The sequence below is a fragment of the Negativicutes bacterium genome (assembly GCA_021372785.1).
Lineage (GTDB): Bacteria > Bacillota > JAAYKD01 > JAAYKD01 > JAAYKD01 > JAJFTT01.
Window position 1 is genome coordinate 1 of sequence record JAJFTT010000045.1, and the last position, 44,756, is coordinate 44,756.

Here is a 44,756-nt window from a genome sequence, read left to right on the forward strand (position 1 = left end):
CAATGCAGAAATCCGGTGAAGGTTACCGAAGAGCGGCATAATTGCCTTTTGAGCCTTCGCCGACAACTTGTACACCTCAGCCGGCGCAGCGAACCCTTGACAAGCAGAAGCAGCCAAATGCTAGGCTGGAAAGCTCAAGGGTGGCTGGGTCTGGTAATTTATTGCCTCCGTCGCCCTCGCTGATCTTTCCGCAACATTTGGCTGCTGCTTGTCATAGGGCGGCGGCCTATCCACAGTTTTTTTCATTTTGGGGATTGACTTTTAATAGTTAGTCTTTTGGCTCCGGATAACAATCGCTTATTTGTTGACGGTGACTGTTTTCATATCGATAAAACCGATCGGATACGTTTCCAGACCGCTGAGGCGACGGTTGACGGCACGATAGAGGCAGGGATCCATGATGTAGAGCGCCGCGGCATCCTGCGTCAGCATCATCTGTGCTTCCGCATAAAGCTGTTTGCGCGTACTGACATCGGTGGTAGCGCGGGCTGCGGCAATTATAGCATCATAAGCCGGGTTGTTATAATGGTAAAAATTGCGCTGGAAATCCGAAGCGTAACGTCCTAAAATGGCATCCGGGTCCAATTTGCCGGTCAAACCGATGATGGTTGCTTCATAATTGGCTTGGCTGTAGACTTCATCCAGCCAGGTATTCCATTCAATCGGCACAATTTCCATCGTCACCCCCACGGCAGCCAGCTGCGCCTGGATTAAGAGAGCGGTATCCATATGGAATTTATATTCGGACGGCACTTTGACGGAAAAGTGTAAATTGCTTTCGCCTGCTTCCGCCAGCAGACTGATCGCTTTGGCCGGATCATAGCTGTAATAACCTTCGGTCTCCTTGTTATAATAGGAAGCCATCAGCGGACTGAAGTTGGTGTCCAGTTTCAGTGAACCGGGACCCAACATTTTGATGATCTCCGTCTTGTTGACGGCATAATTGAGTGCCTGCCGCACCTGCAATTTGGCAAAGGCAGGGACATCAAAATTCAAAGCCATCAGCTGCACCATATTCTGCGGTGTTTCCAGGATATTGATCTTAGCCGGATCAACGCTGGCGCACTGATCCAACGTGATGTTCAGAATGTCCACTTCGCCTGTTTGCAAAGCCAAGAAACCGGTTGTGGTGTCGGTGTAAATGCGGAAATCCACCAGATCAAGCGCCGGCAGTTTACCGTAGTAGCTCGTGTTTTTGGCTAAACTCAAACCAACTCCCGGTGTATAGGAAACAAATTTGAAAGGGCCGGCGCCGACGGGCTTCGTTGCCTGCTGCGCCCCGCTGTCTTTCGGAATCACGGCTACCATCAATTTGGACAGGAAACTGACATCGATGCTGCTTAAATGGAAAATGACTGTTTTCGCATCCGGGGTTTCGATGGAAGAAACCAGCTTAAAGGTGGAAGACAAAGCTTCTTTTTGATCCTCAGTTTTACCGGACAGCCGGTCAAAACTGTATTTCACATCGGCTGAGGTCATGGTCTGACCGTTATGAAAGACGACATCCGTGCGCAGGACTACGGTGTAAGTGAGTAAATCGTCGCTGGGCGTGATACTGACGGCTAAATCAGGAATGATTTCACCCTGGGTCGTGGTGGTAATCAAACCGGTAAAGACATTCAGCATGACTTCCTGTGTCCCGGTGGCGGCGGAGCGGTGCGGATCGAGCGAATCAAAATCCTGGGGAATACCGACGACCGCTTTTTCTAAAGACGGAGCAGTCGGTTTTGGGGCGCCGCCATTGCAGGCGGATAAAAGCAGGCTTAAGACGAGCAACAGAAGCAAGCCATATTTTCTTTTCATCAATTTTACCTCCTATTTATTCGAAATTGGCAGAAACATCGTGAGAAGCGGAGGAACTGCTGTGAAAACAAGAAGAAAAGTTCTCCTTACCAACAATTCTCTGTGAAGGTTAAAATATCCTGCTCTGCATCGCGCCTGCTATCTTGGGATATGGCACTGCTTTCTTTATATGGTACTCTCGGGGAGACAAGTTTCATGCGATGACACCGCTGGGAAAATTCTGTGTTTTTAGCGGCTCACCCGGACGGGACGGTGAAACTGTTATAAAAAACCAAGAAGGTGCCGGCTTGCAATTTCGCCGGACGGAGGGGTTGTAGCGTGAAAAGGAACTGTTTGCCTTCTTTTCATCTCTATTTGTGCCCTGAGCATTGCGAAAGGAATGGATGAGCGTGAAAAGGAACTGTTTGCACCCTTTTCATCTCTATTTGTGTCCTGAGCATTGCGAAAGGAATGGATTTTAAACTGGTCTGCTTTGGGTTTTTTTGGATTGGAACATGAAGAGATCTCAGCGGTCGGGTTTTCTCAGTAAATTTTCTTCGTACCGCCAGGCATCCCGGCACATACTGATCAGATCGCGCTTTGCCCGCCACTGCAGTTCCCGTTCCGCTTTGCTGACATCGGCATAAGAAACAGCCAGATCTCCCGGACGGCGTGCCTCTATTTGATAGGCTACTTTGTTCCCCGTTGCTTCTTCAAAGGCGTTCATCAACTGAAAAACCGAAGCGCCTTCTCCTCTGCCTAAATTGTAAATCTGTGTGCCTGCACGCAGATGATCAAGCGCTGCGAGATGCCCTTCCGCCAAGTCCATCACATGGATATAATCGCGGATGCAGGTTCCGTCCGGCGTCTCGTAGTCGCTGCCGAAAATGCGCAGGGCCGGCAGGCGTCCGGCTGCCGCACGGGTAATATTCGGCATCAGATTGTTGGGGAGTCCGTTCGGATTTTCTCCGAGCAGGCCGCTGCTGTGTGCTCCGACCGGATTAAAATAACGTAGCAAAGCGACGGCAAAACCGGGGTTGGCTGCCGCCGTGTCCGTCAGGATTCGCTCGCTGACCACTTTCGTTTCTCCGTAAGGATTGGTAGTTGGCAAAAGAGCCATGTCCTCCCGCAGCGGTGACGGATTCGCACCATAGACGGTTGCCGAGGAACTGAAGACAAATTGCCTGACATCCTGCGCAAGGCAAGCTTCCGCCAAGACAATCGTGCTCAGCAGATTATTGCGATAATAGGCGAGCGGTTGTGACATGGATTCCCCGACCGCTTTCAAACCGGCAAAGTGAATGACCCCGTCCGGTTTTGCTGTCTGAAAAAGTGTCTGCACCGCTTTGGAATCAGTGACATCAATTTGTGCAAAAATAAAATCTTTGCCGCTGATTTTACGGATGGCTTGCAGCACCTCAGGCTGACTGTTGCTGAAATTATCGGCGATGATCACCTGATGACCCGCCTGCAGCAAGGCGACGCAGGTGTGCGAGCCAATGTAACCGGCACCGCCGCTGACCATAACTTTCATCGAGACACCTCCTTTTGCATCTTCCGGGTAATAAAGTGCGGAACACTGCAGGCCAAAGCAGATCGCTCCGGCTGCGGCCGTTTTTCGGTGGCCGGTTTTCTTTCTCCCGTTGATCCGGGAGCAAATTCAGGAGCAATGCCGCAATTCTCATTCTTAACCCAAACGGCTGCCGTTGGGAACCGGTTTTTCGGGGCAGGCTAAGACCGGCGTGATGCCGTCGGCATAGCCGATATCGAACAGCATGCCTTCCGAGCGCTCGCCCGCCATTTTGCGCGGCGCCAAGTTTACCACGAACAAAGCCTGCCGGCCGACAATTTCCTGAGGATTGCTGCGCTCGCCTTTCATGCCGGAAAGAATCGTGCGTGTGAAATCCCCGAAATCAACGGTGAGTTTCAGCAGTTTAGCGGAGCGGGCGACATCTTCTACTTGCAGAATCGTGCCGACACGGATGTCCACCTGTTCCAGGATATCGATCGTAATCGTCGGTTTAATGGGTGCGCTCATCGTTAAAAACCTCCTTTGTTCTGACGGATCCCGGTGTTATTTTCTGATAGCAGAGTTGGGAATCTGCAAAAAATTCCGGTTAGAGACCGGCGAGCAGGCGGGGTGTGCGTCTCTCCACCTCATAGCTGATGCGTTCCGCATCGAGACTAGTGAATTGTCCTTGTTCCATGAGAATTGCGCCGTCGACCATGACCAGCGCAACATCGGCCGGCTGCGTCTGCTGGATTACGGCGGCAAGCGGGTCGTTGAGCGGGTGGAAATGCGGAGAATCGGTGCTGACCGCGATCAGATCGGCGGCAGCCCCGGCTTCTAATCTGCCGAGTACAGTCGTTTCATCGCCGAAGATTGCCTGTGCCGGCGTGGCGGTGACCAGCTGTAAAACAGCCAAATCGCTTAAAATACCCGGCTCTTTGTAGAGACTGCCGGAGAGTAAGGAAGCAAGGCGCATTTCTTTCCAGAGATTGAGGGCATTGCCGCTGCCGGACCCGTCGGTACCGAGGGCTACCTGCACGCCGGCTTGCAGCAGAGCGGGGATGTCCGGCATTCCGGCAGCCAAACGCAGGTTGCTGGTGGGGCAGGGTACGGCCAGAGTTTGGCTTTCACTGAGCAGCCGGCGGTCTTCCGGGTTAAGATGCAGGCAATGCGCGGCCAGATTGCCCGGCCCCAATAAACCCAGGGCGGCAAAGCGCTGCAGCGGCCGCTGACCATAGAGGCGGAGATCGTCCTCTACTTCTTTGGCGGTTTCATGCAGGTGCGTATGCACGCGGTAGCCGTTTTCTTTCAGCCAGGCAGCGCCTTCCGCCAATTGTTCCGGCGGATAGAGATAACCGCTGTGCACGGTGGCATAAACCTTCATGCGGCCGTCCGCCCGGTTGTGATAGTCTCGGTAGTTGGCTGCAAAACTGCGGAAGAGCGTTTTACAGGCGGGCGGGTTGAATTCGGTTTGGAAGATGGCATGTCCGGTCGCTGCCCGCATCCCGCTTTGCTCGATGACCTGCATGCCGGAAACCGGCATCAGCGGCATATCAGCGACCGCCGTGATGCCGCTGCGCAGCATTTCCAGCAATCCCTGCGCCGTTCCCCAGGCGCAGTCTGCTTCGGTCAGACGCGCTTCGGCCGGGAAGATTTTCGTAAAAAGCCAATCCTGCAGATTGAGACCGCTGCCGTAATTGCGAAAATAAACCATATAAGCATGACAGTGGCTGTTGACGAGACCGGGTAAGAGGACGAGGCGGCTGCCGTCGAGCGTACGTTCCGCCTGAAAAAAAGCGGCTTTGTTCTCGCCGTGCGGTCGAATGAAAGCAATGCGTTTGTCCTCGACCGCCAGATCCTGATGCGTCAGGACCGGAAAATCACTGCGGGCTGTGAGGATTGTCGTATCGCGGATGAGAAGTTTCACGTCAATTCCCCCTTAAAGCCGTTCCATCAGACGGCTGACAAAATTGCAGAAACGCTCTTCCGCCAGTTGCGCGGTCTGATTGACTTCATCGCCGCTCAACGGCTGATTGAGCATGCCGGCAGCCATGTTGGTAATGCAGGAAATCCCGAGAACTTTCAGGCCGGCGTGCCGTGCGGCGATCACTTCCGGTACGGTTGACATGCCGACGGCATCGGCTCCCATGCCGCGCAGGGCAAGAATTTCCGCCGGCGTTTCAAAATGAGGTCCCGGCGTAAAAACATAGACCCCTTCCTGCAGGGCAAAATCCTGTTCGCGGGCGACGGCATGCGCTAATTCCCGCCACTCCTTGTCAAAAGTGAAGCTCATGTCAAAGAAGCGGGAACCCAGTTCCGGCATGTTTCCCCCCCGCAAAGGAGAAGGACAGAAGAGCGTAATGATATCGCTCAGCAGCATCAAATCGCCCGGGTGGAAGCGTCGGTTGATCCCTCCGGCCGCATTGGAGACGAGCAGACGGGAAATGCCTAAGGCGGCAAAAACTTGCACGGGAAAAATGCAGGCCGAAATATCGTGTCCCTCATAATAATGAAAACGTCCCTGCATCACAAGGACGCGCTTGCCGCCCAGCCTGCCGTAAACCAGACGGCCGCGATGACCCGGCGCTGTGGCAGCGGCGAAACCGGGAATGGCCTGATAGTCCAGAGAAAGCGGATCTTCAATCCGATCGGCCAGCGGTCCCAGCCCGGAACCCAGAATCAGGGCGATTTCCGGCAGATCAGGTAACTTTTCTTGCAAAAAGCGAACGGTAGTTTGGATTTTTTCATAACGGCGAGACATGGCATACCTCCTGTTGAATGAATTCATCTTCGGCCAAAATAGCGGCGCCAATCAGACCGGCATCATTGCCGAGTGTCGCCGCCACGATTTTTGTTTGCTGAATCCAGCGGTAAGCATAGACTTCCCGCCGCAGCGCAGCCTGCAGATAAGGGATAAAGAGATCGCAGCGGGCGCTTAAGCCGCCGCCGATCGCCAGAACTTCCGGTTGGAAGAGATTGACGATATTGACAATCCCGACAGCCAGCATTTTCAGGTACTCCGCCAGGATGCTGTGCGCTGCCGCGTCGCCCCGGTCATAGGCACGAAAGACAGCACGGCAATCACCCAGACCGCCGGTGGCGTCGGCTGCCTGCCAAAGCAGGGAAGCGGGGTAGTCCGGCAGCATCGTCTTGGCCAGCCGCAGCAGACCGGTTGCGGAGGAATAAGCTTCCCAACAGCCCCTGCGGCCGCAGCTGCACTCTGCGCCGCCGGCGGCAATGACATGATGTCCCAATTCACCGCCCGCTCCGTTGAAACCGACCAGCAGCTTGCCGTCGGCGATTACGCCGCCGCCCACGCCGGTGCCTAAGGTAATTACGACCGAGTGACGGCAGCCGCGGGTGGAACCGACCGCTGCTTCGCCCAGGGCGGCCGCGTTGGCATCATTGGCCAAATAAACCGGCAACCCCAGCTGCTGTGCCAGCGCGTCCGTGATGGGAGCGTTCTGGAAATGCAGATTGCTGGTGTAAACAATGATGCCGTGTTGCACGTCAATCACGCCGGGCGAGCCGATACCGGCATAAGCAACCTGTTCGATGCCGATTTGCTGCCGCTGCAGCAGCTGCCGGCAGAGCTGCGCCATTTCCGCCGCCACGCCCGGATAACCTTGCTGCCAGGGGGTTGGCAGCAGGATCTTTTCGATGATGCCGCTGCGTCCGGCTTTGATTTGATCGATGTCCAGCAAAGCCGCAACCAGATTGGTACCTCCCAAATCAATACCCAAACGGTATTTCTTCATCTTGCCACTTCCTATTCCGCTTTGCTGAAGATGCGGTTACAGTTTAAAAAATAGGGAAAATATATACCGCAGAGAGAAGACAGCGGCAGTACTTCCGGTTTGATGCCAATACCCAGCCTGGTCCGCATAAAAGTGCGGCGCTCCTGGATGCGCTGCCAGGTCAGGGGATATTCTGCGGCGAGCGCGCGGCGCAGATCTGTTCCCGCCAAAACAAGTCCGTCTTCCATGATGGCGGAATAGACCGGTTTTGCGTGGGAGGCGATGACATCGCTTTGCAGATAGGCGCCCTCCGCTAAAGTAAGAGTCGAACCAGCCGCCGCCTCGGAATTGATCCATTCGTCGGCGCCGATATGATGGCCGGGATTTAGGCTGACGCCAAAGCGCCTGCTGCCGATGCGGCAGAAGATGCTCTCATACAGCTCTCCGCCGCTCACTCCGATCCCCACTGTCTCATACCAGGCTGCCATGGCCGCCCAAAAAGGCCGGTAGAATTGCTCGGTCACTTTTTTCAAGTTCGTCGGCAGGCTCGCCTCGTCATAGGCGGCAATGCCGGCGCGTGAAACCAGAGCGCCGCGCAGCGCCCGGCAGATACAAACCGGATCACCCAATTGCAGCGTCTGTTCATTGGGTGAACGCAAGCCGTTCGCCACATGTTGCGCGCCGAAGTTGATCATGGGGAAAGCAGAAATCGGCAGCGCATCCATAGCGGCGAGCGAGCTCAGTTCGAGTTCACTGATCCCGGGTTTTAAGAATTTTAGCATGCGGATCACGCTCTGGGCGGTGCGTTCGGCAATTTGCTCATAAATCGCCACTTCTTTGGCGCTGCAAAGACGCAGGCGGAGGCCGTCCGGCAAACCGGTCAGGCTGGCGGTGAAATTCCACACCTGAGCGCGCGGGGTCAGCCGGTAAATCTCTTCCAGCAGGTAAGCCGGCAGATCGGTCTGATGTTCCGCGTCTTTTACTTCATGCGTCAGAAAATACTTATAACCGATCAGACCCAGCCGGCTGTTCTTGCCGATCCCCGCCCGGCGCAGGTGACGCGCCAACGGTTTTGTCTTTTGCCGCGGCTGCCCCTGCAGGCTGAAAGTCTGATGTAAAATCCGCCGGGTTTGCACCGGCAGCCGGCTGCTGTGCCCCCAGCCTTCATTGCCCACCAGCAGCGTGCGGGCTCCGTCTGTGTCAAGAATCAACAGGGCTTCTTCAAAGCGCGGATCATGACCGATTAAATAGTCCATGTTGGCAAAGTGCTCCCGGTCGGCGTAAACGAGCAGATGGGTCAGACCGGCGCTCTGCATGCGTTCCTGCAGCAGGCTCAGGCGGCTCAGATAATCCTCCGTCTGCAACTGCGGCAGAGCCGTAAAGACGGGAGTCAGATAAAAAGGATCGCAGGAGATGATTTTGACCTCTGAAGTCATAACATCGGTTCCTTTCTAGGTTGTTCCGCACAGAAGCGGGTGCTTACCGGGCGGTCGGAAACAAATGGAAGGCCATCTTCTTTTCACCCACCACTTCGTCGTTGTCGTTGATGACATAGGGTTTGGTTAAGCTGAGCATCCGCTGCCGGCCGGCTTCGTTTTCGTAACCCAACTGACGGAATATTTCATTGATGATCAGCGGCCAGCAAACTTCCGTACCGTCCTCACACTTAAAAGCGATACCCAGGCGCTGCTTTCTCATCCCGATGGTATAGACGCCTTCAGCGCCGCCTTTGGCGACCAGATTGTCATCCATATTATTCAAAGAACAGATATAATTGCTGCCCGTGACCATCCGGTAATAGCGATTCATATTGTGCCCCATCCGGTCGGCCGCTTCCGCCCAGAGCGGATCGCGGATCCGGTCGGGACAAGCCATCTTCATTGCGCCCAATGCCATATTGCATAGCGGCACCGCAAACACGGGAACACCGCAGCCGTCCACCCCGATGCCGATCTGCTCCGGCGCCAGTTCGGTAAAATAACTGATGCAGCGCAGAATTTCCTGCTGCGCCGGATGTTCCGGCTGCCAGTAGCCTTCGATCGGAACGCCGAGATAGCGGGAAATTGCCAGGGCGGCGCAGTGCTTTCCGGAGCAGTTGTGGTAGATTTTTCGCTTTGGCAAACCGGCGCAGATCAATTCAGTGCGGCGCGGCAGGTAGCCGGGATAGGTCGGTTTCATGCAAAGATCCTCTTCCTTGCAGCCGATTTTACGCAAGATCGACTCGATGGCGGCAACATGGAAAGGTTCGCCCAAATGAGAGCCCGCCATCACCGTGGTTTCTTCCGGTGTCAGGCCGAACAAACGGTCTATGCCATGGGCTAAAACCGGCAGCGCCTGGAGGGGCTTGGAAGCGGAACGGTAAAATACCACTTGATTCGGGTCGCCGGCCGAAGCGATTACCTCACCCCGGTCATTGACGACAACAATAAAACCGCGGTGGACATTTTCCAAAATACCGCCGCGATAATCCTCAACCAATCTGACAGAAGACATCGAAAGCTCCTCCTCGATTATAAAATGATCAAAGAATCCTTCTCTTATTACGCCCCGGAGACGGTGAAACCCTTCTTGTTTTTTCGCGCTTCCGGGCTGCCAAAACGAGAGAAACCAGAAAAAGCAGGAGATGAAAGAGAGCGGCACGAAAAGTAACAGACAGACCGATGCGCGTTATCAGGAAAGGAATGGTTCGCATGACAAATAACCGTCAGCATACAATCATCATTGCTCTGCTTTGTCTATTCGTCTTGCTTGTTTTTTCTGCCTGCGGCAAAGTGAAAGAAGCAGAAAAAACAGCGGATCCCCTGCCGCAGCTTCCCGCAGCGGGTTCGGCGGAAACACTGCCGATTGAATTATTCGATTGGATCAACCGGCCCTTTGCTGATTTTAAAACACTGTATGGCGAACCGGAGCAAACGGTGAATTCAGAAATGACCGGACTGCCGCTCGCGCAATATGCGGATTTAGAAGTGAATCTCTCGGTTAAAAACGCCTTGCTCGTGATCAGCGGTTTCAGCTTGCTGGCCGAAAAGCAAACGGATCCGGCCAAATACAGCATCAAGGGAGTCACCTTTGCTTTTAGTAATCGCCAGGTATTGGACAAACTGGGGCTGCCCGTGAATGGCGGACGCAGCTATTTGTGCTACTCCGAAGATTATGCACTGTGGTGGAAATATGATTTTGGCGCGGATGATCAGCTGCAGAGGATGGGACTTTTCTATGGCGCCGATCAAAAAGACCGCACCTTTGTCGAGTGGCGCAAGTAATGGAACAACAGCGATGTACGCTCTGTCCCCGTCAGTGCGGTGTGATGAGACAGGAACACGGGGAATCCAAAGGCTATTGCGGTCTGCCGTGGCTGCCCGGTGTTTGCCGGGCCGCCCTGCATTTTGGTGAGGAACCCAATCTCAGCGGTCAATCTGGTTCGGGAGCCGTCTTTTTCAGCGGCTGTGTGCTGCGCTGCAGCTACTGCCAAAATTATCGGATCAGCCGCCGCAGCTGCGGTAAAGCAGTGAATGCCGCCCAGCTGGCCGCTATCTTTCAGGAACTGCAGGCAGCGGGAGCGCATAATATCAATTTAGTCAGCCCGACGCCTTATGTGCCGCTGATTGTGCAGGCGCTGCGTTTGCAGCCGCTCCGGATTCCGGTTGTCTATAACAGCAGCGGCTATGAACGGGTGGAAACGTTACGCCAGCTGGAGGGTTTGGTGGATATTTATTTGCCGGATTATAAATATCATCAGGCGGATTTGGCGCTGCAGTATTCAGGCGCCGCCGATTATCCGCAGAAAGCGCAGGCGGCGATTCTGGAAATGTACCGTCAGGTGGGGCTGCCGCAGCATGATCCGGATGGGATGATGCAGAGCGGTTTGATGATCCGGCATTTGATTTTACCCGGACATACCAAAAATTCGATTGCCGCCTTGCAATGGCTGGCGGAAGCGCTGCCCAAAGGAGTTTATATCAGTCTGATGGCGCAATATTGTCCGCCGGCCGGACTGACGCTGCCTGCAGAATTACAGCGGCGTATTACCAGGCGGGAATATACTAAGGTGGCCAACGCGCTGTTGGAATTGGGGTTGGAGAATGGGTTCTTTCAAAAGCGCAGCGCCGCCAGTGAGGAATATCTACCGGATTGGAATTGGCTGTAAAGGAGACGGCAGCGTATGCTTCAGCCAATTTGCTGCGCGGCGGCTGTTGCGGCCGGTCTGTGCCTGCGCATTAAAAAAGCACGTTGAATGCTTAACGTTTCAGCGTGCTCCGGTTTTTTCATCGGCTTATCGAGTAATCCGTAAAACCCCTTGCTTTCGCTATGGGGAGTGTCAAGTCTCGTCCATCCCGTCGCCGGTCAGATCGGGTTGCCTGGTCGTCCCTTTTTCCCAAATGACCAGAGAATTTCTGCCGGTATGCTTGGCTTGGTAGAGGGCATCATCCGCGTAATTGACCAGCATCATATAGTTTTCAGCCTGCGTTTCCAGCAATCCGGCACAACCTGCGCTTAACGTAATGATACCATAGGGCGACTTGGGGTGGCTGATTTTCAGAGCCGCCGTTTGCAGGATCAGTTGCCTGCCCAGGCGTTCGATCGCTTCTTTCGTATGCAGAGTGTCAATGGCTACAAATTCTTCGCCGCCATAGCGCGCTAAGAAAATAGAATTTTCTTTGGCAAATTGATGAAAGATAATACCGAGTGATTCCAGGCAGCTGTCGCCCTGCACGTGCCCGAACGTATCGTTATAGGCTTTGAAGTAGTCGACATCCATCATCAGCACATAGAAATTTCTGGGTGAGGAGTGAAATTCACGAAAAGTTTGTTCGATGATGTGGTTGAATTTACGGCGGTTGGGCAGATTGGTTTGCACATCCGTATCTCTTTGCTGTTCCAGCAGTGCTTGCCGGTCAATGCTCTTTAAGCGCAGATTGACCACAAAATAGGTCAGAATCAAACCGATACAGAAACTGGCCAAACCGTTAATCGTATCTGAAACGGCAAGGTCCAAAGGTTTCCATAGAAAACATAATTTACAAAAACCCAATGTTACGATCAGACTGAAGACGGCCGCTTCTCCGGGGGGAATTAAGAAAAGAATAGGCAGCGCAATTTGAAAGACGAAAAAGGTACTGGCTGCGGAGCTGCTGTTGTTAATCACGCTGATATAATAGGAAAAAAGATAAATCATGATCATAAAAGCATACAGAGCGAAACCGGAGTACTGCGGCTTTTTTCTGATGACTGCGTGGGCAAACAAGGCAAAAGACCAAAAAATAAAATTGAAAATAAAATAACTGCTGCGCAGATTGGTCAGATAGACGACCCTTAGGGTAGAAAAAAACATTAAGAGGGCAAGGAGACCGGCAGCCGCGCTGACTTTACACAGAGAGTCCGCATTTTCCTGCCGGATCGTCTTTTTGTTCTTTTGAAAAAAGAATTTGTTGTAATCTCCATAATACCAAGAGGTGAGTTGAGTTTTTAAATTCATTGCAGAATCCTCCCTGGCAGCGGATCTATCAATTGTAAAATAATATAATATATCATAAATGTATCTGTAATATTTTGATAAATTATAACATCATTTGTCAGAAAGCGCAAGCTTGTTTTCTTATCCGCAGAAAAGAAAAACCAGATCAGGCAGCCGCATGCGCCGATTGGGAAACCGCTCAAATTATTTCGCAGGCAGGAATTCCGCGGCTGCCTGTGGAAAAAAGTACTGTTTGCCGGAACTGTCTTAGGATCCAAAAAAAACGCATTCAGAAACGGGGCGCGGCATGAAACATGTTTTTATCGTAAATCCCAAGGCAGGACACAGACGGAATTTTACCGCTTTTGTCGGAGAAGTCGAAACATTGATGCGGCGGTTGCAATTGGATTATGAGATTCTTTTCACCCAGTATGCCGGTCATGCCGTTGGTTTGGTGCGGGAACGACTGACCGGCGGCAGTGAGAGCATACGTTTTTATGCCTGCGGCGGTGACGGCACCATGAACGAGGTGCTGCACGGCGCCATGGGTCAGGAAAACTGGGAGATGACGGTAGTCCCGCTGGGCTCCGGCAATGATTTTCTCAAGTGTTTTGGCAAGGTCGGGGACTTTCTCAATCTCGAGGCGTTGGTCAAAGGTCGGGCTGTGCTGGTGGATGTGATCAAGGCGAATGAGCATTACGCTTTGAATCTGCTGAATGTGGGGCTTGATGCGGAATCCGCTTATTTTAAAACGAAATTTCAATACCTGCCGGGGGTCAGCGGGCCGATGGCTTATAACTTGGCGCTGGCTTTTTGTTTCTTTCACCGCTATGGCGTGGAGATGACCATCGAATTGGATGGCATCAGGCAGCCGGATCAGAAATTCATCCTGGCCGCCTTCGGCAACGGCACGACCTATGGCAGCGGTTATCAGGCAACCCCTTTGGCGATACCGACAGACGGCATGCTGGATGCCTGCTTTTTTCGCTATGCCGGCAGGATGACCATACTGAAATATATTCCTTTTTATCAACGCGGCGAGCATATCGGGCAGCCGGGTTTGCAGGAGATTCTTTATTACGGCAAGCATCGCCGCGTCCGCATCGTCGGCCGGCGGCCCCTGCATGTTTGCATTGACGGTGAGTTTTTCAGTGCGGAAACGGTCGATATGACCATGCTGCCTGAAAAGGTTGCTTTTGTGATACCGTTTGGTCTGCAGCCGCTTTGGCTCGCGACATAGCGTTCCGCGAAAACCGAATCGCTGTTTGATTTGGTTTCGTGATCAATCAAGTGAATCAGAAAGGATGAACCTGACAGATGAAAAAAGAGTATGCCCAACGCCTGCTGGCGCACCTGGATGCCTCTCCTACCCCGTTTCAATCGGTCATCGCTTTAAAGAAAATGCTGCAGACTGCGGGGGCGGTGGAATTACAGGAACGTCAACCCTGGCAATTGCAGCAAAAACAGCTCTATTACTTTGTCAAAGACGGCACGCAGCTGGTCGCCTTCCGTCTGGGCGGCAAAGAGCTTGCTGCCCATGGCTTCCGGATCGGCGCAGCGCATCATGATTCGCCGGCATTGAAAATCAAACCGGTTGGCAGCATCATCGAGCAAAATGTGGAACGTTTGATGATCGAAATCTATGGCGGGCCGATCATTCGCGGTTGGTTTGACCGTCCGCTTGGCTTAGCCGGACGAATCTGTGTCAAAACAGCGGCGGGTATTGAGAACGTTTCCGTACAAATCAATCAGCCGATTTTGATTATTCCCAGCGCCGCTATCCATTTGGTTCGTGATGTCAACGAAAATGCCAAAGTCAGCGCTCAAACGGAACTTTGCCCTTTCTTCGCTTTGAATGAAGGCAAAGAAAAACAATTCATGAATTGGTTGGCGGCAGCATCCGGCGTCCGGACGGAGGATATTTTAAGTTTTGAATTGCAGCCGATCGATATCCAGCCCGCCTGTTTTGTGGGTCAGAAGGAGGAATGGATTTCCGCGCCTCACCTGGATGATGTGGCTATGGTGTATGCGGCTTTTTGCGGTTTATTGGAAGCGGTTGCCGCAGACAGTGAGCAGAATACGATCGCGGTCGCGTATGACCACGAAGAAATCGGCTCCAATTCCACCCGCGGTGCCCGCAGCAACAGCCTGATGATGGCAATCGACCGTATCTGTGAGAAATTGAAGCTCAGCGTGGAAGATAAATATCGGGCGATGTCGGCCAGCCTATTATTCTCTGCCGATATGGCGCATGCGGTGCATCCGGGTTACGCCGCTAAAAGCGACTTGAATCACCCGGTCTACCTGAACCAAGGTCCCGTCCTTAAACTGGCCAACTTCCAATCTTATGCCACTTCCAGCCGCGGTACGGCGATCTTTAAATGGCTCTGTGCCGAGAATCAGATTCCCTATCAAATTTTAGTCAATCACAGTGATGCACGCGGCGGCGGCACCATCGGTCCTATCATGGCTGCGGCCTATGGCGCAACCACGGTCGATATCGGCAATCCCATGCTTGCCATGCATTCGGTACGCGAATTGAGCGGTACAGACGACCAATATGGCATGACGATGCTCTTTAAGGCTCTGTTCGAGGCGGATATTGCCGCCCTGCTCTGCGAATAGATTAAAAAAAAAACCCGGAGAATCATCTCTGAGGTTTCAAATTCAAAATCGCTCCGGCGGTTGATCAACAACCGCCGCAAGCCCTCGCATCGTCTGACTAATGAGCCGGCCTCGGCCACGGTCTGCTACCAAAACAGTAGAGACGGTTTATGCTCGCAGACGTCGGCAGACATTCGTAAGTGACAAGTTGCCTTGATCCCTCCGCGAATTCGCTGCTACCGCGATTAATTCTATTATAGCGAGTCCGTCACAAAATGCAAGTGCTTTTTTACAAATAACTGCCATAAAAATGGGTGTTCTTCCGCTTGCCGGCAGGGCAGTAGGAAATGATAAATCGGAAAGGATGAAAGTCATGTCGAAACAACACTTATTCGAGCTGGTCGATCAGAAAAAAAACCAATGGTCCGCTTTAAGCGATCGGATTTGGGAAACCCCCGAAACCCGTTTTCAGGAGCATCTTTCTTCGGCCGCTTTAATCGAGGCGCTGCAAGCCGAAGGTTTTGCGCTGACCGATCTTGGCGAAAGCATTCCCTGTGCCTTTGTCGGCACTTGGGGCGAGGGGAAACCGGTCATCGGTTTCCTGGGGGAATTTGATGCACTTTCCGGCCTGAGCCAAAAAGCCGGCAGCACCCGGCGGGAAGCCATTGTGCCCGGAGGAAACGGGCACGGCTGCTGTCATCATTTACTTGGCAGCGGCGCTTTGGCCGCCGCGGTTGCCTTGCGTGACTACGTCAAAGAAAACCATCTCGCTTGTACCATCCAATATTTCGGCTGCCCGGGTGAGGAAGGCGGATCCGGCAAAGCCTTTATGGCGCGGCAGGGGGTTTTTCAGGCGCTCGATGCGGCGATTACCTGGCACGGCAGCGCTATGACGCAAACATCGGTTGGTTCTACTTTGGCAAATATCCAGGTCTATTACAAATTCACCGGCCGGGCTTCCCATGCCGGCGCTTCGCCGCATTTAGGCCGCAGCGCGCTGGATGCTGTGGAACTGATGAATGTGGGCGTCAATTATTTGAGGGAACATATCATTTCCGAAGCCAGAGTGCATTACGCTTTAATCGACGCGGGCGGCAAGAGCCCCAATGTCGTGCAGTCGTCAGCCGAAGTGCTCTACTTAATCCGGGCTCCGAAAAACAACTTGGTGCAGGATATTTTTGAGCGCGTCAGCGATATTGCACGCGGCGCTGCTATGATGACCCAAACCAAGCTGGAAATTCAGATTGACAAGGCATGTTCCAATTTGATCCCCAATGAAACCTTGGAAAAAGTAATGAATGAAAACTTACAATTGATTCCGGAACGCCAGCCGACCGCCCGGGAAATTGCTTACGCCGAGAGTATTCAGGCATCTCTCAGTGCGGAGGAAAAAGGCAGCACCTTGAAAACTCTGATAGGGATGTTTGGCGAGCGCGCCGGCAAAAAGCTGGCGTCGGAACTGTCGGAACATCCTATTTCGGCGAAACTGCTGCCTTATCAGACCAGTGAGAAAGTTTCCTCCGGTTCCACCGATGTTTCGGACGTTTCCTGGCTGACTCCCACGGTTCAATGCCGCTGCAGTTGTTACGCGCTGAATACACCGGGACATTCCTGGCAGCAGGTTGCCCAAGGCAAAGAAGATTGGGCTCACGACGGCATGCTGACGGCTGCCAAAGCCATGGCCGGTGTTGGTTTGGATTTGATTTTACAGCCGCAGTTGTTAGCCGCAGCCAAAGCCGAGCTAATTGAACGGGTGGGTCCGGACGGCTATCAGTGCCCCATTCCGGCTGCAGTCAAACCGTGCGCTGTAAAATAAGAGATGCAAAAAAAGCCATTGGATTTTATGCCAATGGCTTTTGCTGAAAAATCGTAATTATTTTTCCTTGTGCAGGGAGAAACCCATGCGGGCAAGCGGCTCGCCCAAACGGACATAAGTGCTGCCGCGGTTGACGATCGTGTTAAAATTGCTGAGATCCAATTTTCCCTCGCGCTGAAACCGTTCATCCGCATTGACGGCAACAATTTCCGCCAGATACATAAAATGAGAGCCGAGTTCCAGCACTTGCGTGACTTTACATTCTATATTGACCGGACATTCGGCAATCAGGGGGGCTCTGACCTTTTGGGCGGTCATCGGGGTCAGGCCGGCTTCCAGCCATTTGTTATGTTCCCGCCCGGAGACTCTGCCGCACCAATCCAATGTCTCGCACTGGTCCTCTGTGATCAAATTGATGACGAATTCTCTTGTGCGCCAGAGGATCCCCTGGGAGAGGGTGGCCGGCCGGAAGGAAACATAGGTCATCGGCGGTTTACTGCAGACGGTACCGGTCCAGGAAGCGGCGGCGATGTTGTAATTTTCCGGTGCGTCACCGCTGGAAATTAAAACAGCCGGCACCGGCGCTAAGACGGCAGCGGCAGGAATTGCGTATTTTTGCATAATCGAATCCTCCTTCAGCTTACTTCTTTTTTGATTATAGCAGGGTTTGCTCCGCTTGTCTTGTTTTTTTATAAAAAAGTGAAACGGATGCGTGGCTTTCCAACTTACCACTCCATAAGCTTTGGCAAGTTTTTGATGGGAAAATAAGGATTGATTTTGGTATGACCTTGCTTGCCTGCTGCTTTTTTTAAATTGTTACGAAGAGACGATGGAACGGTTTTTAACAAGAAAGGATGAAGAAAATGGAATTCAGCCAGTTAATCAGAGAGCGTTATTCCGTCCGTAAATTTGCGGATCAAGCGGTGGAACAGGAGAAATTACAAAAAATTCTGGAAGCCGGCCGGGTCGCACCCACCGCTAAAAACCTTCAGCCGCAGCGGATTTATGTTCTGCAGAGTCAGGAAGCGCTGCTGAAAATCCGCGCGATTGCCCGTTGCGCTTTTAACGCCCCGATCGTCCTTTTGGTCTGCGGCGATCTGAAAGAGGGTTGGGTCAATCCGTTCAACCGGCGCAATTCCACGGAAATGGATGTCAGTATTGTCAATACCCACATGATGCTGCAAGCGAAAGAGTTGGGTTTGGATTCTACCTGGGCCTGCTGGTTTGATACGGCGGCGGTCAAAACAGCGTTCTGTCTGCCGGAAGGAGTCGAACCATTCTGCCTGCTGCCCTTGGGTTATCCTGCTCCCGGCGTTACACCTTCCGCTATGCATCATCAGCGTAAGCCTTTGAGTGAAACAGTGACCATGCTTTAGAAAAAATCCGCTTCTTGTCAGACAATGAGCGGCCTTGTTGGATTGTGATTTTGAGCAGCGGCAAAATGATTGGAGGAAGGTAGCGTGAAAAGGAACTGTTTGCATCCTTTTCATCTCTATTTGTGCCTTGAGCACTGCGAAAGGCATGGATTTTAAAAAAGTATGGAGACTGTAACTGCAGCCGCTGAAAAGGCTGGCTGCTACAAAAAAACAACCCCAGCCGGACATGGAGTTGCTTTTGGCATAACGACCAGCCGTTCACTTTTTCAGTGGACCCGGCAATTTTTATTGACCCAATCCCGCATCAGAACTTTTTTGCCGACCGTGCTAAACTGAACGTTGATTTGCGTTTCGGTAACCTGGGTCAAGATACCTTCACCCCACACTTTGTGATAGATCGTTTGTCCCTGCTCGAAGTTTTGCTTTGGCAAAACAGAATTTTGTTTTTTCATTTCATCTTTCGCATAAGCGGACAAGACTCTTTGATAAACCTCGGTTTCGTCATCCGTAGCGCAAACCAAGGTGACTGCTAAGGCGTAGGTATTATTCTCAAACCATTTTCGTATCGCCTGCAGCGCTAATTTGGCTGCCTCCACCTTGGGATAACGATAGGCGCCAACGCTGATACAGGGAAATGCGATGGAGTAAAGACCATTTTCCTTGGCGCAATCAAGACAGGCCTGGTAGGTTCTCTGCAGTAATTCCTTTTCACCGCTGTTGCCTCTGTTATATTTGGGACCGGCGGTATGAATGATGTAGTCGGCGCTTTCCAAATTATAACTGGCGGTGATGATCGCTTCGCCGGTCCGGATGGTCCGGTCTTTCAGCGCTTCTTTCAGTTCTTTGCCGCTTGCTTTATGGATCGGCTTATCGAGGCTGCCGCTGCCGGAAAGCTTGGTGTCTCCGGCGCTGACGATCGCATCGATTCGGCTGATCGTGGTGATATCACCCTTGATCAAATTGATGCTGCTGGTCATCTGTTTATTCTCATTCTTGCGCGGCAGGGGAGTGCGGAACAAGGCGGCAAATGTTTCGTAGTTTTGTGCTTTCTCCAATAGATTTAAGCGGGATAAGGCGACAAAAACAGCGGCGGCCCTGGCGGCGCTGTTTACGTTTTTTTCGGAATTGAAATCAATGTCAGTAAAAGCGTCATACAGTAAGAGTTGCTCCGCCAGTTCTTTGCTTTCCATTAAAGCATTGACATAAAGGAAAGTATAAAAACCGGTTTTCGGCTCCGGCGGGAATTGCTGATCTTCATAGCGAAAGCCGATCAGTTTTCCGTTTGTTTTCAATTCCGCGAATTTCCTGGCGGTTTTCGGCTTTAAATCGTAAATTTCCAAAAAGGGGCCGCCCTTTTCAAAAATTTGGCTGGCTTGGTAGATGTTTTCAATGGCGATGCTCTTTCCCAGACTGGGAACCTGTTTTTCCAGTTGAAAAGCACACAGTGCCAGACCAAGCGGGTGGGTGGCTTTGGCGGAGATTTCTAAAATTTGTTTCCCGGGATATTTTCCGGTGAAAACATCATGGATTGCGATGATATTCTTTTGTTTTTGAGCGGTTGCCAAGCCTTTGTTATACTCAAAATCAGCCTCAAATGTCTTGCAATATGGGGGACGGTTGATACTGATAAAAATCGGTTTTACGGACATCGTTGGTACCTCCCTCGGTTCAGGTTGAACTATGCACTATGCAAGCTGATTTTTTATAGATATGAGATTTGCCATAGAACAATAGTAGAATCGAATTTTCTAGCACTCTGTTCATTATACCACATCTTGGACTTGAATGGTGGAATACTTCTCAATCTTTTTGATTCACTTCATCGCTTTCCCCGCCGGATCGGACGGGTTCGTATTGATTGCGGCTGGTAAGGCAGCGCTGCGGTCTGTTTTGCTCTGATTTCGGGTTGGACTGGATTGCAGCCGGTGATGGCAGGAGCGAAGCGGAACCATCGTGAATTCAGGTAATCTGAAGTCGTTTCGTCGATGTTTTGTGAAAGAACAGACAAGCGGGGAGGCAAAACACAATGCAAACAGCATTGCATCAGACATGGTTGGGTCAGACGGCGATTGCGCATAGAGGATTGCATGACGCAGCCAAACCGGAAAATTCTTTGTCTGCATTTCAGGCAGCGGTGAACGCCGGTTATGCCATTGAGCTGGATTTACAGTTATTGCGGGATGGCAGCCTGGCTGTGCTGCATGACGCAAACACGCTGCGCATGACAGGGAAAGACGCTAAAATCACGGATTTGAACGCGGCTCAATTGCCACAGTATCGCTTGATCAACAGCAGTGAGACGATTCCTGCCTTTGCCCAAGTGCTGCAGTTGGTCAAAGCCCGAGTGCCGTTGCTGATCGAGATGAAGCAGTGTCAGGATAATGCAACCGCCGCGGAGATCTTAATTGATCAGTTGCGACAATACCGGGAGGAATGCGGCGGCGCCTATGCGGTTGAGAGCTTTGACCCCCGGTTCCTGCTTGCTTTCAAGCAAAAGGCTCCTGAGATTCTGCGCGGACAGCTGGCCTGCCTCGATGCAGGTCAGGCGGACGCCGCGCTCAATCAGAAACTGGCCTTCTGCGGCTTCAATGAGTTGACGGAACCCCAGTTTATTGCTTACGCAATTCTGGATCTGCCGCTGGAGTTTTTAGAACAAGCCCGGGCAAACGGTATGCTGGTTTTGGGTTGGACGGTGCGTACAGCAGAGCAGCTGCGGCAAGCCCGGCGCTGCTGCGATAATATCATTTTTGAAAAGATCCGCGTTTAGGGCAGAAACAGAAAGATGAAACAGGAAGAGCGGCAAACATGGCCGGAGGCGGGCCCCGGAGCGAGCTGATCTGACCGAATCGGGAGTGAACGAGATGCAATCCTGTCCCGCCCCGTCCGGAAGGGACTGACCTGACCGAATCGGGAGCGAACTATCGCAAACAAGGTTATGCTGCCGTAAGCCACAGCCGGGTCTTGCGGCAAACTTGGCAGCCGGCCTCTCGGGTGAGGGCGCGGCGGAGCTGGCAGACAAATCAGCCGTGAACCAGCGGCTCGCCTGCCGGCACGGTTTTCGTCTGTCTGAACGTTTTGCGCTTTGGCAGCTGCTTTTCATTACCGCAAAGAAATCTTGCTGCCGGATCGAAAAATACTTGCATTTTTCTGCAATTTTGGTTATGATAATAGAAAAAGGATGATCAGAATAAAGGGTTGTTTCAAGACAAGAGGTGTTACCCGATTGATCCCTGGCGACAACCTTACAGCTGAAATAGCTCCGGCAAGAAAGGGGGTAACAAAATGATTTACAATTTGACCGATGTTAATTTTGAGAAAGAAGCACTGCAAACCAATCTGCCTGTGCTGGTGGATTTTTGGGCGACCTGGTGCGGTCCCTGTCGGATGGCAGCTCCTATTGTGGAAGCGATTGCAGAAGAATACGACGGCAGGTTGAAAGTATGCAAATTAGATGTCGATGCCAATCCCCGTACGGCAGGTTCTTTTGAAATTCAAAGCATTCCAACGATGGTGCTGATCACAACCAACAAGGATACGAAAGAAAAGGAAGCCCGTTCCATTGTGGGTTATCATCCCAAAGAAGAACTGAAAGAAATTCTGGACCGTTTCCTACCTTAAATCGGATCGGCGCGCAGGTTAAAACCGGAGTAATCCGCTGACCTGCAGCGCTTTTCTTTTCCCGAAGTCGTGTGAACGGGGATTGAACAAAAGCAGAGCTGCGCAATTCCTGCAAGAAAGCAGGCCGGGCTTGCTTTTTTGGCCAGATGAAAGTAGAATGAAGCAAGCAGCAGAAAAATAGACGGAGCAAAAGTCTGCTGAGGAAGGCGAAGGAATGAGAGTATGACGGATCCTAGAATTGATCAATTATCCGGCGGCGGACAGATTTTCTGGCTGCCTGCCAAACAATATGTGACACATCATGTTAAAGTTTGGCTGGTGCAGCCGGTGGAACGCCGCATCTTCAGTTCTGCGGCATTGCTGAGCTCTATTTTACGCCGCGGCAGCCGCCGTTATCCGGATCAGCGCCGCCTGGCCGTCGCTTTGGAAGAGCTCTGGGGAGCCGATCTGCAGACGCAGGTGAATCGGGTAGGCAGTTATCATCTGACTTCTTTTTATCTCAATTTGGCGGACGGACGATTTTTACCCGCCGCCGGAACCGGTTTACTGACCGACGGCCTGCAGTTGCTGCAGGAAATGATCACATCCCCTTATTTGGTTGACGGCTTGTTCCCGGCAGATGTATTTTATCAGGAACAGCAGAGACTGCAGACGATTTTGGCAAGCAGCCGCAATAACCGCAGCTCGCTGGCGGCTCAGCGGATGCAGGCCTTGGTTTATGGCGATACCGCTTACGGGGTGCCGCGCTATGGCACCGAAGCGGATTTGCTTGCACTCAGCAATGAAAAACTAGTTGCTGATTATCATCAATTGCTGCAAAACAGCCGTTTGCTCGTCGGTCTTTGCGGTGATGGCGTCGAACAAGTGACGGCAGCTCAGGTTGAGCGGATGTTCAACTGGCAGCGGCAGCCTTTAGCAGCCCAAGCAGCTCTGGTCCTGGCGCACCGAGCCGGTGTCGAACAAGTGACAGAAGTCGTTCCGGGCGAACAGAGTCAGCTGCTGATGGCGTTCAGCTCTCAAGTTGGCTATGAACAACCGGCCAGCCTGGCGCTCTTTTTAGTCAACGGACTTTACGGAGGTTTTGCCCATTCCCGTCTTTTCCGCTCTGTGCGGGAAGAAGCCGGTTTGGCTTATGCAACCGGCAGCAGTCTGGACCGTTCCACCGGCGTGCTGACGGCTTATGCCGGTCTGGAAGCGGAAGCTGCCGCCGGGGCCGAGACGCTGATGGCAGAGCAGCTGCAGAAGCTGCAGCAAGGCGACTTCAGCGAGGCGGAGCTGGAGATGACCAGACAGACCGTGGCCGGCCAGCTGCGCATGTCCAATCAGGAGGCGGAAGGCCGTTTGGATTATCAGTTCAGCCGGTTCCTGAAGGGGCACGGTGATGTGGAACAAATGATTGAGCAAATGCAAAACATCAGCCGGCAGGAAATCATCGCCGCCGCTCAACTGCTGAAACCGCATACGGTTTATTTGCTGGCGGACAGAGAGGTAACGCAAAGATGAAACAATTTTTAGTACCGTACCCTATTCTGGAAGAAGTGCTGCCCAATGGACTGCATCTGACGATTGTTCAGCGCCGGGGTCATCAGCATATGTCGGCGCAGCTGGCGTTTCCTTTTGGTTCCTTGCATGACGCCATTACCGACCGGCAGGGAAACCGCCTGCCGGTTGCGGCCGGCACGGCGCATTTTTTGGAACATCAGCTGTTTCGACAAGCGGACGGCAGCAGCAGCAGCGACGCCTTTGCCGCCTTAGGCGCTTATGATAATGCGTTTACCAATTTTGATCATACGGTTTATATGGCGGACTGCAGCGATCATCAGATGGAAGTGCTGCGGCTGCTGCTGGATTTTACCGATCAGCCTTGCTTCAGCCGGGAGAGCGTCGATAATGAGCGGGAAATCATCACCCAGGAATTAATGATGTACCGTGACCAACCGGAAGAACGTTTGGAATTGAATCTGCGCCACGGTCTTTTTGGCGATCACCGTGCCGGTCAGGATATCGGCGGAGAAGCGGAAACAATTGCGCTGGTCTCAGCCGGGCTGCTCAATCAATGTTACGAAGCTTATTATCAGCCTTCTCTGGCCCGTTTGGTGGTAGTTGGCGATCTGGATCCGGCGGCGGTTGCGAAGCTGGCTGCCAAATGGGGCAGCGGCCGTCAAAGCAACTACCAGCCGGTGCAGCCAGCCGCAGCGCCGCAGCCGGCCGGGCAGAGCGATGTGAGCTTAACGATGCGGGCGGCCCGCCCCTTGCTGGCGCTTGGTTTTGCCGATGACCGTCAAGTTGTGCTGACCGGCAAAGATCTGCTGCGCCGTCAGCTGGAAATGGATTTGATTCTGGATCTGATCTGCGGAAAATCCTCGGCCATCTATTGGGAATTTACTGCCAGACAATTATTCAGCAGTTTCTTCTCCGCTGATTACACGGCAACGCCCTGGTTTGGCGTGCTGACTTGTTCTGCCGATACGACTGCGGCCAAAGAATTACAGGACCGCTTGCTGCAGTATTTTGCCGGCGGGGAAGCCCTGGCTGTTCTGACGGCAGAAAATTTACAGCGGATGAAAAAGAAGACCTTAGGAGAATTGCTGGGCTGTTTTGAAAGCGGAGAAGCCTTGGCGGTCAATCTCTTGACGGCAAATTTGTACGGCTATCGGTTTACGGATATTCCCGATGTCTTAATGGAAATTACCGTCCGCGATCTGCATCTGCGCTTTGAGCAGGCGCTGCGGACGGAGCGAATGGCAATTTCTCGCATAGAATCTCTGACAGAATAAGATTGCCGCCGTGTAATCATCTCTGGTGCGGCAGCCGGAATTGCCGATTTAAGCTTTTTTCAGGTTTACTCCTTTCTGATACCCCCGTCAGCCGAACGGCCGGCGGAATAGGACCGCACGGATGGAATTACCGGTTAATCCAAAAGGCAGCATGTTTCATGGCAAGGCTTCTTTTCCTGTGCTCTTTGCGTAGAGAGCAGAAAGAGGCCTGGCTGGCTAAGACAATCCGGGGGAAACCGAGACCGCAAGAAAGAAGGGATGAAGCACTGAAACCGTTTGAAGAACTGTATCAAATGCATTACAGTCGGATCTATGCTTTTCTTTTTCGCCTTTGCCGTGATCGGGATTTAGCCGAGGAATTGACGCAGGAAACTTTTTATCAGGCTTTCGCTTCTTTTCATCAATTCAAAGGCAAAAGCGAGCCTTATACCTGGCTGGTGGCGATCGCAAAACATGTTTATTATCGCTATCTGCGTAAAAAAAAGCAATCAGTGCAGGTGATTGATCTTTCCCTGGTGTTGGAAACTTATTGCAGCAACAACCGGACTCCTCAGGAAACTTTGGAACAAAAAGAGTTGGAGGAATCGCTGCGAACTCTGGTCAAACGGATTCCCGAGAAATATCGCGATGTCATCATGCTGCGTATTTATGCCGAACTGCCCTTTGCGCAAGTGGCGTCGGTGCTGAACATCAGTGAAAATTCGGCAAAAGTGATTTATTATCGGGCTAAAAAAATGCTGATGGAGGAATTGAATCATGGAAATCTCATGTGATATGGCAATGGATCTGATCACGCTCTATCATGACGGTCTGCTCAGCGAAAGCAGCGTCAGGGCGATCAAGGCGCATCTCAAGGGCTGCCCAAACTGCCGCCGGGCCTATCGCGAATATAAGCTGGCAGAGATTCATCCCGCCGCAACCCAAACGGATGTCAGCCTGCAGGAATTGAATGACCGTTTCAGTTTCCTGGCCAGGCGCTTGAGAAAACGCCAGTATCTGATTACTGGCGGTATGGGTTTATATATTCTGCTGACGCTGCTGCTGCTGATTTTTTATTTGCAAAAAGAGCGGGATGAAGCGTGAATTAATTGAAAAAGAGGCGTTCCTGATAAAAAGGACGCCTCTTTTCCTATTTCGAGTGCAAAACGAAAGAGAACTCAGCCTGCAGACAAAGCTTGCCGGCGACGAAACCTTTTCCCGCCGCCCAATAGAAAGGGTCTTTGCTCTTGATAATCCGCACTTCTGTTTCCAGCAGATCACCCGGTCTGACCGGCTGGCGAAAACGGACACCATCCAAACCGGCTAAAAAAGGAATCATATTCTGATCCATTCGGCCGCTTAATAAGGCGCAGGCGGATTGAGCCAGAATTTCGCAGAGAATCACGCCGGGAACCAGCGGATCACCCGGAAAATGTCCCTGCAGAAAGAATTCTTCCGGCCGGATCCGCTTTTTGCCATAAGCCACTTCCGCTTCGACACGGACTTCATCCAGCAGCAGCATGGGAGCGCGATGCGGTAAAAGCTGTTCTAAATCAATTTGGCTCATGCCGGGCACCATTTACGGAAAGCCACGCAGGCATTGTGGCCGCCGAACCCCAGAGAATTGGATAGAGCGCCGCTTAAATCAGCCCGAACGGCATGATTCGCTGTATAGTTCAGGTCACAAGCGGGATCGGGCTGCTGCAGATTGATGGTGGGAGGAATGATGCCTGTCTTTAGAGCCAGGATGGCGGCGATGGCTTCCACTGCCCCTGCGGCTCCCAGCATATGGCCGGTCATGGATTTGCTGGAGGAGATGTGCAGCTCTTTGGCTTCTTCCCCAAAGGCTTTCTTAATGGCGGTGGTTTCCGTGCTGTCATTTAAAACTGTGCCGGTACCGTGGGCATTAAAATAGAGGGCGCTGGCCGGCAGATCCTGCAGCCCTTTGCGGGCATCGCTGATCGCTTTGGCGCTGGCACCGGCTTCCGGGTCCGGCGCCGTAACATGATATGCGTCGCAGGTAGAACCATAACCGACAATTTCAGCGTAGATTTTTGCCTTGCGTGCCAAAGCGTGTTCATAATCTTCCAGAATCAGGACACCGGCGCCTTCGGCGATCACAAAGCCGCCTCTGCGCCGATCGAAGGGCAGGGAAGCTTCCTCTCGGTTCTCGCTGGGATTCAGGGCCTGGCAATTACCGAAACCGGCTACGGCCAGAGGTGTAATCGCCGCCTCACTGCCACCGCAGAGGGCTGCCGTGGCATAGCCATGCAAAATGGCGCGGTAAGCTTCGCCGATTGCGGTCGTGCCGGTGGCACAGGCAGTACAGACCGAGACGCAGGCTCCGGTAGCCCGGTAGCGGATCGCCAGTTGACCGGCGGCGATATTGACAATCATCTTGGGGATCATCATGGAGGATACTTTTTTTGCTCCATATTCCAGCAGTTGCTGGTGTTCCTGGCAAAATGTATTGAAACCGCCGATACCGCTGCCAAAATAAACAGCCAATTCGGCCGGATCGATCTGCCCTGCCAGCCCGCTGTCCTCCATGGCTTCGGCGGCAGCATAGAGTGCATATTGCACGAACAGATCGGTTTTGCGGACTTCTGCTTTTTCCAGGTGAATCAGCGGGTCAAATGCTTTAATTTCACCGGCCAGTTTGAATTTCGACGCGGTGGTATCAAAATGGGTAATGAAATCGATACCGTTGACACCAGCAATCAGATTCTGCCAAAATTCCGCTACGCTTTGACCAATGGGTGTCAGGGCTCCCAAGCCCGTGATAACAACACGTTTCATGCTCTCCTCCTACATTGCTAAACCGCCATCCACTCGGATCACTTCGCCGGTGATGTAATTGGCTTGAGCGGATGCGAGAAATAAGGCCAGTTCAGCGACTTCTTCCGCTGTGCCGAAACGTTTCAGCGGGATCTGTTCGGCCAGCGCATTGTCAGCGCTGAGGTTTTTCGTCATCTCGGTCGTGATAAAGCCGGGAGCAATGGCATTGCAGCAGATACCCCGGGATGCGAGTTCTTTGGCAACTGTTTTGGTCAGCCCGATCAGTCCGGCTTTGGCAGCGGCATAATTTGCCTGTCCCGCATTGCCGCTTAAGCCGGCAACAGAACTGATATTGATGATTTTTCCGGATTTTTGTTTCATAAAAATGGGATAAACCTGCTTGATCGTGTTGAAGGCGCCTTTCAGATTGACCGCGATCACCTCGTCAAAATCAGCTTCCTTCATCGCCAATAACAATTTATCCTTGGTAATGCCGGCATTGTTGACGAGAATGTCAATCGAACCGAAATCCGCAGCAATTTTCTGAAAAGTCAGGCCGACTTGTCCGGCATCGGCTACATTGCAGGGGTAGATGCTGATTTTCACCGGATAAACCGCCAGCTGCGCCTGCAACTGGGCTGCTTTTGCCTGGTCCTGACGATAAATCAAAGCGATATTGGCTCCGTTTTTGGCATACAAGCTGCAAATTGCGGCACCAATGCCACGGGAACCGCCGGTGATCACCGCTGTTTTACCCTGCAGCATGCTCTGCCACCTCTTTCACGACTCTGGCCGGGTCCGCCGATGTTTCCACACCAAAGACACGGCTCCCGGGCAGGATTTTGCGGATCAATTTCTGCAGCGTATTGCCGACCCCAACCTCCACAAACGTATCGAAGCCATCCGACGACATCTGCTCGATCGTCTTTTGCCAGAGAACCGGATGGTCTATTTGGCGGACCAGCCAATCACGTGGCTCGTCACGGTAAATTTGCGCATTGCAGTTGGCATAAACCGGGTAAGCGGTCGGCTGCATTGCAAAGGCTGGCAGGACGGCGGCAAATTGTTCGGCTGCCGCTGACATAAAAGGGGAATGGAAACCGCCGCTGACCGCCAGGGGCAGACAAAGACCGCCGGCTTGTTTGACTTTTACCGCCAGCTCTTTCAGACTCTCGGGATTGCCTGCCACAACCAATTGATCCGGACTGTTATAATTGGCGGGGTACACTTCCGGCAGCGCCCGGCAGAGCTCTTCTGCTTTGCTTTTGCTTAGTTTCATGATCGCTGCCATGCCGGCAGGGTGGTTTTTGGCGGCGCTGCTCATGGCTAAACTGCGCTCGACGGTGATTTTGAAACCGTCGAGGGCCGTGAAGCAGCCGGCAAAAGCCAAAGCGGACAATTCGCCCAGGGAAAAACCGGCTGCGCCGTCCGGTTGCAGACCGGCTTTCTGTAAAGCCAGGGCAGCGGCGAAATCCGCCAGGTAGAGGCAGGGCTGCGTGTTTTCCGTCCGCTGCAGTTCCTCTTCCGTTCCGAAAAAACACTGGTGCAGGGTCTGCGGCCGAATTGCTTCCGCTGCCTGAAAAAGCGCATGGATTTCCGCATCACTTTCATAGAAAGAATACGCCATGCCGACTTTTTGGGCTCCCTGACCGGAAAAAACAAAGGCTAATTTACCCATTGATTGGCTCCTTTCAGCAAGTCTGCGGCTTGGGCGACGATTTCCTGCAGGATTTCTGCGGCTGAGGCCTCCTGCGAAACCATACCGGCGATTTGACCGGCCATGAAGCAGCCGTTTGTGGCGTCCCCCTCCAGAGCGGCTTTGCGCAAGGCGCCGGCGCTCAGTTGAGACAAGGTTTCTGCTGTGGCCTCCGGAGTGAATTCCAATTTTAAATAAGATCGGCTGAAGGGGTTTTTCAGACAGCGGCAGGTGGTGCCCTGAAAACGGCGTCCGGTCGCGACGGTGGAGATATCATTGGCTGACTTGATCATTGCTTTGTAAACGGGATGGACGCCGCATTCTTTGGCCAATAAAAAACGGGTGCCCATTTGGATACCGGCAGCTCCCAAAAGCAGACAGGCGGCCAAACCTCTGCCGTCCGCAATACCGCCGGCAGCGACAACGGGAATGCGAACCGCATCACAGACCTGCGGCAGCAAACTCATGGTGGTGGTTTCGCCGATGTGTCCGCCGGATTCACTGCCTTCCGCAATCACCGCATCGGCTCCGATTTTTTCCATCAGGCGTGCGGAAGCAACGGAAGCAATGACCGGAATCACCTTGATGCCGGCTGCTTTCCAGGCACCGAGATAAGCGGTGGGAATACCTGCCCCGGTTGTGACAACGCTGACTTTTTCACTGCGCACCAGCTCGGCGGCATCGTCAGCGAACGGGCTCATCAGCATCAGATTGACCCCAAACGGCCGATCGGTCAAGAGACGGGCGGCGGCGATCTGAGCCTTCAGATAATCGGCATCGGCATTCATTGCGGAAATGATGCCCAAACCACCGGCATTGGACACGGCGGCGGCTAATTTGGCGTCGGCAATCCAAGCCATACCCCCCTGGAAAATCGGATAGCGAATATTCAGCAGGGAGCAAAGCGGGGAGCGAAGTTGTGCGCCGTTCATTTATTGTATTTTTGCTTCAATCAAGCTGACCAGATCCGCTACCTTGATCAGCTTAGTGCTGCCCAGTTCGATTTCTGTGGCGAATTCTTCTTCCATGGACATCAACAGCTCGATGACTTCCAAAGAATCGATACCGAGCTCTTCAAATTTCGTTTCCGCGCTGATCGTTGCCGGATCACATTCGATTTTCTTGGCAATAACGGCGATTACTCTTTCTAAAACCATAATTTCAATCTCCTTTTTCCTAATTATTGATCTGACAGACAGGCTGCCGGCACAGTAGTTACCAACGTAACAGACAGGAAGCATTGGCTAAACCGCCGCCAAAGGCAGTCAGCAAGAGCAGGGAACCGGCATGCAGCAAACCCTGGCGATTCATTTCGTCTAAGGCGAGCGGAATACTGGCGGACGACGTATTGCCGTAGCGTTCAATATTCAGATAGAATTTATCCGCTGCAACGTGCAGCTTGCTGCCGGCTAAATCGATGATGCGTTTGTTTGCCTGATGCGGCACAATGTAATCGATTTGATCCAGCGACAGATTTTCCTGCTGCAGCAGTGTCTGAACGTCCTGGCAGATTGCGTTGACAGCGTATTTGAACGTTTCCTGACCGTTCATCTGAACGTAAGGGGGCTCGGTCTTTTGCAGATAGTAAGGCGAATTACCGGCGAAATTGGGGATTTTGAGCACATCGCTGCCGCCTTTGACCGTAAAGACAGAGGCTAAGTAGTTGTTGCCCGTACCCAGGAGCAGCGCTCCGGCGCCGTCGCCAAAAATGACGCAGGTGTTGCGGTCATGCCAATCGACCAGGCGGCTCATTCGTTCCGTGCCAATCACTAAAATTTTCTGATAACCCAGGGCAAAGTAAGCGGAAGCGGTTTCCAGCAGGAAGAGAAAAGCCGAACATGCCGCATTGAGGTCAAAAGCCAAACAGGAAACACCCAGCTTTTCCTGAACCTGACAGGAAATAGACGGCGTGATCAATTCGCCGCTGACGGTTGCCGCCAGAATCAAATCGACTTCCGCCGCCGGACAGCCGCTGTTTTGCAATGCCTGCAAAGCAGCCTGATAAGCCAGATCCGCGGCAGTTTCATTGACACAGATATGCCGCTCTTTCACTCCCACCCGCTGCGTGATCCACTCGTCTGATGTATCAACCAATTGAGCCAGATCATTGTTTGTGACGATTTTGGCAGGAACATAGCTGCCGGTCCCCAAAACAGAAAAACTCACTCAATTCACTCCTTTCAAAAGCGTTATAAAACGTTAGTCACCGTTTCGGACAAAAGGTTACAGCTTGGCAAAAATAAAAAAAGCCAGACAAAACAGACAAAAAAACAACCCCACAAGCGTGAGGTTGTTTGCAGCAGGGGTTCTGTTTTGCTTGGGGATTGCCTGCCGTGCAGGCCTTGACAAGGCTCTGTTTTAAACCAAATGGAATTCGTCTTTGTAATGATAGAGAGCCGGAGATCCGCCGGTATGCAGGAAGCAGATCTTTTCGCCTTTTTTGAAGTAGCCCTTACGGATCAAGTCCAGCATACCGGCAAATGCCTTACCGGTGTAGACAGGGTCCAGTAAAATGGCTTCGGTTCTGGCCAGCAGTTCAATGGCCTGGATCATTTCTTCGGTGGGAAGGGAGTAACCCGGTCCGACGTAACCATCGAAGCAGGTGATGCCGTCCGCCGGGAAAGCCTCCCGGATACCGACATGTTGAGCAGTTTCGATGGCTAATTTCGTCACGATAGGCACTTGCAGAGCATTCGGACGGCTGATATTGATACCAATGACCGGGATTTGGCTGTTGGTGCCAAAGAAACCAACGGCCAAACCGGCATGGGTGCCGGCGCTGCCGCTGGTGGTAACAACATAATCAAGATTGATTCCCTGCTCGAAGCATTGTGCTAAAATTTCTTCGGCGCAGGCCACATAACCGGTCGCGCCAATCGGATCAGAACCGCCGCCGACAATAATATAAGGCGTATGGCCTTTGGCTTTTAACACAGCGGCTACTTTTTCCATTTCAGCCACCATCGGGGAACCGCCGGGCACCACGCTGATGTGATCATCGGCGAGACCCATTAAGCGGAATAAGAAATTATTGCCGCTGGCTTCTCTCGCATAACTGCCGGGAACGCGTTCTTCCAGGACGAGATAGCAGTCGAGCCCTTCTTTTTTGGCGGCAGCCAAAGTCAGGCGGCAGTGATTGCTTTGCACCGCGCCGCAGGTGATCAGAACATCGGCGTGCTGACTGAGCGCATCGGCCACCAGGAATTCCAGTTTCCGTGTTTTGTTGCCGCCGGCGGCTAAGCCGAGCAAATCGTCCCGTTTCATATAAATCTCGGGCCCACCCATCAATTTCGTCAAATTGGCCAAATATTCCAGAGGAGTATAGCCTACTGTGTAGCGACGACGAGGAAATTGTGCCAGATTCATCCAAATTCGCCTCCTTAAATTTTGAGATTGCTGCTTACAGCAGTCACTCACTGCAGCACCTTTTCTCTTTTCCATCCGGAAAATCCTTGTGCCTTCTTTCAGTCATCGAAACAATTTTAAATCTGATCAATAATACCAAGGAATGCTCAAAACAAAAGTGCTTCGGTCAGCCGTTCCGGCTAGCTGCCGGGCAAAGGGCTGCTTTCCCGGCGCTTTTGGCGTCGGATGTCTTCGCAGTCCAGACGATAAAGACGGCACATTTCCACTATTCTGGAACAGATCCGCACGCCTGTGCTGCCATAGCCCATATGATCGGCCAGCTCATCCAAATCGTAATTGGAGGTCAGCACGGTAGGCAGCTGGTTGAGGTAACGATGATTGATGATTTGAAACAGTTTCTCAATAGACCAGTCGGTACTGCGTTCGGCGCCGATGTCATCCAAAATCAGCACGGGGGCAAGTTTTGCTTGTTCCATCAGACTGTTGGTGCTGTTTTCCGCATGACTGTTTTCGTAGCCCTGCCGCAATTCATCCAACAGATCCGCAACCATCAGATAGAGCGGCATGGTTGCATTTTCCATCAGCCGATTGGCGATGCCGGAGACCAGATGCGTCTTACCAACCCCGGCGCCGCCAAAGAAATACAAGCCTTTGACCGGCTGTTTTGCCAATACTGCCCGGACAAAATCCTCGGCGCCCTGCAGCGCTTTTTCCGCTTTGCGGCGCTGGCTGTCCCGTTCATCCACCATCTCGAGCTCGCTGTAATAGCTCAAAACGAAATTATCCAGACGCTGTTCCCGCATTTTAGCGGGGATTTTGGCGCTGATAAACTGATACTCCAATTGTTTTTTTTGCACGCAACTGCAGAGCTGCCAGCCCGCTGCGGTCTCGATCACTTCCAGATCTTTGCAGATGGGGCAGTGATAAGCCGGCACATTGTAGTCATCCGGGATTTTGTACCGCTGCAGCAGGGTCCGGCGTTCCCGGCGCAATTGCTCCAGTTCGGCCGTCAGTTCGGTCGGCTGCAACCGGCCGCCGGGATTCGCGATCACACTGCGGGTCAAACGGGTCAGAACTTCATATAAGGCGTCTTCTACCCGATGCAAATCGGGGTACTGCCGCCAGAGTTTATCGACTTTTTGGCGATGCTGAATGTCCCGTTCGATATAATCATTCGACAATGTCGTCATAGCGCTTCTTTTTTCCTCCCTTGCTGCCATCGGGTTTGATCAGGGCCGGTCTGTTGCTCGGTTTCGGTGTTCCGGCAGCCGCCGGAGACTGGCTGTTGTTCGCGGCTTGGCCGGCCTGTTGACGCAGTACTTGCCGCCGCTGAAAGGCATCCTCGCTGGCTTTGATTTTTTCGAGCGTGTCCAATTGATTCATTTGCCAGTTGAGCAGAATGCGATCGATATAGGCAAAGTTCAATTTGCGCTGTAAAGAAGCCTGACGTAAGGCTTCCAGGATAATTTCCGCCGACCAGCCGTCGTTATTCAGCCAGTCGCGCAGTTTTTCATAATCAAAAGGTGAAAGTTTATTAAAAACGCGTTCAAAGGCGGAAACCAGTTCGGCTGTTTGATTGATTTTTTCATCCGGCATTTCTTTTTGTTCCGGAGATAAAAGATCGCGGCTGAATAAATGGGTCAGTTTTTCGTAGAGGGGCAGCAGTGAAACAGCATCCGGCGCTGCCTTACCGCTGTCCGCATGCTCGGTTGTCAGAAATCCTTTGCTTAACATATTGAAAATCAGAGTCTGAACTTCGGAGCGGGATAATTTTAAACACTCCATCAGATAATCACTGAGGGCAGCCGCCTTGCTTTCGCTGCCTTTTTGTTGATAACGCAGGAGGCTGAACACGGCAATCAATTCCTGTTCGCTCATCATCAGCTCTTTGTAATAATCCAGCAGCAGATTAGGCACCTGTGTCATGCCGCGCAGGTACATGTTTTTTTCCAGCCATTCCTGTTTCAAGTGCCTCACCTCTTTGTTTGTTGTGTTTCCCGAAAGGCAGCGTTGCCTCCGCAGCATTCAGAACATCCCGGCCGGAAGCCAGGTTTTGACGTAAATAGCCGGCTACCTGTTCGGCCGCTTTCACATTCATTCCCGGTGTATCCGCCAATTCCTGCAGGCTGGCCAAGGCTAATTTCTCCAGAGAATCGAATTTTTTCAAGAGGGCGCGGGTGCGAACGACACCAATGCCCGGGATTTGTTCCAACTGAGAACGCAGTGCGTCCGTTCCCCGCAGATTACGGTGATAGGTGATGGCAAAACGATGCGCTTCATCCCGGATGCGCTGCAGCAAAAAAAGCGAGCGGCTGTTGGGCGGCAATTCAATCGGCAAATCCCGGCCTTCCTGATAGATCAGTTCAAACTGCTTGGCCAGGCCGATGGTGGCAATGGCGGCAAAACCAAGTTCATGCAGGATTGCCCGGGCGGCGCCCAATTGACCTTTGCCGCCGTCTATCAGAATCAGATCGGGTAAAACGGCGAATTTCGCTTTCTCCGTACTCAGACTGCCCGCCGCGATTTGCTGCCGTTCTGCCACGGCGCGGCTGAAACGGCGGCGGATGACTTCCGCCATGCTGGCAAAGTCGTTAGGTCCGTCAACGGTTTTGATTCGAAAGCGGCGGTATGCCTTGTTGTCCGGAATGCCCATGCTGAAGACGACCATCGAGGCGACGCTGAAGGTGCCTTGTGTGTTGGAAATATCATAGGCTTCGATGCGCAGCGGCATTTCCGGCAAGGATAAGGCTTTTTTTAATTCCTGCAGGGCAATTTGTGCTTCTTCTTTATTATGCAGACGTCGGCTGTGATTGCGTCCCAGAGTTTGCAGGGCATTGCTGGCCACCAATTCCACCAAATCTCTCTTTTCGCCGCGCTGAGGCGTTTTAATTTCAACTTTGCGGCCGCTGGATTGGCTCAGCCACTCCTGCAGCAGAGCAGCGTCTGCCAGCTGTTCCTGCACTAAGATTTCGCGCGGCACGATTTCAACCTGACTGTAGTACTGCCGGATAAAATCCGAGAGGATTTCAGAGCGGCTCTGCCCTGCCGTATCGTCCAGGCTATAGGTATCGCGTCCGATGATCCGGCCGCTGCGCATATAAAAAATCTGGATTTGGCTGGTATGATAAGCCTGCGCCATGGCAATCACATCGCGGTCGCCCAAATGAGCGCCGGAAACACGCTGCTTTTCCTGTAAACGCTGAACAGCCTGCCATTGATCACGCAATTGAGCCGCTTTTTCAAACTGCAGGTTTTCAGCGGCGGTTTCCATTTTAGCCTGCAGCGTCTGTGCTAATTCTTCGTGCTTGCCTTCCAGGAATAAAAGCACATCCTGCACAATCAGGCCATAGTCAGCCTGACTGATAGCGCCGATACAAGGTCCGCAGCAATGCTTGATCTGATAATTCAGGCAAGGAGCGGTATCGCTGCCGCTGATTTGCTTGTTACAGGTCCGCAGCGGAAAAACTTTACGAATCACCTGTAGGGTGTGACTGGCGGTACCGCTGAGATAAGGCCCGAAATAACGCGCGCCATCCTGCTTGAACTGATGTTCAAAGGTAAGCCGGGGAAACGGTTCCCGCACATCGATGCGCAGATAAGGATAACCCTTGTCGTCTTTCAGCAGAGAATTATAATACGGATGGTACTGTTTGATTAAATTGCATTCCAGAATCAGCGCTTCCAGTTCGCTTGCGGTGACAATCGTTTCGAAATGATCCACTTCGTTTACCATCCGCTGTATTTTACGGCTGTGCGGATTGCCTGCGCTGAAATAGGAGCGGACGCGATTTTTTAAACTGACAGCCTTGCCGACATAAATCACGCTGCCGGCCGCATTATACATTAAATATACACCCGGTTTATCGGATAATAAAGCCAGGTTTTCCTGCAGATCTTCTTTTGCTTTCATCGCCGTTCCTCCTTTCCCTGGCAGAATCGCTGCTAAACCTGCTGATCGAGCAAATGAATCATCTGGGCGATTACATCCACAACACCGCTTAGTTTTTCTTCTTTGACGGCAGCCAGTTTCTCGCTGCGCTTCGTTGTTTCCCGGAAGTTGCAGGGCAGACCGTCACTGTCGATGCCCATTAAACTGACAGAACGGAATCCTCTGCTGCGGGCAATGGCTCCGCTGGTCCGCAAAACGCTCTGTTCGGTTTCCTGAAACTCCATGTTGAGACCTTTGGCAATCATATAGCCCAAATCGATCAAATCATCGGTCGCCGGGATCGGCCGGGAAATTCCCTCCCGGCCTAAGATCCGCAGCTTCCCGCCTCCGACCGCTTCCAGGTTGATCACATCCGTAGTGCTGCGCAGTTCTTTTTCCACCAGGGTTAAGAGTTTATGCATCCCCAAATTGGCATCACGGTCACTGCCCAGCGCCGCCAAAATGACATCACAGTGCTGACAGGGCTGCCGCTGCAATTCTTCTGCCAAACCAATCAGAACCGCAATGCTGCTGTCGTTATCATTGACCGCGCTCAGCCAAAGACCGCTCAGCCAGCGGTGTAATTCCAACGCCATCATCAGCGTCAGGAACAAAGAGCCGGGCCAGGTGATACGCCAGAGAATTCTGGACCAGCGAGTCATGGCAAAAATGGTAAAGACGGCGCCGCCGGTCAAAGCGAGCAATTGCACGGAGCGCAGAATATCTCCCATCAGGATCAGACGATAATAGTACCGGTTGATCCGCGGACCCAAAGCATAGGATTTACGGCTGTCGTAACCGGCAGTGATAAAAATAATCTGCCGGCTCTCTTCATAAGCGGGTTTACGTCCCAAAACGGCCTGGCTTTTTTTTGAACCGGCAAAAATACGGACAATACCCGGCCAGAGGTAGAGATCCAGGCGCCAAAGCAAGGCGGCTAAGAAGGTCAGCGCAACCGCTAACCAGGGGCGGGAAGGATAGATCATCACCGCCAGAGGATAGATCAGGTAGGCAAGGGCATAATACCAGGAATAATTGCGCAGTGCCGGATAGACGAGCGTTCCGGTTTCCAAACCATGCTCTTTAAATTGATTCTCAATATATACAGAAGCGTTGCGCTCTGCCTGCGAGGCGGGCGGCCGGACGCCGACTTTGTTGGTGAGAAATTCGACATGATCAGTTAAAGCCATTTTTTTTGCCACGTCCTTCGGTTCATAATCTCTATCTATTTCTGGTTATCTGTTTCAATCTCCTTTTTTTCAGGCAGCGGCAGACTCTTCGTTTGCTCATTCCGTCAAAACGAACGGTTTGAAAAAAGAAAACCCTGCGCAGGCAAACGGCGCAAGGTTTTCCGCTTAGGAACGAGCTTGGGTTTTCTCAAAGGTTTCGTTTTCCGGAGCGGCGCTGGCCGCCGGGTCGGCCGCCAAGCTCGCCGGATCGGCTGCTGCCAGGGTACTTGCCCCGGCGGTTCTGGCTAAAATCTTTTTCAGATATTGTCCGGTATAGGAGTGTTCACAGGCGGCAATCTCTTCCGGCGTACCTTTGGCGATCACTTCACCGCCGCGGAAACCGCCTTCCGGTCCCATATCGATGATATAATCGGCCGTCTTGATCACATCAAGATTGTGTTCGATGACCACAACCGTATCGCCATTTTCCACCAGGCGGTGCAGGACCTCCAGTAAACGATCGATATCGGCAATGTGCAGCCCGGTGGTGGGTTCGTCCAAAAGATAGAGTGTGCGTCCGGTAGCGCGGCGGGATAATTCCGTCGCCAATTTTACCCGCTGCGCTTCGCCGCCGGAGAGGGTGGTGGCCGGCTGACCCAGCTTGATATAACCCAAGCCCACATCATAAAGCGTCTGGATTTTGCGGGCGATTTTCGGTAAATTCTGAAAATAACCCAGGGCTTCTTCCACTGTCATATCGAGCACATCGGCAATGCTTTTGCCTTTGTAATGCACCTCCAGGGTTTCCCGGCTGTAGCGTTTGCCTTTGCAGACTTCACAGGGTACGAAAATATCCGGCAGAAAGTGCATTTCGATTTTAATGATGCCGTCACCCTTGCAGGCTTCGCAGCGTCCGCCGCGGATGTTGAAGCTAAAGCGGCCGGATTTATAACCACGCACCTTCGCATCGTTGGTGGAAGCGAATAATTCACGGATGTCGCCGAACACACCCGTGTAGGTGGCCGGGTTGGAGCGCGGCGTTCTGCCGATGGGGGACTGGTCGATATCGATGACCTTATCCAATTCTTCCATCCCTAAGATCTCATCGTGTTCACCCGGCTTCGTTTTTGCCCGGTTCAGACTGCTCAGCAGTTTTTTGCGAATAATCTCATTGACCAGAGAGGATTTACCCGATCCGGAAACGCCGGTCACGCAGGTAAAGACGCCGAGCGGAATGGCGACATCGATGTTTTTCAGATTATTGGCGCGGGCACCTTTGACAGTCAGCCAGCGATTGGAAAGGGGATGACGCTGAGCCGGGACGGCAATGAATTTCTTGCGGCTCAGATACTGACCGGTGATGCTTTCGGCTACCTGACAGATTTCTGCCGCGGTCCCCTGTGCCACGATTTGACCGCCGTGCGTGCCGGGACCGGGACCGATATCGAGAATATGATCCGCCGCCCACATCGTTTCTTCATCGTGTTCCACGACGATCAGGGTGTTGCCCAAATCGCGTAAATGTTTCAAGGTTTGCAGCAGTTTCGCGTTATCGCGCTGATGCAGACCGATGCTGGGTTCGTCCAAAATATAAAGCACGCCAACCAAACCGGAACCGATCTGGGTCGCCAAACGAATGCGCTGCGCTTCTCCGCCGGAAAGCGTACCGGAAGCGCGGTTGAGCGTCAGATAATCCAGGCCGACATTGAGCAGAAAACCAAGACGGGCTTCGATTTCTTTTAAAATCTGAGCCGCGATCAGCAGTTCGCGGGTGGTCAGCGTCGGCTTGACATTTTGAAAAAAAGCAAGCGCTTCCGAGACGGAAAAAGCGGAAACTTCGGCAATATTCAAGCCGCCGAAAAGAATGGAAAGCACTTCTTTTTTTAAACGCCTGCCGCCGCAATCGGGACAGAGGCTGCTGCTCATATACTGTTCGATTTCTTCCCGCTGCGCATCCGATTCGGTTTCCCGCAGCCGGCGTTCCAACCAACTGACGGCGCCTTCAAAGGTCGTGTCAAAGGTGGTTTTACGGCCTTCCACCGTCACATAATGCACTTTGATTTTTTCTTTGCCGCTGCCATACATCAATAACTTGATCGTTTCTTCAGACAGCTCGGAAACCGGCACCGTAGTGGAGAAGTGATAATGCTCCGCCAGGGCAGCCAGCAACTGAGGGTAATAATTGGCATGAGGACTCGACCAGACTTCAATCGCGCCTTCTTCGATCGAACGGGATTTATCCGGCATGATCAGATCGGGATCGAATTCGCGCTTCACACCTAAGCCCCCGCAGGTGGGACAAGCGCCATAGGGATTGTTGAAGGAAAAGATACGCGGCTGGATTTCTTCAAAACTGAAACCGCAGTCGGGGCAGGCAAAATTGCGTGAGAACAGCCATTCTTCTCCGTCAATCACCTGGACAATGACCAAACCACCGGCCAGATTGGAAGCCGCCTCGACGGAATCCGCCAGCCGCTGCTGAATGTCTTCCCGCAAAACCAAGCGGTCTACTACGACTTCCAGAGTGTGCTTCTTGGTTTTAGCCAATTTGATCTCATCGCCCAGGTCAAAGACCGTACCATCAACACGCATACGGACATAACCTTCCTTACGCATATCTTCAAATAGTTTGGTATATTCCCCTTTGCGGCCGCGCACCAGCGGCGCCAGGATCTGCAGCCGGGTTGCCGGCGGCAAGCTCATCACCTGATCGACGATTTGTTCGACGGTTTGCTGACTGATTTTCTTGCCGCAGTTGGGGCAATAGGGCTGACCGACTCTGGCGTAAAGCAACCGCATATAATCGTAGATTTCCGTGACCGTCGCCACGGTGGAACGGGGATTTTTAGAAGTGGTTTTTTGATCGATGGAGATCGCCGGAGATAGTCCGGAAATCATATCGACATCCGGTTTCTCCATTTGACCAAGAAATTGCCTGGCATAGGAGGATAAGGACTCGACATAGCGTCTTTGTCCTTCCGCATAGATGGTATCGAAGGCAAGCGACGATTTACCCGAACCGGATAAACCGGTGAAAACAATGAATTTGTTGCGGGGCAATTCAACATTGATATTTTTCAGATTGTGCTGACGCGCTCCCCGGATGATGATCTTATCGTTCATATGATCTCCCGTATCTTGATTAGCGTGAAAAGGAACTGTTTGCATCCTCTTCATCTCTATTTGTGGCTTGAGCACTGCGAAAGGAACGGATTTTATAAATGGCTGATATTCGGTCTTTAAAAAACATCCTATCAAGTATACCCCGATTCATTCTATCATGCAAGTGTCGGTTGCCGATTTTCGTTGTAAGTGTTGGCCGGGAAAGAATCCTTCGGCAAGTGTTATCAAATTTTAATAAATATATACTAAAAATACTTAACATAACCCTTGACATATGAAAGCTATAATCTTATAATAAACTCGTAAACCAGGCAAGGTTACGAATGAAGAAATCATTGGAGGAGCGAGAATCATGAATGAGGAAAGAATGAAAGTTTTACAAATGCTCAGCGAGCAGAAGATTACGGCAGAAGAAGCCGCTAAGTTACTCAGCGCCTTACAAAAAGCAACGGAGCAAAGCCATCGCCCGGGCAAGCCAAACACTCCCTCCGGTTCCTACCGCCCCGGCCGTCATAGCGGAAAATCTTTGAAAGAACGGCAGATTTTCGATACGGTCAGCCAGGGTGCCAAAACGGTGGGCAAAGCCGATCAGCAGATGGGGATGCGTTTCAGCGAAGAGATTCAAAAAGTTGCCAAAGACGAAGATTTGCAGGCGGTCGGCAGAAAAATCGGATCTACAATGAAGGATCTCGGCTCGATTATTCATGACGAAGTCAATCAGGCCATGAGCGTGATGCGCAAAGAAATTGCTGAAAGCAAAAAAAGCGGATCAGAGACAGTCGGGGAACTCAAGCGTAAAGTAGTTGATATCGCCGACGATCTGAAAGAAAAAGCAGCGGACGCGAGCGAGGCAATGCACGATGTCAGGGGAGAGCCGGCGGAAGAGTTTGAAACCGCACTGGATTCCTTACGCGATGCCATGGATGAAGTGGCAGATCATTTGAATGATTTGCAGGATACCTGGGCAGATTGGAACGAAGAAGAAGAAGAGCGCGAAACAGAGGAAATTGAGTCCTTTATCAGCGAAATGCACAAGGACATGGCGGAATTGTCTTCGCTGATGGCAGAAGTAGCGGAACAGTGTGTTGCAGTGCAGCAAAAAGCCGGCAATGCAACCGAAGTCAAATATGCCGATGAGCTAACCGCTTGGGCAAAAACCGGAAACGAAAAGGCCGACGCAGCCCTGACCGAATTGGAAACGGGATTAGCAGAATTACAGGCTGTTGTCAGCAGCCGCACGCAAGCCGAGGACAACGAGGCCGATTTCAGCTAAGTCGGAACGGCGAATGAGGGAGGAAGCAGCATGTCCATGATCGAAGAACGCAAAATGATTTTACAAATGGTAGAAGAAGGCAAAATCAAGGCCGATGAAGCGGTTTTGCTCCTGGAAGCCCTGGCTGAGAGCGCGCCTGAGCCAAGCGCGGCGGAATCCGACGCCGCAGAGAGCGGCGATGCGAACTATGATTTTAAGAATGCCATGCATCATATGAAATATGAAATGAAAGAGGCTGCCCGGGAAGCCAAACGGGCCGCCAAAGAAACCGCCTTGGAGGCCAGGTGGCAGGCCAGAGAGATGGAACGGCTGGCCCGGGAACAGGCCGGCCGGCAAAACAGCGAAGCGGCCCGACGTGCCCGCGAAGAGGACAGACAATTCCGTAAATCCCGTGATAGTGGGGCAGGCGTTGATTCCGCTCTGCGCGACAGCATGGGTGGGGTAGGCGGCCTGGTGAATTCCGTGTTATCCAATGTGGAGAGCGCGTTTGGTTTTAATGTTTTTGACAGCACCTATACCTTTGAGGAACAAATCGAAGGTAACTTCCTGGATACGGATGCCAAACGGGCGGTTTTCATTCATATTCAAACCGCCAACGGACGGATCGAGTGCCTGGGCTGGAATCGCAACGAGTTTCGCTTGATCCTTTCTAAAAAGATCCGGGCCGGCAGTGAAGAAGAAGCCAGAAGCAAAGCGGAGAGCCGGGTGACCGTTTCGCATACCGATGAAGGTTTGATTATTGACGGTAAATCTCTGAATGGCATCAATTCCGGTATGAGCGTGGAGTTATGGCTACCGCAGAACAGAGTCTATGATTTTACACTGAATACCGGCAACGGCCGTATTGTTCTGGAAGACTTAACAGCGGAAGGCATTGAAGGCAGAACTTCCAATGGCCGGATCGCTTTGCACGGTGTGACTGCCAAAGTGGCGCTTCTGTGCAGCTCCAATGGCAGCGTTCTTTGTGACGGAGGGATTCCTCTGCTCACTGCCTACACCTCCAATGGCAGCGTCAATATTGCGGCAACCGAGCAGACTGTCAATACGTTCGAACTATCCACTACCAATGGCACCGTTCGGGTCAGAGTAGCGGACTGCACTGACCTGGCGCACGATTTTGATCTTTCCACCTCGTTTGGTAAGGTAAAAGTCGATCTGCCGGGCGCAGTGGGAGGTTATGCGGCACTGGCAAAGTACCGTCATGTGGATACGACACCGGATTTTATCGGCTATCAAAAGCGGCTGCGCCTGGCGGCGAGCACCTCAAACGGTAGTATCAGCGTTTCACCCGCCGAAGAGATTTAGAGGAATTTACGGTGTGAAAGCGAATAGGTAAAAAGAGATAATACAATGATAAGAGGTGTCGTCAAATGAATGGGTTTCTTGTGACTTTGATCAGCAATGCAGTGGCTATTTTCATTATGCCGTATCTGTTCTCCGGTTTTCAAGTGGCAAACCTGGGTGCCGCCCTGGCGGCGGCCTTGGTTCTGGGTTTGGTGAATGCCTTTATCAAACCGGTGATGCTTTTATTGTCCTTACCGCTCACCATACTCACCTTCGGTTTGTTCGCTTTTGTGATCAATGGCGCAACGCTAATGATCACTGCTCATTTTGTCGAAGGTTTCCGGGTCAACGGTTGGGGAACGGCAATCATCGGAGCGATTATCTTGTCGCTGATCAGCAATATCGTGCAGAAAATTATCACTTAATGCTGCGTTCGGGTAGCCTTCTCTTATACTATCGAGAACTTTTGGCCCTGCATTGGCAGCAATCATGAGCGCTTTAGGGTGTGAGCAGGCTGGTTCAGCCAACCTGCTTCGAAAAAACAAACAGTCTTAATTCATTTCACCTTTCGTCATCAGACGAACCATATAGACTTCAATAATTTGATGTGCAAATTGAACCATACAGCAAACAAGTGTTGCAGAGCATGTTAAACAGTCGTGAAACATTGGTGGAATTACATAAAAAATTGTTTCTTTTTCACTCTTGTGCTCTTGGGAAAAGTCCAATACAAATAGAATGCTTTTGGAAGGACACCCCTCGGGCTCTTGTGTTAGTTCACATTGAGCTCCTTGTTGAGGGGTGTCTTTTCTATACTCTTTTTTAGCCATGCAATCGTAGCAATTTGCTTCTTTTTAACGTGACTCTAGCAGAAAGGGTTAGTAAATTCTAAACAAATTAGGTTGTTTTAGCAACCATATATTTAGGAGGTGGACAAATGTTTGTATTTCCGAAGAACTTATATACCGATGTTCGCATAGAGAATGTATTCTCTACAAAAATCATTTATACCATGGATTCTGTCGAGGAATTGAAATCTACGTCTTATAGAGGGGCATTTATAAGAATATTTGATGGAGAAAGATGGTATTACAGCGCAACGAGCAACGTAGAAAATCTTCAGCAGGAGATAGACTGTCTTGCGATTTATGCAAAAAGAAATGAGAAAGTAAATGAGCACCCCGCAGTAATCAGATTAGAGGCACATACAGGCAGCTATTTGCAATTTGAGGTTAGAAATGTTCAGCAGGTAAGTCAGCAGAAAAAAATGGAATTTTTAAAAGGCTATTTTCCTTTACTGAATGAAAATCCATATATCAGAATGTGGAAGGGCTCTTATCTCGACAAAAACATTGTAAAGGAATTTTACTCCAGTAAGGGAGCCGATTTGAAGTTTGATTTTCAGACTACAGGTATCTCTTTTCGGTTTAGTATGGCAGACGGGGATAAAACATTTAATGGCAGCTATCAAAAAACCGCCAATTA

General features: G+C 51.9%; 40 protein-coding genes. 16 read left to right on the forward strand and 24 right to left on the reverse strand.

The window, feature by feature from the left end; translation table 11 throughout:
- Positions 1-297 precede the first annotated feature (297 nt).
- The 8 genes from LLG09_05900 to LLG09_05935 form a co-directional block, all read right to left on the reverse strand.
- Complete coding sequence (locus LLG09_05900; protein MCE5196644.1) at positions 298-1,803, reverse strand: ABC transporter substrate-binding protein; 1,506 nt, start codon at positions 1,801-1,803, stop codon at positions 298-300.
- Positions 1,804-2,308: 505 nt separating this feature from the next.
- On the reverse strand, positions 2,309-3,316 hold the full coding sequence (galE, locus tag LLG09_05905; GenBank protein ID MCE5196645.1) for a UDP-glucose 4-epimerase GalE: 1,008 nt from the start codon (positions 3,314-3,316) through the stop codon (positions 2,309-2,311).
- Between the two features lie 153 nt (positions 3,317-3,469).
- Positions 3,470-3,820: a tRNA-binding protein gene (locus LLG09_05910; GenBank protein ID MCE5196646.1), complete on the reverse strand. Its 351-nt coding sequence runs from the start codon at positions 3,818-3,820 to the stop codon at positions 3,470-3,472.
- 79 nt (positions 3,821-3,899) lie between these two features.
- Entirely contained in the window at positions 3,900-5,219 is a 1,320-nt protein-coding gene (locus tag LLG09_05915; protein MCE5196647.1) for an amidohydrolase, read from the reverse strand.
- Positions 5,220-5,231: 12 nt separating this feature from the next.
- Positions 5,232-6,053, reverse strand: coding sequence for a purine-nucleoside phosphorylase (locus tag LLG09_05920; GenBank protein MCE5196648.1), 822 nt, complete (start codon positions 6,051-6,053; stop codon positions 5,232-5,234).
- Positions 6,037-7,050, reverse strand: coding sequence for an ROK family protein (locus tag LLG09_05925; protein ID MCE5196649.1), 1,014 nt, complete (start codon positions 7,048-7,050; stop codon positions 6,037-6,039). Before LLG09_05925 ends, LLG09_05920 begins: the two co-directional genes overlap by 17 nt.
- An 11-nt stretch (positions 7,051-7,061) precedes the next feature.
- Positions 7,062-8,465, reverse strand: a complete 1,404-nt coding sequence (locus LLG09_05930; GenBank protein ID MCE5196650.1) for a hypothetical protein — start codon at positions 8,463-8,465, stop codon at positions 7,062-7,064.
- Between the two features lie 43 nt (positions 8,466-8,508).
- Complete coding sequence (locus LLG09_05935; GenBank protein MCE5196651.1) at positions 8,509-9,522, reverse strand: asparaginase; 1,014 nt, start codon at positions 9,520-9,522, stop codon at positions 8,509-8,511.
- 197 nt (positions 9,523-9,719) lie between these two features.
- Between LLG09_05935 and LLG09_05940 the strand changes: the two genes are divergently transcribed.
- Together LLG09_05940 and LLG09_05945 are read left to right on the forward strand one after the other, a co-directional pair.
- The gene (locus LLG09_05940; GenBank protein ID MCE5196652.1) at positions 9,720-10,292 is read left to right on the forward strand and encodes a hypothetical protein; all 573 of its coding nucleotides are present in this window, start codon (positions 9,720-9,722) and stop codon (positions 10,290-10,292) included.
- Positions 10,292-11,176: a radical SAM protein gene (locus tag LLG09_05945; GenBank protein ID MCE5196653.1), complete on the forward strand. Its 885-nt coding sequence runs from the start codon at positions 10,292-10,294 to the stop codon at positions 11,174-11,176. The genes LLG09_05940 and LLG09_05945 overlap by 1 nt, the downstream gene beginning before the upstream one ends.
- Before the next feature lie 171 nt (positions 11,177-11,347).
- Here the strand turns inward: LLG09_05945 and LLG09_05950 are convergent, their stop codons facing one another.
- A complete protein-coding gene (locus LLG09_05950) occupies positions 11,348-12,505 on the reverse strand; it encodes a diguanylate cyclase (GenBank protein MCE5196654.1) in 1,158 nt (385 codons plus the stop codon).
- 286 nt (positions 12,506-12,791) lie between these two features.
- Between LLG09_05950 and LLG09_05955 the strand changes: the two genes are divergently transcribed.
- The 3 genes from LLG09_05955 (at position 12,792) to LLG09_05965 (ending at position 16,904) form a co-directional block, all read left to right on the forward strand.
- Positions 12,792-13,724 carry a hypothetical protein gene (locus LLG09_05955; protein ID MCE5196655.1) on the forward strand — a complete coding sequence of 311 codons (933 nt, stop codon included), beginning with the start codon at positions 12,792-12,794 and terminating at the stop codon, positions 13,722-13,724.
- Between the two features lie 77 nt (positions 13,725-13,801).
- Positions 13,802-15,109 (forward strand): M18 family aminopeptidase, encoded by a 1,308-nt coding sequence (locus tag LLG09_05960; protein ID MCE5196656.1) that lies wholly within the window; start codon positions 13,802-13,804, stop codon positions 15,107-15,109.
- Positions 15,110-15,452: 343 nt separating this feature from the next.
- Entirely contained in the window at positions 15,453-16,904 is a 1,452-nt protein-coding gene (locus tag LLG09_05965; GenBank protein ID MCE5196657.1) for a M20 family metallopeptidase, read from the forward strand.
- Between the two features lie 57 nt (positions 16,905-16,961).
- Here LLG09_05965 and LLG09_05970 read toward each other — a convergent pair whose 3' ends face one another.
- Positions 16,962-17,525 (reverse strand): flavin reductase family protein, encoded by a 564-nt coding sequence (locus tag LLG09_05970; protein ID MCE5196658.1) that lies wholly within the window; start codon positions 17,523-17,525, stop codon positions 16,962-16,964.
- A gap of 242 nt (positions 17,526-17,767) precedes the next feature.
- On the opposite strand from LLG09_05970, the gene LLG09_05975 reads away from it, so the two are divergent.
- Entirely contained in the window at positions 17,768-18,280 is a 513-nt protein-coding gene (locus LLG09_05975) for a nitroreductase family protein (GenBank protein ID MCE5196659.1), read from the forward strand.
- 266 nt (positions 18,281-18,546) lie between these two features.
- Here the strand turns inward: LLG09_05975 and LLG09_05980 are convergent, their stop codons facing one another.
- On the reverse strand, positions 18,547-19,929 hold the full coding sequence (locus LLG09_05980; protein ID MCE5196660.1) for a macro domain-containing protein: 1,383 nt from the start codon (positions 19,927-19,929) through the stop codon (positions 18,547-18,549).
- A gap of 377 nt (positions 19,930-20,306) precedes the next feature.
- Here LLG09_05980 and LLG09_05985 point away from each other — a divergent pair, with 377 nt between their 5' ends.
- The 6 genes from LLG09_05985 (at position 20,307) to LLG09_06010 (ending at position 25,758) form a co-directional block, all read left to right on the forward strand.
- Entirely contained in the window at positions 20,307-21,047 is a 741-nt protein-coding gene (locus LLG09_05985) for a glycerophosphodiester phosphodiesterase (GenBank protein MCE5196661.1), read from the forward strand.
- 515 nt (positions 21,048-21,562) lie between these two features.
- Positions 21,563-21,898, forward strand: coding sequence for a thioredoxin (gene trxA / locus LLG09_05990; GenBank protein ID MCE5196662.1), 336 nt, complete (start codon positions 21,563-21,565; stop codon positions 21,896-21,898).
- Positions 21,899-22,120: 222 nt separating this feature from the next.
- On the forward strand, positions 22,121-23,401 hold the full coding sequence (locus LLG09_05995) for an insulinase family protein (GenBank protein MCE5196663.1): 1,281 nt from the start codon (positions 22,121-22,123) through the stop codon (positions 23,399-23,401).
- Entirely contained in the window at positions 23,398-24,675 is a 1,278-nt protein-coding gene (locus LLG09_06000) for an insulinase family protein (GenBank protein MCE5196664.1), read from the forward strand. Before LLG09_05995 ends, LLG09_06000 begins: the two co-directional genes overlap by 4 nt.
- A gap of 158 nt (positions 24,676-24,833) precedes the next feature.
- Positions 24,834-25,448, forward strand: coding sequence for an RNA polymerase sigma factor (locus LLG09_06005; protein ID MCE5196665.1), 615 nt, complete (start codon positions 24,834-24,836; stop codon positions 25,446-25,448).
- The gene (locus LLG09_06010) at positions 25,432-25,758 is read left to right on the forward strand and encodes a zf-HC2 domain-containing protein (protein MCE5196666.1); all 327 of its coding nucleotides are present in this window, start codon (positions 25,432-25,434) and stop codon (positions 25,756-25,758) included. Before LLG09_06005 ends, LLG09_06010 begins: the two co-directional genes overlap by 17 nt.
- A 46-nt stretch (positions 25,759-25,804) precedes the next feature.
- Here LLG09_06010 and LLG09_06015 read toward each other — a convergent pair whose 3' ends face one another.
- From LLG09_06015 to uvrA, 13 genes are all read right to left on the reverse strand, one after another.
- Positions 25,805-26,221: a beta-hydroxyacyl-ACP dehydratase gene (locus LLG09_06015; GenBank protein MCE5196667.1), complete on the reverse strand. Its 417-nt coding sequence runs from the start codon at positions 26,219-26,221 to the stop codon at positions 25,805-25,807.
- Positions 26,218-27,453, reverse strand: a complete 1,236-nt coding sequence (gene fabF / locus LLG09_06020) for a beta-ketoacyl-ACP synthase II (GenBank protein MCE5196668.1) — start codon at positions 27,451-27,453, stop codon at positions 26,218-26,220. Before fabF ends, LLG09_06015 begins: the two co-directional genes overlap by 4 nt.
- Positions 27,454-27,462: 9 nt before the next feature.
- Positions 27,463-28,197 (reverse strand): 3-oxoacyl-[acyl-carrier-protein] reductase, encoded by a 735-nt coding sequence (gene fabG / locus LLG09_06025; GenBank protein ID MCE5196669.1) that lies wholly within the window; start codon positions 28,195-28,197, stop codon positions 27,463-27,465.
- Positions 28,184-29,110 (reverse strand): ACP S-malonyltransferase, encoded by a 927-nt coding sequence (locus tag LLG09_06030; protein MCE5196670.1) that lies wholly within the window; start codon positions 29,108-29,110, stop codon positions 28,184-28,186. Before LLG09_06030 ends, fabG begins: the two co-directional genes overlap by 14 nt.
- Complete coding sequence (locus LLG09_06035) at positions 29,098-30,060, reverse strand: nitronate monooxygenase (protein MCE5196671.1); 963 nt, start codon at positions 30,058-30,060, stop codon at positions 29,098-29,100. Before LLG09_06035 ends, LLG09_06030 begins: the two co-directional genes overlap by 13 nt.
- A complete protein-coding gene (locus LLG09_06040) occupies positions 30,061-30,285 on the reverse strand; it encodes a phosphopantetheine-binding protein (protein ID MCE5196672.1) in 225 nt (74 codons plus the stop codon).
- A gap of 58 nt (positions 30,286-30,343) precedes the next feature.
- Positions 30,344-31,294 (reverse strand): ketoacyl-ACP synthase III, encoded by a 951-nt coding sequence (locus LLG09_06045; GenBank protein ID MCE5196673.1) that lies wholly within the window; start codon positions 31,292-31,294, stop codon positions 30,344-30,346.
- A 192-nt stretch (positions 31,295-31,486) separates the two neighbouring features.
- On the reverse strand, positions 31,487-32,494 hold the full coding sequence (locus LLG09_06050; GenBank protein ID MCE5196674.1) for a D-cysteine desulfhydrase: 1,008 nt from the start codon (positions 32,492-32,494) through the stop codon (positions 31,487-31,489).
- 179 nt (positions 32,495-32,673) lie between these two features.
- Complete coding sequence (locus LLG09_06055; protein MCE5196675.1) at positions 32,674-33,684, reverse strand: ATP-binding protein; 1,011 nt, start codon at positions 33,682-33,684, stop codon at positions 32,674-32,676.
- Positions 33,665-34,462 carry a DnaD domain protein gene (locus tag LLG09_06060; GenBank protein MCE5196676.1) on the reverse strand — a complete coding sequence of 266 codons (798 nt, stop codon included), beginning with the start codon at positions 34,460-34,462 and terminating at the stop codon, positions 33,665-33,667. The genes LLG09_06055 and LLG09_06060 overlap by 20 nt, the downstream gene beginning before the upstream one ends.
- A complete protein-coding gene (gene uvrC / locus LLG09_06065; protein ID MCE5196677.1) occupies positions 34,404-36,404 on the reverse strand; it encodes an excinuclease ABC subunit UvrC in 2,001 nt (666 codons plus the stop codon). Before uvrC ends, LLG09_06060 begins: the two co-directional genes overlap by 59 nt.
- Positions 36,405-36,436: 32 nt before the next feature.
- Positions 36,437-37,612, reverse strand: coding sequence for a hypothetical protein (locus tag LLG09_06070; GenBank protein MCE5196678.1), 1,176 nt, complete (start codon positions 37,610-37,612; stop codon positions 36,437-36,439).
- 165 nt (positions 37,613-37,777) lie between these two features.
- Positions 37,778-40,714, reverse strand: a complete 2,937-nt coding sequence (gene uvrA, locus LLG09_06075) for an excinuclease ABC subunit UvrA (GenBank protein ID MCE5196679.1) — start codon at positions 40,712-40,714, stop codon at positions 37,778-37,780.
- Between the two features lie 352 nt (positions 40,715-41,066).
- On the opposite strand from uvrA, the gene LLG09_06080 reads away from it, so the two are divergent.
- From LLG09_06080 to LLG09_06095, 4 genes are all read left to right on the forward strand, one after another.
- The gene (locus LLG09_06080; protein MCE5196680.1) at positions 41,067-41,987 is read left to right on the forward strand and encodes a hypothetical protein; all 921 of its coding nucleotides are present in this window, start codon (positions 41,067-41,069) and stop codon (positions 41,985-41,987) included.
- A 30-nt stretch (positions 41,988-42,017) separates the two neighbouring features.
- Positions 42,018-43,292, forward strand: coding sequence for a DUF4097 family beta strand repeat-containing protein (locus LLG09_06085; protein MCE5196681.1), 1,275 nt, complete (start codon positions 42,018-42,020; stop codon positions 43,290-43,292).
- 65 nt (positions 43,293-43,357) lie between these two features.
- The gene (locus LLG09_06090; GenBank protein ID MCE5196682.1) at positions 43,358-43,696 is read left to right on the forward strand and encodes a phage holin family protein; all 339 of its coding nucleotides are present in this window, start codon (positions 43,358-43,360) and stop codon (positions 43,694-43,696) included.
- Positions 43,697-44,208: 512 nt separating this feature from the next.
- Positions 44,209-44,756 (forward strand): TldD/PmbA family protein (locus tag LLG09_06095; protein MCE5196683.1); only part of this gene is annotated, 548 nt, incomplete at its 3' end.

What these genes read in the sequence shown, in the direction of transcription:
- LLG09_05900 (MCE5196644.1), bottom strand. Translation starts at nt 1,803, where the DNA reads ATGAAAAGAAAATATGGCTTGCTTCTGTTGCTCGTCTTAAGCCTGCTT.
- galE (MCE5196645.1), bottom strand. Translation starts at nt 3,316, where the DNA reads ATGAAAGTTATGGTCAGCGGCGGTGCCGGTTACATTGGCTCGCACACC.
- LLG09_05910 (MCE5196646.1), bottom strand. Translation starts at nt 3,820, where the DNA reads ATGAGCGCACCCATTAAACCGACGATTACGATCGATATCCTGGAACAG.
- LLG09_05920 (MCE5196648.1), bottom strand. Translation starts at nt 6,053, where the DNA reads ATGTCTCGCCGTTATGAAAAAATCCAAACTACCGTTCGCTTTTTGCAA.
- LLG09_05925 (MCE5196649.1), bottom strand. Translation starts at nt 7,050, where the DNA reads ATGAAGAAATACCGTTTGGGTATTGATTTGGGAGGTACCAATCTGGTT.
- LLG09_05930 (MCE5196650.1), bottom strand. Translation starts at nt 8,465, where the DNA reads ATGACTTCAGAGGTCAAAATCATCTCCTGCGATCCTTTTTATCTGACT.
- LLG09_05935 (MCE5196651.1), bottom strand. Translation starts at nt 9,522, where the DNA reads ATGTCTTCTGTCAGATTGGTTGAGGATTATCGCGGCGGTATTTTGGAA.
- LLG09_05940 (MCE5196652.1), top strand. Translation starts at nt 9,720, where the DNA reads ATGACAAATAACCGTCAGCATACAATCATCATTGCTCTGCTTTGTCTA.
- LLG09_05945 (MCE5196653.1), top strand. Translation starts at nt 10,292, where the DNA reads ATGGAACAACAGCGATGTACGCTCTGTCCCCGTCAGTGCGGTGTGATG.
- LLG09_05950 (MCE5196654.1), bottom strand. Translation starts at nt 12,505, where the DNA reads ATGAATTTAAAAACTCAACTCACCTCTTGGTATTATGGAGATTACAAC.
- LLG09_05955 (MCE5196655.1), top strand. Translation starts at nt 12,792, where the DNA reads ATGAAACATGTTTTTATCGTAAATCCCAAGGCAGGACACAGACGGAAT.
- LLG09_05960 (MCE5196656.1), top strand. Translation starts at nt 13,802, where the DNA reads ATGAAAAAAGAGTATGCCCAACGCCTGCTGGCGCACCTGGATGCCTCT.
- LLG09_05965 (MCE5196657.1), top strand. Translation starts at nt 15,453, where the DNA reads ATGAAAGTCATGTCGAAACAACACTTATTCGAGCTGGTCGATCAGAAA.
- LLG09_05970 (MCE5196658.1), bottom strand. Translation starts at nt 17,525, where the DNA reads ATGCAAAAATACGCAATTCCTGCCGCTGCCGTCTTAGCGCCGGTGCCG.
- LLG09_05975 (MCE5196659.1), top strand. Translation starts at nt 17,768, where the DNA reads ATGGAATTCAGCCAGTTAATCAGAGAGCGTTATTCCGTCCGTAAATTT.
- LLG09_05980 (MCE5196660.1), bottom strand. Translation starts at nt 19,929, where the DNA reads ATGTCCGTAAAACCGATTTTTATCAGTATCAACCGTCCCCCATATTGC.
- LLG09_05985 (MCE5196661.1), top strand. Translation starts at nt 20,307, where the DNA reads ATGCAAACAGCATTGCATCAGACATGGTTGGGTCAGACGGCGATTGCG.
- trxA (MCE5196662.1), top strand. Translation starts at nt 21,563, where the DNA reads ATGATTTACAATTTGACCGATGTTAATTTTGAGAAAGAAGCACTGCAA.
- LLG09_05995 (MCE5196663.1), top strand. Translation starts at nt 22,121, where the DNA reads ATGACGGATCCTAGAATTGATCAATTATCCGGCGGCGGACAGATTTTC.
- LLG09_06000 (MCE5196664.1), top strand. Translation starts at nt 23,398, where the DNA reads ATGAAACAATTTTTAGTACCGTACCCTATTCTGGAAGAAGTGCTGCCC.
- LLG09_06005 (MCE5196665.1), top strand. Translation starts at nt 24,834, where the DNA reads ATGGCAAGGCTTCTTTTCCTGTGCTCTTTGCGTAGAGAGCAGAAAGAG.
- LLG09_06010 (MCE5196666.1), top strand. Translation starts at nt 25,432, where the DNA reads ATGGAAATCTCATGTGATATGGCAATGGATCTGATCACGCTCTATCAT.
- LLG09_06015 (MCE5196667.1), bottom strand. Translation starts at nt 26,221, where the DNA reads ATGAGCCAAATTGATTTAGAACAGCTTTTACCGCATCGCGCTCCCATG.
- fabF (MCE5196668.1), bottom strand. Translation starts at nt 27,453, where the DNA reads ATGAAACGTGTTGTTATCACGGGCTTGGGAGCCCTGACACCCATTGGT.
- fabG (MCE5196669.1), bottom strand. Translation starts at nt 28,197, where the DNA reads ATGCTGCAGGGTAAAACAGCGGTGATCACCGGCGGTTCCCGTGGCATT.
- LLG09_06030 (MCE5196670.1), bottom strand. Translation starts at nt 29,110, where the DNA reads ATGGGTAAATTAGCCTTTGTTTTTTCCGGTCAGGGAGCCCAAAAAGTC.
- LLG09_06035 (MCE5196671.1), bottom strand. Translation starts at nt 30,060, where the DNA reads ATGAACGGCGCACAACTTCGCTCCCCGCTTTGCTCCCTGCTGAATATT.
- LLG09_06040 (MCE5196672.1), bottom strand. Translation starts at nt 30,285, where the DNA reads ATGGTTTTAGAAAGAGTAATCGCCGTTATTGCCAAGAAAATCGAATGT.
- LLG09_06050 (MCE5196674.1), bottom strand. Translation starts at nt 32,494, where the DNA reads ATGAATCTGGCACAATTTCCTCGTCGTCGCTACACAGTAGGCTATACT.
- LLG09_06055 (MCE5196675.1), bottom strand. Translation starts at nt 33,684, where the DNA reads ATGACGACATTGTCGAATGATTATATCGAACGGGACATTCAGCATCGC.
- uvrC (MCE5196677.1), bottom strand. Translation starts at nt 36,404, where the DNA reads ATGAAAGCAAAAGAAGATCTGCAGGAAAACCTGGCTTTATTATCCGAT.
- LLG09_06070 (MCE5196678.1), bottom strand. Translation starts at nt 37,612, where the DNA reads ATGGCTTTAACTGATCATGTCGAATTTCTCACCAACAAAGTCGGCGTC.
- uvrA (MCE5196679.1), bottom strand. Translation starts at nt 40,714, where the DNA reads ATGAACGATAAGATCATCATCCGGGGAGCGCGTCAGCACAATCTGAAA.
- LLG09_06080 (MCE5196680.1), top strand. Translation starts at nt 41,067, where the DNA reads ATGAATGAGGAAAGAATGAAAGTTTTACAAATGCTCAGCGAGCAGAAG.
- LLG09_06085 (MCE5196681.1), top strand. Translation starts at nt 42,018, where the DNA reads ATGTCCATGATCGAAGAACGCAAAATGATTTTACAAATGGTAGAAGAA.
- LLG09_06090 (MCE5196682.1), top strand. Translation starts at nt 43,358, where the DNA reads ATGAATGGGTTTCTTGTGACTTTGATCAGCAATGCAGTGGCTATTTTC.